Origin of the sequence: Acinetobacter ursingii DSM 16037 = CIP 107286 (assembly GCF_000368825.1) — a bacterium.
Classification (GTDB): Bacteria; Pseudomonadota; Gammaproteobacteria; order Pseudomonadales; family Moraxellaceae; genus Acinetobacter; species Acinetobacter ursingii.
In genome coordinates this window covers 1,149,272-1,206,942 of sequence record NZ_KB849717.1, presented here as the reverse complement: position 1 = coordinate 1,206,942, position 57,671 = coordinate 1,149,272, and the positions used below count along the sequence as shown (strand labels likewise).

59 protein-coding genes (2 of these 59 running past the window's edge) are annotated in these 57,671 nt (G+C 41.0%); 31 read left to right on the top strand and 28 right to left on the bottom strand.

Going from position 1 to position 57,671, the window contains the following annotated elements; translation table 11 throughout:
* Nucleotides 1–1,243, top strand: the 3' portion of a protein-coding gene (locus tag F944_RS13200; protein ID WP_004991457.1) for an acyl-CoA dehydrogenase family protein. 422 nt of this gene lie to the left of the window's left edge; the window shows 1,243 of its 1,665 coding nt (coding positions 423–1,665); its start codon lies off the left edge, out of view; it ends in the stop codon at nucleotides 1,241–1,243.
* 73 nt (nucleotides 1,244–1,316) lie between these two features.
* On the opposite strand, the gene ptsP is transcribed toward F944_RS13200, so the two are convergent.
* Nucleotides 1,317–3,608: a phosphoenolpyruvate--protein phosphotransferase gene (gene ptsP / locus F944_RS13195; RefSeq protein ID WP_004991456.1), complete on the bottom strand. Its 2,292-nt coding sequence runs from the start codon at nucleotides 3,606–3,608 to the stop codon at nucleotides 1,317–1,319.
* Between the two features lie 69 nt (nucleotides 3,609–3,677).
* Nucleotides 3,678–4,178, bottom strand: coding sequence for an RNA pyrophosphohydrolase (locus F944_RS13190; RefSeq protein WP_004991453.1), 501 nt, complete (start codon nucleotides 4,176–4,178; stop codon nucleotides 3,678–3,680).
* 183 nt (nucleotides 4,179–4,361) lie between these two features.
* On the opposite strand from F944_RS13190, the gene F944_RS13185 reads away from it, so the two are divergent.
* Nucleotides 4,362–5,012, top strand: coding sequence for an HAD family hydrolase (locus F944_RS13185; RefSeq protein ID WP_004991451.1), 651 nt, complete (start codon nucleotides 4,362–4,364; stop codon nucleotides 5,010–5,012).
* Nucleotides 5,013–5,241: 229 nt separating this feature from the next.
* Here F944_RS13185 and ovoA read toward each other — a convergent pair whose 3' ends face one another.
* Both ovoA and F944_RS13175 read right to left on the bottom strand, forming a co-directional pair.
* Nucleotides 5,242–7,464, bottom strand: coding sequence for a 5-histidylcysteine sulfoxide synthase (ovoA, locus tag F944_RS13180; protein WP_004991446.1), 2,223 nt, complete (start codon nucleotides 7,462–7,464; stop codon nucleotides 5,242–5,244).
* 193 nt (nucleotides 7,465–7,657) lie between these two features.
* Nucleotides 7,658–8,548, bottom strand: coding sequence for a LysR family transcriptional regulator (locus tag F944_RS13175; protein WP_004991444.1), 891 nt, complete (start codon nucleotides 8,546–8,548; stop codon nucleotides 7,658–7,660).
* 232 nt (nucleotides 8,549–8,780) lie between these two features.
* On the opposite strand from F944_RS13175, the gene F944_RS13170 reads away from it, so the two are divergent.
* From F944_RS13170 to leuB, 6 genes are all read left to right on the top strand, one after another.
* Nucleotides 8,781–9,299: a hypothetical protein gene (locus tag F944_RS13170; RefSeq protein ID WP_004991442.1), complete on the top strand. Its 519-nt coding sequence runs from the start codon at nucleotides 8,781–8,783 to the stop codon at nucleotides 9,297–9,299.
* 18 nt (nucleotides 9,300–9,317) lie between these two features.
* A complete protein-coding gene (locus F944_RS13165) occupies nucleotides 9,318–9,584 on the top strand; it encodes a DUF4282 domain-containing protein (RefSeq protein ID WP_004991440.1) in 267 nt (88 codons plus the stop codon).
* A 219-nt stretch (nucleotides 9,585–9,803) separates the two neighbouring features.
* Nucleotides 9,804–11,237, top strand: coding sequence for a 3-isopropylmalate dehydratase large subunit (leuC, locus tag F944_RS13160; protein WP_010588573.1), 1,434 nt, complete (start codon nucleotides 9,804–9,806; stop codon nucleotides 11,235–11,237).
* Nucleotides 11,238–11,248: 11 nt separating this feature from the next.
* Complete coding sequence (gene leuD, locus F944_RS13155; RefSeq protein ID WP_004991436.1) at nucleotides 11,249–11,899, top strand: 3-isopropylmalate dehydratase small subunit; 651 nt, start codon at nucleotides 11,249–11,251, stop codon at nucleotides 11,897–11,899.
* A gap of 113 nt (nucleotides 11,900–12,012) precedes the next feature.
* Nucleotides 12,013–12,588 carry a hypothetical protein gene (locus F944_RS13150; RefSeq protein WP_004991435.1) on the top strand — a complete coding sequence of 192 codons (576 nt, stop codon included), beginning with the start codon at nucleotides 12,013–12,015 and terminating at the stop codon, nucleotides 12,586–12,588.
* 48 nt (nucleotides 12,589–12,636) lie between these two features.
* Complete coding sequence (gene leuB / locus F944_RS13145) at nucleotides 12,637–13,716, top strand: 3-isopropylmalate dehydrogenase (RefSeq protein WP_004991433.1); 1,080 nt, start codon at nucleotides 12,637–12,639, stop codon at nucleotides 13,714–13,716.
* A gap of 78 nt (nucleotides 13,717–13,794) precedes the next feature.
* Here leuB and F944_RS13140 read toward each other — a convergent pair whose 3' ends face one another.
* A complete protein-coding gene (locus F944_RS13140; protein ID WP_004991430.1) occupies nucleotides 13,795–14,187 on the bottom strand; it encodes a hypothetical protein in 393 nt (130 codons plus the stop codon).
* Between the two features lie 200 nt (nucleotides 14,188–14,387).
* Entirely contained in the window at nucleotides 14,388–14,609 is a 222-nt protein-coding gene (gene infA, locus F944_RS13135; RefSeq protein ID WP_004718087.1) for a translation initiation factor IF-1, read from the bottom strand.
* Nucleotides 14,610–14,836: 227 nt separating this feature from the next.
* Between infA and F944_RS13130 the strand changes: the two genes are divergently transcribed.
* Nucleotides 14,837–15,850 carry an AraC family transcriptional regulator gene (locus tag F944_RS13130; RefSeq protein ID WP_004991427.1) on the top strand — a complete coding sequence of 338 codons (1,014 nt, stop codon included), beginning with the start codon at nucleotides 14,837–14,839 and terminating at the stop codon, nucleotides 15,848–15,850.
* Nucleotides 15,851–15,884: 34 nt separating this feature from the next.
* Here the strand turns inward: F944_RS13130 and F944_RS13125 are convergent, their stop codons facing one another.
* From F944_RS13125 to asd, 6 genes are all read right to left on the bottom strand, one after another.
* Entirely contained in the window at nucleotides 15,885–16,649 is a 765-nt protein-coding gene (locus F944_RS13125) for an SDR family oxidoreductase (protein WP_004991425.1), read from the bottom strand.
* Between the two features lie 83 nt (nucleotides 16,650–16,732).
* On the bottom strand, nucleotides 16,733–17,539 hold the full coding sequence (gene truA / locus F944_RS13120; RefSeq protein WP_004991422.1) for a tRNA pseudouridine(38-40) synthase TruA: 807 nt from the start codon (nucleotides 17,537–17,539) through the stop codon (nucleotides 16,733–16,735).
* A 16-nt stretch (nucleotides 17,540–17,555) separates the two neighbouring features.
* Complete coding sequence (locus F944_RS13115) at nucleotides 17,556–18,521, bottom strand: asparaginase domain-containing protein (protein ID WP_004991419.1); 966 nt, start codon at nucleotides 18,519–18,521, stop codon at nucleotides 17,556–17,558.
* A gap of 48 nt (nucleotides 18,522–18,569) precedes the next feature.
* The gene (locus F944_RS13110; protein ID WP_004991416.1) at nucleotides 18,570–19,880 is read right to left on the bottom strand and encodes a hypothetical protein; all 1,311 of its coding nucleotides are present in this window, start codon (nucleotides 19,878–19,880) and stop codon (nucleotides 18,570–18,572) included.
* 63 nt (nucleotides 19,881–19,943) lie between these two features.
* Nucleotides 19,944–21,407 (bottom strand): FimV/HubP-related protein, encoded by a 1,464-nt coding sequence (locus tag F944_RS13105; RefSeq protein WP_004991414.1) that lies wholly within the window; start codon nucleotides 21,405–21,407, stop codon nucleotides 19,944–19,946.
* Nucleotides 21,408–21,540: 133 nt separating this feature from the next.
* A complete protein-coding gene (asd, locus tag F944_RS13100; protein ID WP_004991406.1) occupies nucleotides 21,541–22,659 on the bottom strand; it encodes an aspartate-semialdehyde dehydrogenase in 1,119 nt (372 codons plus the stop codon).
* A gap of 176 nt (nucleotides 22,660–22,835) precedes the next feature.
* Between asd and F944_RS13095 the strand changes: the two genes are divergently transcribed.
* From F944_RS13095 to gltP, 3 genes are all read left to right on the top strand, one after another.
* A complete protein-coding gene (locus F944_RS13095; RefSeq protein ID WP_004991405.1) occupies nucleotides 22,836–23,951 on the top strand; it encodes an endonuclease/exonuclease/phosphatase family protein in 1,116 nt (371 codons plus the stop codon).
* A gap of 411 nt (nucleotides 23,952–24,362) precedes the next feature.
* Nucleotides 24,363–24,572, top strand: a complete 210-nt coding sequence (locus tag F944_RS13090; RefSeq protein ID WP_227546623.1) for a hypothetical protein — start codon at nucleotides 24,363–24,365, stop codon at nucleotides 24,570–24,572.
* 443 nt (nucleotides 24,573–25,015) lie between these two features.
* Nucleotides 25,016–26,317, top strand: coding sequence for a glutamate/aspartate:proton symporter GltP (gene gltP / locus F944_RS13085; protein WP_004991400.1), 1,302 nt, complete (start codon nucleotides 25,016–25,018; stop codon nucleotides 26,315–26,317).
* A 48-nt stretch (nucleotides 26,318–26,365) separates the two neighbouring features.
* Here gltP and F944_RS13080 read toward each other — a convergent pair whose 3' ends face one another.
* The gene (locus tag F944_RS13080) at nucleotides 26,366–27,481 is read right to left on the bottom strand and encodes a glycosyltransferase family 4 protein (protein ID WP_004991398.1); all 1,116 of its coding nucleotides are present in this window, start codon (nucleotides 27,479–27,481) and stop codon (nucleotides 26,366–26,368) included.
* A 32-nt stretch (nucleotides 27,482–27,513) separates the two neighbouring features.
* The gene (locus tag F944_RS13075; protein ID WP_004991396.1) at nucleotides 27,514–28,449 is read right to left on the bottom strand and encodes an LpxL/LpxP family acyltransferase; all 936 of its coding nucleotides are present in this window, start codon (nucleotides 28,447–28,449) and stop codon (nucleotides 27,514–27,516) included.
* Between the two features lie 269 nt (nucleotides 28,450–28,718).
* Between F944_RS13075 and F944_RS13070 the strand changes: the two genes are divergently transcribed.
* Complete coding sequence (locus F944_RS13070) at nucleotides 28,719–29,156, top strand: DUF2147 domain-containing protein (RefSeq protein ID WP_004991387.1); 438 nt, start codon at nucleotides 28,719–28,721, stop codon at nucleotides 29,154–29,156.
* Nucleotides 29,157–29,234: 78 nt separating this feature from the next.
* Here the strand turns inward: F944_RS13070 and F944_RS13065 are convergent, their stop codons facing one another.
* On the bottom strand, nucleotides 29,235–31,142 hold the full coding sequence (locus F944_RS13065; RefSeq protein WP_004991385.1) for an ATP-binding cassette domain-containing protein: 1,908 nt from the start codon (nucleotides 31,140–31,142) through the stop codon (nucleotides 29,235–29,237).
* A 34-nt stretch (nucleotides 31,143–31,176) separates the two neighbouring features.
* On the opposite strand from F944_RS13065, the gene F944_RS13060 reads away from it, so the two are divergent.
* The 12 genes from F944_RS13060 to F944_RS13005 all read left to right on the top strand — a co-directional run bounded on the left by F944_RS13060 (nucleotide 31,177) and on the right by F944_RS13005 (nucleotide 42,765).
* A complete protein-coding gene (locus tag F944_RS13060) occupies nucleotides 31,177–31,422 on the top strand; it encodes a SlyX family protein (RefSeq protein ID WP_004991383.1) in 246 nt (81 codons plus the stop codon).
* 46 nt (nucleotides 31,423–31,468) lie between these two features.
* A complete protein-coding gene (locus tag F944_RS13055) occupies nucleotides 31,469–32,485 on the top strand; it encodes a hypothetical protein (protein ID WP_004991382.1) in 1,017 nt (338 codons plus the stop codon).
* A 92-nt stretch (nucleotides 32,486–32,577) separates the two neighbouring features.
* Nucleotides 32,578–33,027 (top strand): hypothetical protein, encoded by a 450-nt coding sequence (locus F944_RS13050; RefSeq protein WP_004991379.1) that lies wholly within the window; start codon nucleotides 32,578–32,580, stop codon nucleotides 33,025–33,027.
* A gap of 33 nt (nucleotides 33,028–33,060) precedes the next feature.
* A complete protein-coding gene (topA, locus tag F944_RS13045) occupies nucleotides 33,061–35,706 on the top strand; it encodes a type I DNA topoisomerase (RefSeq protein ID WP_004991376.1) in 2,646 nt (881 codons plus the stop codon).
* A 76-nt stretch (nucleotides 35,707–35,782) separates the two neighbouring features.
* Nucleotides 35,783–36,745 (top strand): NYN domain-containing protein, encoded by a 963-nt coding sequence (locus F944_RS13040; RefSeq protein ID WP_004991375.1) that lies wholly within the window; start codon nucleotides 35,783–35,785, stop codon nucleotides 36,743–36,745.
* 14 nt (nucleotides 36,746–36,759) lie between these two features.
* On the top strand, nucleotides 36,760–37,539 hold the full coding sequence (locus tag F944_RS13035; RefSeq protein ID WP_004991374.1) for a hypothetical protein: 780 nt from the start codon (nucleotides 36,760–36,762) through the stop codon (nucleotides 37,537–37,539).
* Between the two features lie 216 nt (nucleotides 37,540–37,755).
* Nucleotides 37,756–38,682 (top strand): sensor domain-containing diguanylate cyclase, encoded by a 927-nt coding sequence (locus F944_RS13030; protein WP_004991372.1) that lies wholly within the window; start codon nucleotides 37,756–37,758, stop codon nucleotides 38,680–38,682.
* Nucleotides 38,683–38,824: 142 nt separating this feature from the next.
* Nucleotides 38,825–39,397, top strand: a complete 573-nt coding sequence (locus F944_RS13025) for an HdeD family acid-resistance protein (RefSeq protein WP_004991371.1) — start codon at nucleotides 38,825–38,827, stop codon at nucleotides 39,395–39,397.
* Between the two features lie 86 nt (nucleotides 39,398–39,483).
* Entirely contained in the window at nucleotides 39,484–41,454 is a 1,971-nt protein-coding gene (locus tag F944_RS13020) for an ATP-dependent helicase (RefSeq protein ID WP_004991368.1), read from the top strand.
* Nucleotides 41,455–41,510: 56 nt separating this feature from the next.
* On the top strand, nucleotides 41,511–41,750 hold the full coding sequence (locus F944_RS13015) for an RNA recognition motif domain-containing protein (protein WP_004991365.1): 240 nt from the start codon (nucleotides 41,511–41,513) through the stop codon (nucleotides 41,748–41,750).
* Nucleotides 41,751–41,872: 122 nt separating this feature from the next.
* Nucleotides 41,873–42,376 carry a DUF6586 family protein gene (locus F944_RS13010; protein ID WP_004991364.1) on the top strand — a complete coding sequence of 168 codons (504 nt, stop codon included), beginning with the start codon at nucleotides 41,873–41,875 and terminating at the stop codon, nucleotides 42,374–42,376.
* Between the two features lie 110 nt (nucleotides 42,377–42,486).
* Nucleotides 42,487–42,765 (top strand): hypothetical protein, encoded by a 279-nt coding sequence (locus F944_RS13005; protein ID WP_004991363.1) that lies wholly within the window; start codon nucleotides 42,487–42,489, stop codon nucleotides 42,763–42,765.
* Between the two features lie 47 nt (nucleotides 42,766–42,812).
* On the opposite strand, the gene F944_RS13000 is transcribed toward F944_RS13005, so the two are convergent.
* The 4 genes from F944_RS13000 to F944_RS12985 form a co-directional block, all read right to left on the bottom strand.
* Nucleotides 42,813–44,534 carry a cation:proton antiporter gene (locus F944_RS13000; RefSeq protein ID WP_004991360.1) on the bottom strand — a complete coding sequence of 574 codons (1,722 nt, stop codon included), beginning with the start codon at nucleotides 44,532–44,534 and terminating at the stop codon, nucleotides 42,813–42,815.
* A 140-nt stretch (nucleotides 44,535–44,674) separates the two neighbouring features.
* Nucleotides 44,675–44,830, bottom strand: a complete 156-nt coding sequence (gene rpmG, locus F944_RS12995) for a 50S ribosomal protein L33 (protein WP_001205031.1) — start codon at nucleotides 44,828–44,830, stop codon at nucleotides 44,675–44,677.
* Between the two features lie 12 nt (nucleotides 44,831–44,842).
* Complete coding sequence (rpmB, locus tag F944_RS12990) at nucleotides 44,843–45,079, bottom strand: 50S ribosomal protein L28 (protein ID WP_000048256.1); 237 nt, start codon at nucleotides 45,077–45,079, stop codon at nucleotides 44,843–44,845.
* A 166-nt stretch (nucleotides 45,080–45,245) separates the two neighbouring features.
* Nucleotides 45,246–46,694, bottom strand: coding sequence for a coniferyl aldehyde dehydrogenase (locus tag F944_RS12985; protein WP_004991359.1), 1,449 nt, complete (start codon nucleotides 46,692–46,694; stop codon nucleotides 45,246–45,248).
* 124 nt (nucleotides 46,695–46,818) lie between these two features.
* Between F944_RS12985 and F944_RS12980 the strand changes: the two genes are divergently transcribed.
* From F944_RS12980 to F944_RS12960, 5 genes are all read left to right on the top strand, one after another.
* Nucleotides 46,819–47,508, top strand: a complete 690-nt coding sequence (locus F944_RS12980; RefSeq protein WP_004991357.1) for a TetR/AcrR family transcriptional regulator — start codon at nucleotides 46,819–46,821, stop codon at nucleotides 47,506–47,508.
* 121 nt (nucleotides 47,509–47,629) lie between these two features.
* Nucleotides 47,630–48,496, top strand: a complete 867-nt coding sequence (purU, locus tag F944_RS12975; RefSeq protein WP_004991356.1) for a formyltetrahydrofolate deformylase — start codon at nucleotides 47,630–47,632, stop codon at nucleotides 48,494–48,496.
* Nucleotides 48,497–48,806: 310 nt separating this feature from the next.
* The gene (locus F944_RS12970; protein WP_004991354.1) at nucleotides 48,807–49,589 is read left to right on the top strand and encodes an energy transducer TonB family protein; all 783 of its coding nucleotides are present in this window, start codon (nucleotides 48,807–48,809) and stop codon (nucleotides 49,587–49,589) included.
* A 19-nt stretch (nucleotides 49,590–49,608) separates the two neighbouring features.
* Nucleotides 49,609–50,232 carry a MotA/TolQ/ExbB proton channel family protein gene (locus F944_RS12965; protein ID WP_004991352.1) on the top strand — a complete coding sequence of 208 codons (624 nt, stop codon included), beginning with the start codon at nucleotides 49,609–49,611 and terminating at the stop codon, nucleotides 50,230–50,232.
* Entirely contained in the window at nucleotides 50,232–50,636 is a 405-nt protein-coding gene (locus F944_RS12960) for an ExbD/TolR family protein (protein WP_004991351.1), read from the top strand. The genes F944_RS12965 and F944_RS12960 overlap by 1 nt, the downstream gene beginning before the upstream one ends.
* A gap of 63 nt (nucleotides 50,637–50,699) precedes the next feature.
* On the opposite strand, the gene msrA is transcribed toward F944_RS12960, so the two are convergent.
* From msrA to lgt, 8 genes are all read right to left on the bottom strand, one after another.
* A complete protein-coding gene (msrA, locus tag F944_RS12955) occupies nucleotides 50,700–51,224 on the bottom strand; it encodes a peptide-methionine (S)-S-oxide reductase MsrA (protein WP_004991350.1) in 525 nt (174 codons plus the stop codon).
* 93 nt (nucleotides 51,225–51,317) lie between these two features.
* On the bottom strand, nucleotides 51,318–51,659 hold the full coding sequence (locus tag F944_RS12950) for an META domain-containing protein (RefSeq protein WP_227613858.1): 342 nt from the start codon (nucleotides 51,657–51,659) through the stop codon (nucleotides 51,318–51,320).
* Between the two features lie 263 nt (nucleotides 51,660–51,922).
* Nucleotides 51,923–52,990, bottom strand: coding sequence for an Lnb N-terminal periplasmic domain-containing protein (locus F944_RS12945; protein ID WP_004991348.1), 1,068 nt, complete (start codon nucleotides 52,988–52,990; stop codon nucleotides 51,923–51,925).
* A 28-nt stretch (nucleotides 52,991–53,018) separates the two neighbouring features.
* Nucleotides 53,019–53,528, bottom strand: a complete 510-nt coding sequence (locus F944_RS12940; RefSeq protein WP_004991347.1) for a dihydrofolate reductase — start codon at nucleotides 53,526–53,528, stop codon at nucleotides 53,019–53,021.
* Between the two features lie 17 nt (nucleotides 53,529–53,545).
* Nucleotides 53,546–54,388, bottom strand: coding sequence for a thymidylate synthase (gene thyA, locus F944_RS12935; protein WP_004991346.1), 843 nt, complete (start codon nucleotides 54,386–54,388; stop codon nucleotides 53,546–53,548).
* A gap of 120 nt (nucleotides 54,389–54,508) precedes the next feature.
* A complete protein-coding gene (locus tag F944_RS12930; protein WP_004991344.1) occupies nucleotides 54,509–54,874 on the bottom strand; it encodes a hypothetical protein in 366 nt (121 codons plus the stop codon).
* A 1-nt stretch (nucleotide 54,875) separates the two neighbouring features.
* Complete coding sequence (locus F944_RS12925; protein WP_026039846.1) at nucleotides 54,876–55,262, bottom strand: hypothetical protein; 387 nt, start codon at nucleotides 55,260–55,262, stop codon at nucleotides 54,876–54,878.
* 272 nt (nucleotides 55,263–55,534) lie between these two features.
* Complete coding sequence (gene lgt / locus F944_RS12920) at nucleotides 55,535–56,359, bottom strand: prolipoprotein diacylglyceryl transferase (protein WP_004991341.1); 825 nt, start codon at nucleotides 56,357–56,359, stop codon at nucleotides 55,535–55,537.
* Nucleotides 56,360–56,453: 94 nt separating this feature from the next.
* Here lgt and F944_RS12915 point away from each other — a divergent pair, with 94 nt between their 5' ends.
* On the top strand, nucleotides 56,454–57,239 hold the full coding sequence (locus F944_RS12915; RefSeq protein WP_010588565.1) for an NRDE family protein: 786 nt from the start codon (nucleotides 56,454–56,456) through the stop codon (nucleotides 57,237–57,239).
* A 31-nt stretch (nucleotides 57,240–57,270) separates the two neighbouring features.
* Here the strand turns inward: F944_RS12915 and F944_RS12910 are convergent, their stop codons facing one another.
* Nucleotides 57,271–57,671: the final stretch of a PhoX family protein gene (locus tag F944_RS12910; RefSeq protein ID WP_004991338.1), read on the bottom strand. 1,633 nt of this gene lie beyond the right edge of the window; the window shows 401 of its 2,034 coding nt (coding positions 1,634–2,034); its start codon lies off the right edge, out of view — the gene reads right to left on this strand; it ends in the stop codon at nucleotides 57,271–57,273.

The following is a 57,671-nucleotide window of genomic DNA, read 5'->3' as shown; positions in this document are numbered from 1 at the left end:
TATTCCATTATTACAGCGTGAGCCGAAGTTGTGGCAACAGTTAGGCGAAAAACTGTTATCAACAAATTATGATGAACGTGATGTGCCCATTTCAGAAAAATCATCGATCTGGATTGGCATGGGTATGACTGAGAAACAAGGTGGCTCAGATGTTCGTGCCAACCAAACTTTGGCGAAACCGATTGCAACTTCTGGTCGGAGGCAGCAATACTTACTCACAGGGCATAAATGGTTTTTTTCAGCCCCGATGTCCGATGCACATTTAGTGATCGCGCAAACCCCTGAAAATGGATTGGGTTGTTTCTATGTGCCGCGCTGGTTAGAAGATGGCACAAAAAACAGTGTGCATATTCAGCGTCTTAAAGACAAAGTCGGCAATCGTAGTAATTCAAGCAGTGAAGTTGAGTTTCATGATGCATGGGGCATGATGATTGGAGAGGAAGGGCGAGGTATTCCGACCATCATAGAAATGGCAGCATATACTCGGTTGACCTGTGTCGTGGGAAGTTCTGCCATTTTGCGTCAGGCTTTGGTGCAATGTCTGGCTTATACGCGTCAACGCAAGGCATTTGGCAAAGTCCTCGCTGATCAGCCTTTAATGCAGGCTGTTTTGACAGATTTGGCCTTAGAAAGTGAAGCAGCAGTCCAACTCAGCATGCATTTAGCTGCGAGTTATCAAGATCAGGATGATCTGTCACAGGCATGGGCGCGTATCATGACCCCTGCTGCAAAGTTCTGGATTTGTAAACGCGCCGTTGAACTGACGGGTGAGGCGATGGAAGTGTTTGGCGGTAATGGTTATGTCGAAACTGGAATGATGGCACGACTATTTAAAGAAGCACCTGTCAATTCCATTTGGGAGGGCTCGGGTAATGTCATGTGTCTGGATGTATTACGCGCGATTCAACGTCATCCAGCATCGCTTCAGACTTTATTTGAGTCTTTTTATGACGTGACCTCACAGGTACCACAACTGCACAATGAAGTGAATCAATTATTGGATGTCTTAAAACAATCGTCAGAACAACTGCAATTTATGGCAAGAAGTTTTGTGAGTCGTTTAGTCATACTCGCTCAAGCCGTATTATTAAAACGTTATGCGCCAGATCAAGTTGCAAATACTTTTATCCAGTCGCGTTATAGTATGTTTCATGGTCGTGTGACAGGATTAATTTTAATGCCAGAAACAGATCCAGACGCAAGAATAGTACAACAGATATTAGAGCGTAGCTTACCAATCTAAAAACGCTTAATTGAAATAAAAATAAGGGCACAATCGATGTGCCCTTATTTATCAAAATCTTAGTTGGGTTAATTTAAACGGATAAACGATTAGATTTAACCATATCGCCCAAACCATGCTTTTTAAAATAATATTCCATCCAACTTTTAACCATCAATGGATTATTCATTTTAACCACTTCACTCAGTAACTTTTCTGCATCACTCATAGGTACATGGCAAATGGCTTTGCGGACACGTAAAATATTACTCGAACTCATGGAGAGTGTATTGAAACCCATGGCCATCAATAGAATTGCCGAGAAAGGATCTCCTGCCATTTCGCCACAAATGCTCACAGGCTTTTCATATTTATGGCATTCTTTCACCAGACGTTGCAAAGCACGTAATACCGATGGATGAAAATGTGAATACACGCTAGAAACGCGAGGGTTATTACGGTCAACCGCCAGTAGATATTGAATCAGGTCATTTGAACCCACAGAGAAAAAGTCGACCAATTCTGAAAACTCATCGATCTGCAACAGTACGCTTGGAACTTCGACCATAATCCCAATTTTGGGTTTGGTGATTTTAACCTGTTCTTCTTCCTGTACGGCAATCCAGTCGCGTTCCAATAAATACAAGACTTCTTCGACTTCACTGACGCTCGTCACCATAGGCAATAAAATATGCAGATTATTTAAGCCAATGCTCGCTTTGAGCATGGCGCGAACCTGTGTCGAGAAAATCTCTGGATGATCAAGGGTAAAGCGTAAACCACGCCAGCCCAGTGCCGAGTTTTCTTCCTCAATACTAAAATAAGGTAAGTCTTTATCTGCACCAATGTCCAGTGTGCGCATGGTCACAGGTTTGTTGGCAAAGTGACTGAGTTGTTGACGATACATGGCGCGTTGTTCTTCTTCGCCTGGGAAGCGATCACGCAACATAAATGGAATTTCACTGCGGTACAAACCCACGCCTTTGGCGCCACGCTGAACACCGCGAACCACATCAATCATTAAGCCAGTATTGACATATAAACGGACTGCAACACCATCAGGCGTAATGGCATCGCGGGTTTCGTACTGTTTTAAATCTTTGGCGATTTGTTCTTCTTCTTTTTGAATCTCTTTATAACGCTGACGCATCCGTCGTGGGGGATTGATAAAAACACGTCCCTGATAGGCATCGACAATCATCTCTGCATCATCAAGCGTGTTAATTGGCAACTCAGTGACACCTACCACGGTTGGAATGCCTAAGGCACGTGCCACAATCACCATATGTGAATTGGCCGCACCTTCTGTGGTGACAATGGCAGCAATATTATCGACAGGTAGTTCTACCAGTGCGGCTGTGCTGATTTCTTCACCAATAATAATGCTATCGGGACTGATTTCACGGTGACTAGAATCGGCTTCCTGTAATGAGGCCAAAATCCGTCGCCCAAGATCTTTTAAATCTGAAACGCGTTCACGCAGATAATCATCTTCCATTTGTGCAAACAGACTGATGTGCTTATCAATGACACGGCGTACCGCACCTTGCGCCCAGTTGCCTGCCCGAATCAATTCTTTAATCTCGGCAGGCAGCGCATTTTCATCCAGCATGCGTAAGAATACGCTAAAGAGTGCACGTTCTTCTGACATCAGTGAGTCTTGCATCTTTTCATCAAGAGATTGAATTTCAGTGCGTACTGAAAGAATGGCTTGATCTAGAAGTTGTAATTCATCACTGATATCTTCGGCTTCACGATCAGGAACGGCTGCCAAGTCCGCAGGGGGATAAAGCACAATCGCCCGACCTAAGGCAATACCGCCTGCGCCAGAAACACCTTGAAAGGTCTTATAAGCTGCACCTGAGGTAGGCTTGCGAAAGACATCGATATTCCCCACCGCATGGGCATGTGCAATCACCCCCGAAAGTTGAGCGCACAATGTCACTAAAAACGATTCTGCGGCTTCACTAAAATCCTGAGGTTCTTTATTTTGAACCACCAATACACCCATCACCTTACGGCGATACATGACGGGTACGCCAAGAAAGGAGTGATAAATTTCTTCACCTGTTTCAGGTAAATAGGCAAAGCGTTCGTGTTTGGAGGCGTTTTCCAGATTGACAATTTCTTCGCGCTGTCCGACCAAGCCGACCAAACCTTCACCGACATGCAATGAGACATTGCCGACAGAATCTGGATTGAGACCTTTGGAAGCCATGAGTAAATAACGCTGATTGCGTTCATCCAGTAAATAGATTGAACAGACATCAACTTTCATGGCTTCGGCGACTTGATTCACCATAATGTCCAAAGATTCATGCAAACTCACCGACGCATTGATCTCCTGAACAATCCGTCTTAAGGTGTCGAGTTGCATGTTTGACATGAATATATGCTCCAAAAAATGAATCGCGCTTAGTGATGTTATAACAGCACTTAGTCAAAAAATCACTTGCTAAAGAAGTGATTTTTCAGCCGATTGTTGTTGCGGCAATAACATACATAATTCCATCATGGCTCTGCGGTAAACATCACGTTTGAAGTTCACTACTTGACCCAGTGGATACCAATAGCTGACCCATTGCCATTCATCAAATTCGGCAGGGTCAGAGAGGTTTAACTGAATATTGCCCGCAGGAGCGGTGAGTTTCAGTAAAAACCATTTTTGTTTTTGTCCGATACATACGGGATCTGAGTCCGGTCGAATGTATCGGTGTGGCAAACGATAACGCAGCCAACCTTTGGTTTGCGCAATAATCTGGACATGTTCAGGCAAGAGGCCGACTTCTTCTCTCAGCTCACGGTAAAGTGCCTGTTCAGGGGTTTCTCCAAACTGGATTCCTCCTTGTGGAAATTGCCAAGCATTGTGACCAATGCGTTTTGCCCATAAAACCTGTCCGTTATCATTTGCCAAAATGATCCCGACGTTGGGTCGGAAACCTTCAGAGTCGATCATTTGGCTACCTAAATTTTATCAATATCGTTGACTTTGAAATCGGGGGCGGTCACTCTTGAAGCCCAGCTCGAAAAGATCAAAGTAAAATGCATTAAAATTGCTATGATCTTAACGAATTTCTATCGACTAGCGGAGATAGATTTACATTTTTTTTCTTAAATTTCAGTTTTAACGAGTATTTTCATGAAATTGGCTTTGTTTGATCTCGATCACACCTTACTTAATACAGATTCTGACCATTCTTGGGGAGAGTTTTTGGTCAATGAAGGTTTAGTCGATCCCGTACATCATCGTCAGATGAATGATCAATTTTATGAAGACTATAAAGCAGGGCAACTTGACCCGATTGCTTATAATGAGTTTGTTTTTCAGTTTTTGACTCGGCATGACAATGCCTATTTAACCGAATTGCATCAGTTATTTATGCAAAAGGTGATTCGCCCACAAATGCGTCCACAAGGTTTTGCAGCGATTGAACATCATAAAGCCTTGGGGCATGAGATTGTGGGGATTACTGCGACCAGTGATTTTATCACTGCGCCTATTTTTCGTGAGTTTGGGATTACAAACATTATTGCCACCAATGCCGAAGTGGTCGAAGGCGCTTATACAGGCAAGGTCGCAGGATTACCATGTTATCAACAAGGTAAATTGCTTCGTCTGGATCAATGGTTAGATGGTCGTCAAGTAAATGAATCTTGGGCGTATTCAGATTCAATCAATGATCGATTTTTACTTGAATATGCAACGCATGCGATTGCGGTAAATCCAGACGATCGTTTAGAGACATTGGCGCAAGAGAAAGGATGGGAAGTTCAGGATTGGTCGATTTAAGTTTTCAATCTAGAGATAGGTTTAGTTTGTACTTTGATTAAACAAAGAGTCTCTACATTTTTAGATTTGGGTCGAGGTTGTCTATTTTTATGTTTACCTTACTTTTCAAAGATGAAAAGTAACAAAAATCTTTTGCTGGATTGACGATGCATCCCTGCAACCGCAATCCAGCGTGGCGACATCCATGTCGCCTGTCACGATGACCCTTATGGGTTGAGCATTTTATTTCCTATTCCTTGATACGTTCCCAAAATGTCACGTCCGATAAAGTGTGTTGGAACTTATGTGCAGTTTCTCGAATTACAAAAGGCGTTTTTTGTGGTGGGGAAATCAAACGAAAATGTTGATCTAATAATTCATGTAAGCCATCCAGTGTGGTGAAATTCTCGCCGTCTTTTTTAAACCCGCCAATCCATTCTTCGCGTGGGGTATGCTCTTCTAGCCATGTGTAAGGTGAGGCAAGCATCAGCACACCGCCAATGTTTAAACGTTCATGAATCTGCTTTAAAAATTTACTTGGACTATATAAACGGTCAATGAGGTTGGACGCGAAGATAAAGTCATAAGCGGTAAAATGAGGTTTGAGATTACAGGCATCACCTTGATAAAACTCAACCCGATCTTGAATAGATTCAAGACCTAAATCACGTAAGGCACAGGACTTATAGTCGACTAATTCACCTTCAGTGGTCAGGGTGTAACGCAAAGTTTCTCCTTTGGCGAGTTGTACACCATGTTGGATAAAACGTGCTGAAAAATCAATGCCCGTTACATATTCAAAATGTTGAGCTAATTCAAAACTCGCGCGACCAAGCGCGCAGCCGATATCGAGTGCTTGTATTTTGGGTCGATCTCCCAAGGTTTGAATGGCTAAATCAACCAGTGCTTTGGAAAAGTTTTTGACACCAAAATATTCATCGCCATAATGAAATTCGGCATATTGCGACAGCAATTGATCAGTTTCATAGTGAGAGTCTGGATGTATAGCATTTTGTTCGGAAACCACGTAGCGAAATCCTGCATGTTGGAAAAAATGACGGCGAAATGCGTATCGGGAAGAAGACAAACTTTCATTCCCACAAGAAATCCACGAACCGCCTTTAATTAAGTTGTGCCGCCCATCGAAAGTGGGCGTAGTAAAATCGTCATAAATCGGATGAACATCAAAACCTTCAAATGGATAAATCGGGGTTTCTGTCCATTGCCAGACATTACCTCGCACATCAAAAAAATCGCCATGTTGAAATTGATCAATCGGACAGGAGGAGGCAGCATAGTCCAGATGTAAATTGGAGTCGGCAGGATGGTCATTGAGTTCTTTTAAACCTGCAATATCATACAAACGATACCATTCATCCTCTGTCGGTAAACGAACAGTTAAGCCACTCGTTGTTTTTTTCCAGAGACAAAATGCTTTAGCTTCATGGTAGTTGACTTCGACAGGCCAATCCCAGCGCATGGGCACCTCTTCGGTCATCAGACGCAGAAACCAACCCTGTTTTTTCTTGATCCAAAAAGTAGGATGACTCGCTTGGCTAAATTCTAGCCAAGATCGACCTTCTTCTAGCCAGTATTCAGGGGTTTGATAGCCGTGTGCCTCAACAAAATTTAAATATTCCTGATTACTGACCAGATATTTTGAGGCTTCAAATTCCTCAATCTCTGCTTCATGCTGACCGTATTCATTGTCCCAGCCATAGTACGCATCCTGTTTTTCTTTATTGAGTAAGACTTTTCCCGCAGATACTTTAAGCAGCATATTTTCGGGTGGATGACGACTTTGTGTATTGGCTTGCCAGCTTGGATGCGGTTTTACAAAACTTAGATCATGTTGGCGAATTAAAACCGAAGAGGTTTCCAGATGAATCCGCTCATGTTCAATCCCCATGATGATCGCCCACCACGGATGATTCCAGTCTATAGGCATAGTCAGTGGTGCATGTTCGATTAAATCTAATATGAGGTGACGGACTTTATCGCGATAGGCTTTGACTTGTTGGGGCGTTGGCCATTCATAATGGGTATCATCCAGATCATCCCAACTCATTTCATCGACGCCGACCGCAAACATCGATTCCATTTTCTGATCAACCCGCTGTTCAATCATGCGGGTCAATAACAGTTTATTCACAAAAAAAGTCGCAGTATGCCCGTAATAAAAAATCAGGGGATGGCGTAAGGAAATTGGTTTTTTATAAAATGCCTCATCACTCGCCAGACATTCAAATAGGCATTCATAAGTATCAAAAGTATTTAAGAAATAATCTCGTAAAATCACGCGCATGCTGGCACTGTCATGATCACGTAAATTGGGTGTCCGTAGCAATTTCGGACGAGTACTGTTTGCAGACGTATTTTGACTTAAAACTTCAGATGTTTTGATCGCACAAGTGGCTGGGGTTGGATCATCAGTATTTTGTTCGCTGGCTAATTTTGAAGTTTCGGTCAACATGCTGAGGCTCCATCTTGGCAGGCTATCATTCGATTTTTATTTAGCTTCACCATGCTTTGATATTTCAGTACTTCGATATTTCAATCATATTGATTTGTTATTCTTGAATAGGAATAAGGCATGGCTTAAGCACCAACTTACTCCTATTTGGCTTTAGGTTTTTTATAGTTCAGTAAACAGCGGTAAATCTGGGTTACATAGGTCTCAAAGATTTATTGTGTAAATGACATTGTACTAAATGAATAAGCGCTTGAGCTGCTTTGGATTGACTACGTGATGGATGCCAGACCATGCCTAATTGTCGGTGTAGTTCCATATTTAGATCGAGTTGCTGCAAGTCCTGATTCACCAGCGTTTTAGGTAAAACAGACCAACCTAAACCAATCGAAACCAGCATTCGAATGGATTCAAGTGGATTATTACTCATGGTGATTTTGGGTTTGAGGCCATGTTTTTCAAACTCAGCTAAAGTGATTTGACTGGTATAGGTTTGTGCAGAGGGCAACAGACTTGGATAATTTAGTAAATCTTCAAGGGTTAGATTTTTTTGCTGTGCCAATGGATGAAATGGGGCGGCTACAAAGACAAGTGGATCTGTCCAGACATTCATATAGCTTAAACGTTCATCGCCTTGGGGGGGGAGTGTTAAAAAAGCGAGTTCCAGATCACCTGCCAAGACTTGTTCATGTGCCTGTTCAGAATCTACAAAATGCACATCCAGTTTTACATTTGGAAACTCTTGTACATATTGTTTTAAATAATAGGGCAGATGATGCAAGCCAATATGATGGCTCGTCCCTATTTTTAAGCGACCTTGCACCTGATCATGTTCATGGCTGAGTGTGTAATGAATATCGCCGAGTTCATTCAGCCAGTTTTTGACTCGCGGTAACAAGGAGTGCGCTGCATGAGTGGGTTGTACGCCACGACCTGCGGACTCAAATAATTTGACTCCAAAATATTCTTCCAGACTATGGATTCGTTTGGTGACAGCAGGTTGGGTAATAAACAACTGTTCGGCAGCCAGCGAAATTGAACCTGTTTCCATCACTTTTACAAAGGCTTCAAAGGCGGCGAGATTCATGGGGCAGTATTAAGTTCTTTGATTGACATCATCTTAACTTTAGTCAGCTAACAACAGCAAATGATTTTCACCCCCACCTTTCCAACACAAAGCGATCTGTTTGGTGAGTTTTAAGGCAAGTTTTTCTTCAGTGATTATTTTCTCTATTGCTTTAAAAGATAGTAATAAAACAGTTTTTAGATAATTAATAAAAAAAGCGATCTCTTAAAATTATTATTTTGAGGGGAACCTAATGAATAAACTGATCACTGTACTTATGTGCTGTACTGCTGTGTCATTGAGTGCATGTAGTAAACAAGCCAATCAATCAGAAGGCGAACAACAACCGCAGAGTCAGCAGGTTGCTGCAAACAAATTTAGTACGAATAATCTGGCAGATATCAAGACTGATACACAATTGATCGATCAAATTTCAACAAAAAATGTAGCAAAAGCATCTGAATTTCAAAATGAAATGATGAAAGCTATGCAAAGTGGTCAAGCCGATAAAGTTAAACAAACTTTAACATCCATGTTGCCTTTTATTGATAGCTTTAATAATGAATTGGCACAAGCTCAATTAAAAAGTGTTGAAGTCAGTAGCTTGAGAGACAAGTTGATTCAAATGAACAATTTATCTTTAAAAATGGTTGAACAAACAACAGCTACTCCACCTAATCCTGTTGAAGTTAAACAAACTCAAGAGGAAATGGCCACACTTCAAAAGCAATTGCTTGAACAACAAAAACGAATACAACAGAAATTATCTTAATCTGCACAGGGTATATTTATGAAAGATTTTCTTAAACTCGATACGATGATCACCCCGAAAATTATTACGATCATATATTGGTTAGGTCTAGTGGGTGTTTCGTTGACTTCTATGAGTATGCTATTTGGAATAGGTCGTTATGCCTATACTAATTTCGGCATGCGTTTTCTTATGGCTATTTTTGTCATTATTTTTGGCTTGGTGATAGTTCGGGTATATAGTGAATTACTCATTGTTATTTTCAAAATTCATGATAATTTGAAAAAAATCGCAGATAAAAGCTAAAAGTCCCCAGATCATCAAAAACATATTGCTAAGTACAAATAACCAGAGCGTTATATGCACTTAGCAATTTTTTTTGTAGAAATAAAAAGTAAAAATTTCATTCCAAAAAGTTTATTAATTTATAAAAATGATAAATTAGTTTTATGTAAAACATTCGCTATAATCAAGATAAGATTAGCATTACCCAGTCCAATGGCAAGCACGGTGGAGAGCGACGACATGGCAGGCAATACCCAAGGCGCAAAAACTTTATATGACAAATTATGGGATGACCATTTGGTCTCACAACGAGACGATGGTTCAAGCCTCATTTATATCGATCGTCATTTATTACATGAAGTGACCAGTCCGCAAGCTTTTGAAGGTTTACAACTTGCAGATCGTAAGCCTTGGCGTTTAAGTGCCAATATCGCAACGCCTGATCATAACGTTCCAACCTCCAAAAAAGAACGTGCGCAGGGGATTGCAGGGATTGAAGATGATACTTCACGCATTCAGGTACAAACCCTTGATGATAACTGCAAAACTTTCGATATCGTTGAATTTGGTATCAATGATATTCGTCAGGGTATTGCACATGTGGTGGGGCCTGAGCAAGGTTTAACTTTGCCAGGAATGACCGTGGTATGTGGTGACTCGCATACTGCTACACATGGTGCATTTGGTTGCTTGGCACATGGGATTGGAACATCAGAAGTTGAGCATGTCTTGGCAACCCAGTGCCTTGTTCAAAAGAAAATGAAAAACATGTTGGTTCGTGTCGATGGCACTTTAGGCAAAGGTGTCACCTCGAAAGATGTGGTCTTGGCGATTATTGGAAAAATCGGGACTGCGGGTGGAACAGGTCACGCGATTGAATTTGGTGGACAAGTCTTCCGTGATATGTCGATTGAAGGTCGTATGACGGTCTGTAATATGGCAATCGAAGCGGGCGCGCGCGTGGGCATGGTGGCAGTCGATGATAAAACCATTGAATATGTGAAAAATCGTCCGTATGCACCAAAAGATGAACAATGGGATCAAGCAGTCGCCTACTGGAATACTTTACATTCTGATCAAGATGCTCACTTTGATACAGTGGTTGTTTTGCAGGGTGAAGAGATTGAGCCACAAGTATCTTGGGGCACTTCACCTGAGATGGTCATTCCAGTATCGAAAGCTGTTCCGACATTGGAACAAGCCAAAGATGACGTACAACGCAATGACTGGACACGTGCTTATCAATATATGGGTTTAACTGCGGGTCAGGCATTGGAAGATATTCAGTTAGATCGCGTCTTTATTGGTTCATGTACCAACTCGCGTATAGAAGATATTCGTGCAGCCGCAGAAGTGGTGAAAGGTCGTAAGGTGGCTTCAAGCATTAAACAGGCGATGATCGTGCCGGGTTCTGGTTTGGTCAAACAACAGGCAGAGCAAGAAGGTTTAGACCAAATTTTCTTGGAAGCAGGTTTTGAATGGCGTGAACCGGGTTGTTCAATGTGTTTGGCCATGAATGCAGATAAGTTACAACCAGGCGAGCATTGCGCTTCAACGTCAAACCGTAACTTTGAAGGGCGTCAGGGCAATGGGGGAAGAACGCATTTGGTCAGTCCAGCAATGGCCGCAGCAGCCGCAATTGCGGGTCATTTTGTTGATGTTCGTTCATTCTAAGGAAGCAAACCATGAAAAAATATACAGTTGAACAGGGTATTGTTGCACCTTTGGATCGTGCCAATGTCGATACCGATTTAATTATTCCAAAACAGTTTTTAAAATCGATCAAACGTACAGGTTTTGGCGATAACTTATTTGATGAGCTACGCTATTTAGACGAAGGTTATTTGGGACAGGATATTAGCAAGCGCCCTAAAAATCCTGATTTTGTTTTAAATAAGCCACGCTATCAAGGTTCAAATATTTTATTGGCACGGACCAATTTTGGCTGTGGTTCAAGCCGTGAACATGCACCGTGGGCATTAAATGAATACGGTTTTCGTACCGTGATTGCACCAAGTTATGCGGATATTTTCTTTAATAACTCGTTTAAGAATGGGATGTTGCCTGTAATTTTGCCAGAAGATATTGTAGATCAGTTATTTAAAGAATGCGCTGCAAACGAAGGATATCAACTGACTGTTGATTTAGCGGCACAGGAAGTACGTACGCCATCGGGTCAGGCATTTACATTTGAAATTGATTCGTTCCGCAAGCATTGTTTGTTGAATGGTTTGGATGATATTGGCTTGACCTTGCAAAATGCCGATGCAATTCGTGCATTTGAAGCGCAGGCCAAACAGTCACGTCCTTGGGTATTTCAGGAGTTGCAGCAGTAAATAGGAGAGCGGTACTTTTTAAAGATAGCAATAGCATAGAAGCTCAACTCTTGTTACCATGCAGGCTAAAAGATGTTGAAAAACTTTACTCTGAATAAGGTTGGGCTCTGACAATGAAGAGGACATTTCTCCATAGTGTGATGCTTGGAATATGCTCAGTTGCACTGAGTGCATGTCAAAGCACAAACACAGTTGTTGATACATTACGTATTAAACAAGCGGGGATAGGAAATACTCGGGCCAATGCTTCTATCTATTGTGCTGGTGTCAAACATTGTGAGTTTGAGCGTCTAAATACAACGCCCATTATGGATGCAAATAGTCATCGGGTAAGTTCGGAAAGTCTTGAGCAGGGCATTGTCCGCTTACAGGGTTCTGTTTTTAGCTCACATAATGTCATGTATTTGTCTGTACCCGCAGATCAATATGAATTAGTGATTCGTTTCTATCCTATTTCACCTGATCGTGCTGAAACTTTTCATGTGATTCATCAGTTTAAATCGAATCAGCACTATACCTTTAAAATGTACCGTGATCGCTCCAAACATACAGGCGGAAGCTTACTCAATGTGTCTGCACCAGAGCCGTTATGTGTCGCAATGGAAGAGGGTCAGCGTACCATTCGCCGTTTTTGTCGTCCTTTTAACGCTGTGACAGGTTTGGGTGAGTTTGTAGAGCAAAAGGTTTAATGACCCATCAGCAAATTGGCTGATACAGTGAAAAAATGGAAAGAAGAAATGTCGAAACAAATTTTAATTTTAGCGGGTGACGGTATTGGCCCAGAAATTATGGCTGCCGCTGAAAAAGTATTAACTTCAGTTAATCAAAAATTTAATTTAGGTTTGAGTTGGGAACATGGACTGTTAGGTGGTTCTGCGATTGATGCACATGGTGAACCATATCCTGCGGTCACTTCGCAACAAGCCAAAAAAGCCGATGCAATTTTACTTGGTGCAGTCGGTGGGCCTAAGTGGGATACGATTGAGCGCTCGATCCGTCCAGAACGTGGCTTATTAAAAATTCGTAGTGAATTAAACTTATTTGCAAATTTACGCCCAGCGATTCTTTATCCGCAATTGGCAGATGCTTCAAGCTTAAAACCAGAGATCGTTGCTGGTCTGGATATTCTGATTGTTCGTGAACTGACAGGTGGTATTTACTTTGGTCAGCCACGTGGTATTCGTGAACTGGAAAATGGCGAAAAACAAGGCTACAACACCGATGTTTATAGCGAATCTGAAATTAAACGTATCGCCAAAGTTGCTTTTGAGATGGCAGGGTTACGTGGTGGTAAGGTTTGTTCAGTCGATAAAGCCAATGTGTTAGAAGTGACTGAGCTGTGGAAGCAAACTGTAACTGATTTGCAACAGGCTCATTATTCAGACATTCAGCTTTCGCATATGTACGTGGATAACGCAGCTATGCAATTGGTGCGTGCGCCAAAGCAATTTGATGTGATCGTCACAGGTAACTTGTTTGGTGATATTCTGTCTGATGAAGCAGCGATGTTGACAGGTTCCATTGGTATGTTGCCATCTGCGTCGCTAGATGAAAATGGCAAAGGCATGTACGAACCTTGTCATGGTTCGGCACCAGATATCGCTGGACAAAATATTGCAAACCCACTGGCCACAATTTTATCGGTTGCCATGATGTTGCGTTACACCTTCCGTGAAGAAGCAGCAGCAAAAGCGATTGAAGATGCTGTAGGTAACGTATTGGATCAGGGCTTGCGTACGGGTGATATTATGTCTGAAGGCATGACGAAGGTTGGTACTTCAGAAATGGGTGATGCTGTGGTTCAAGCACTGGCTTAATTTTGAATCATCAAGATTGGTAACAATAAAAATGCAGCTTCGGCTGCATTTTTATTAAATCCACATAATCATATATTTTTAACAAGCTCGACCCTGATATTGATAAGATTGAACAACGTTATTTTTGAGTAAAAATACAATATCGCATTTTATATTTAAATTATAACTATTTGCTCCGCTTGCACCTGTTTGAATGGTCATCCCGTCAAAACTTCTAGCCGCTGGAGTGGGGATGTTTAAAGAACGTATCACGGTATATGTGAGCTGATCTGATGTGAGAATAGGCTTTTGTGTTGTTTGATATCCCATGGATTTTAAGTTAATGGTTTGTTGCACTTGTTGAGTTGATTGCCCAACAAATTGTTGCAAATATGCATTAAGATCTTTAGATTTCCACCCTGTTGTGGTGCAGGCAGAAAATAAGCTAAAACAAATGCAAAGTGTTGAAAGTGCCATCCAAGATTTTTTCATTTTAAATATTCCATTTTCTTTTAAGGATAGGCTTTAAAAGCCTTAGTGTATGGGTTCGTAATTATATAAAAAAAACAGGTTATAAGTTGAAAATTCATCTAATTTTTTTAAAAACTCAATATTAATTTGAGTTATGTGAGTTCATGTATATAAAAAAAGCCACAGATAAACAGTGGCTTCTTTGCATTCACTAAACGGAATTAGCGCGCACGATAAGTAATACGACCTTTGGTCAAATCGTATGGGGTCATTTCAACTTTAACATTGTCGCCCGTTAAAATACGAATATAGTGTTTACGCATTTTACCAGAAATGTGTGCAATTACTTCGTGACCGTTTTCTAAACGTACACGGAACATCGTATTAGGAAGCGTTTCGGTGACAACGCCTTCGAACTCGATGAGTTCCTCTTTATTGGCCATAGCCTACCTGATGATCAAATTGGAAAGGCGCAAATTGTAGTCAATTTTTTATCAAAAAACAAGACCAGTGCCCCAATTTATGGTGCTTGTCAAAGTGGCAAATGGGTCAAATTCATTAAAAAAAATGTGTAAAAATGACCTGAATTGAGTTGTCAGTTTGGTCAATCAGCGGTAATCTAAATTACGTTTTTAAGTATAAATGAAGAACATACAAGGAAGGATGTCACGTGGGTCAGCTAACAGATGCGTCGGTTGTATTACGATTTGGCTATCAGGCGATTCGTCGTGCGGGATTGCCAACCGAAGAAATTTTAACAAAAGCGGGTGTTGCCTTAAATCAGGTGGATACCAATACCCGTACTCCTTTAAATGCGCAATATGCCTTTTGGATTGCGGCAGAAGAAGTGAGTAAAGACCCCGATATTGGTTTGCATTTGGGTGAGCATTTACCTTTATATCGTGGTCAGGTGATTGAGCATTTATTTATTAGTAGTGCAACATTTGGTGAAGGACTCAAACGAGCATTAGCCTATCAACGTTTAATTAGTGATGCTTTACAAGCGCGCTTAGTGGTCGATGAAAATGGATGTTACTTGACCAATGGCGAACAGTCATTCTCTGACAATATTGTCAATCGACATTTTTCAGAATGCGCTTTATCAGGCATCTTACGATTTTTTAAATTTATTACCGAAGGTGCGTTTAAGCCTATTTTTATTGATTTTGACTTTAATCAAGGCGCAGCAGAAGATGAATATATACGTGTGTATGGCTGCCCAGTCAGTCTAGGTCAAAAAGAAACACGGTTATATTTTGATGCCGATATTCTGGATTATCCACTGTGGCAAGCGGAACCAGAGCTATTGCAGTTACATGAACAACTTGCGATTGAAAAGCTTCAGGAGCTGGCACGCTATGATTTAGTCGGTGAAGTCCGCCGTGCGATTGGTTCAACCTTAGAAAGCGGTGAAACCACACTGGAAACAGTTGCAGCGCAGTTACACATTACACCGCGTCGCCTAAGAACTCAATTGAGCGAAGCCAATACCAGTTTTCAGCAGATTTTGTCAGATTACCGTTGCCGTTTAGCCAAGAAACTACTGGCTAATACCAATGAAAGTGTTGAACGTATTGTTTATCTAACGGGTTTTTCTGAACCAAGTACTTTTTATCGAGCATTTAAACGCTGGACCAATGAAACGCCAGTAGAATATAGAAAGCGTAAGCAGCGTTCTTCTTAAGACAAAGCATCCTCAATGGATGCTTTTTTTTGAGTCAACCCCGCACTACGGAAATACCGCCGTCAACGTAAAGGGTTGAGCCTGTCATAAAACTAGATTCATCACTCACCGCAAATAAAGCAGCTTGTGCAATTTCTTGAGGCTGTGCCATTCGTTTTAAAGCATGTAAATTCTGAATATGTTGACGTGCTGGTTCGTTATCTACAGCAGCACGTCCCATTTCTGTATCTGTACCTCCAGGGATGATACAGTTACAACGAATACCGAAGGTGCCATACTCTGCGGCAATCACCTGAGTTAAGCCAATTAAACCTGCTTTACTGGCAGCATAAGCCGCCATATTTGGAAAACCTATGCGATGCCCAACAAACGTCGAGGTAAATAAGATACAACCATTTTTTTGTTGAAGCATGGCGTTTAATTGCATTTGTGCAGCATAGAAATTTGCAGAAAGATTGGTGTTTAAAGTGTTTTCCCATTCAGTTTGACTGATTTGATGCGTAGGTTTTAATGCACCTAATATACCGGCATTGTTAAAGGCAATATCAATGCGACCAAAATGTTGTAAAGCTAAGTCTAAAGCACGTTGCATGGTCGATGGATCACAAAGATCACCAACCACAGAGAAACACATATTGCCTTCTGCTTTAATGCGTTGCTCAAGCTCTTGAAGACGTTCAGCACGTCGAGCCACATTGATCACGATTGCACCTTGCTGCGCAAACAGCAAAGCACTTTCTCGGCCTATGCCTGAGCTTGCGCCTGTAATAATGACGATTTTATTTTCAAGACGTTTCATTATGAGTCTCAATGATATTGAAAGACTCATTTTGAAAATTTTCTGGGCATGTGACGACCCGATTCTTGCGTTAATACAAAAAATTAGGCAAATGCATCAGGCAGGTTCAGCCAATGTGGTCCAAGTGGTGGTTGAGGAAGCTCAAATTGTTCTGGATAATAAGCCTGAATAAAATATAAGCCATGTGCTGGGGCTGTGACGCCTGCGGCTTTACGATCCTGCGCTGCAAACATGGTATCAATATGATCTACGCCGTACAGTCCTTGCCCAATTTCAAGTAGACATCCCATGATATTACGTACCATATGATGTAAAAAGCCATCAGCTTGAATATCGAGTACCAAATAACGACCATGTTCAATGAGTTGACAATGACTGACATGACGCACGGGTTGGTTGGATTGACATGCCGCTGCCCGAAAGCTTTCAAAATTATGTGTACCTTCAAATTTAGCTGCGGCTAACTTCATTTTTTCCACATCTAGCGGCTGATAAATATGTGTAACTTGTTTATAAAGTAAGGCGGGACGATAGTTTGTGTTATACACCACATAACGATAGCGACGCGCTATGGCTTTAAAGCGCGCATGAAAATCAGGGGACATTTCCTTGATCCACTGGATCGAAATGTCTTTAGGCAATTGGCTATTGGTACCCATCATCCAGCCACGTTCAGGGCGTATGGCATGGGTATCAAAATGCGCCACCATATTGGTGGCATGCACACCCGCATCGGTACGACCTGCACCATGCAAAATAATCGGTTCATCTGCGATGGTACTTAATACACGCTCCAACGCTTCCTGCACACTTGGAACGCCCGCTTGTTGCGTTTGCCAGCCCCGATAACGAATACCGCAAAATTCAATACCGATTGCAAAGCGCTGCATATTTAGACCTCAAAGATTAAGACAGTGCCCAGTGTTGCTCACGCAGTTCTGGGGAGTCAAATTGTAAATAAAGTTGCAATGCTTTGGCATATAAATCGGCATGGCTAAGGGTATTATTGATCAATATTTTGGCGCTATGGATCCATTCACTGACTGCATAACGCTGATCCATCTGACCAAAACAGACTTGAGTAGTTAAGATACTCAGGCAGCCTTGTTGTCGAAGCTGTTGCAAAAGTGAAATGAGTTCTTCATCAACCGCCAAGTTACCTGTGCCAAAACCTTGCAGAATTAAAAAATGCGGTGGATATGAAACTAGGTTTTGTAATTGTTGCTTAAAAGCGTGTAGACCAATCGGCTGTGCCATTATATTTAAAAGCGATAAATTCTGGCTACGTAATATCGTTTCATCATTGACCAGATAGGATTGTTGCACAGTTTCGCAGTCTTTTTCGGCCAATGTCCCAGTAAAAGCATCTAGTTCAGTGGTTTGTATTTTTAACGCGGTTTGTGCATAGAAAACCTGATGATGAAATGCCAGATAACTTCCTGCGGGTAACTTAACGACTTGATCAAGTGCGTAATATAAATTATCCAGTGCATCAGTAAATTCACGGATATCTGTTCCAGCTTTGTTGAGTAGAGGGTACTGACTCCCTGTAATGATCAAATGACAGGATTGCCCTAAGAAACGTGCCAATGTGGCAGCGGCATAACTTAGGGTATCTGTGCCATGAATGACCACAAAATGAGCATAGCCCTGTAATTGTAACTGTTGTATTTGTTGAGCCAACATAAGCCAGTCTGGCGCAGTACAGGCGCTACTATCTTTGATGGCAGGTGCAGAAAAACAATCGACATGCAGCTCTATAGGAATGATGCGTTGTAGTTGGGGCATAAACTGAATATAAGGCATGGGTGCCAGAGGTTCTCCAACACAGCCAAAAGTTCCACCCATATAGATTAATGCAATTTTCTTCATAATAAAAAAAGCAGTCTGAACAGACTGCTTATGGTAGAACGATCTTTTTTAAGATGCTATGCGATTGAGTAAGTTTTTTGAAAGTTCTCGCTGATCAGCACTAAAAATTGTCTCATTTTTAGTTAATAAAATCCGTGCTGAATCATAGGCACCCAATTCAACATATTTTATTGCAAGATCAAGATCTAATTGAGTTTCATTAACCTGAGCAAGTTCTGGAAAAGATTGAACCAATGGATCATTTAAATCCAAGGCAGAAGATGTAGTAGAAACCTGAGACGGAGGCTGGGGAACGGGCTCCGCTACTTGATCAAAGGATAATACAGGTTCTGCAACTGGTTCTAACGGTGTTGCTGTTGGTTCAAGTTCTAACTGATCAAACTTAAATTCAGGTAATGTCTCTGCTAGCTGCTCTGGAGGGGCTTCCTGAGTGGTGTTTTCAGGACTTAATCCAGGTTGAGGAGCAAAATCTAAATTGGAAAAATCGAGATTGCTTGGTTCTGCTAATTTTGCATCTGTATTAGATTCTTGTGCAAAATCGACATTAATATTTTGCGCTGTTTCAATATGATGATTTGAAACTTCTCTAGGTTCTAAGGTTAATGAAAACTCAGTTAAATTCTCAGATGGCGCTTCAGGAGGTGTCGGTATTTGTTCGCTAGGTTTTACTGTTTGATCAAAAGAAAAATTAAATTCCAGTGCTTCTATTTCAGCAGAATCTTGCTTTTTGCTTTCAATATGATCAGTGGTAATTGCATTGTTTTGCTGCACTGGCTGAACCAAAGCATCAAAATCGGCATCACTGATGACAGGGGGCGCTGTTGCTTCTGCTTGTGGTGGTGCAGTTGAAGGAAAATCTAAACCGGTTGCAGAAAACTCGATTGAATCAGGTTGCTTTTGTTGATCATACTCACGTTTTTTAGCTTCTGCCTGCATCACAATATCTTGTAAATCAAGTGCACGCAGGTGAGTAATTAATTGATCAACAGAAAATTCATCTTTTTGTAGAATATGAATATCTAACAGGTGTAGATATAATCCGTGTTGTGAATTATCGCGGTTTAAAGCCTGATTAATTTGTGCTTCTGCAGTAGAATAATTTCCAGATTGGATCAGTGAAATAATCTTTTGATGTAATTCCTGAGAAACGGGTGTGGTCTTTTTTTGTTCAGCAATAATCGTAGGTGTAACTTCGCGAGACTCATTACGAGGACGAGTTACCGATTTTCCTGCAACTTTTTTTCCTTTTTTATTTGCATTGGTCTTGTTTTTAGGTTTTTGTTCTTCTTTGCTGGCTTCCCGTTTTTTTAAAACAACCGCAATGACCAATAAAATAATAAACGGAATCACATACAACATGCTTATACCCCTTCAAGCATGAGCCATTTTCTTTGACTCATTTAAATATCTATGCGTTTGACTTTAACGAACTGACTTTTTTGCATTTTCTCGCTCTTTTAGCTGTTGCTGTAATTGTGCCAGACGTGCATTTAAAAGCTGGATTCTTTGATCCTTTTGTCTCAGAGCCAGTTCCATTTCAGTGACGCTTTGCTGTAATTTAACGGTTTTTTCTCGTGCTGTCATAACTTTTAATGACAACACGGCAGTGCTTTTATCTTGTTTTGTGCTGTGTTTTGCACTTACTTGTGTAGAATCTTGTTCATTGTCTGCAACTAAGTTCATTTCAGCCTGATTGAGGCGATATTTTGCTCGTCCTGATGCTTGAGTCGAACTCGGCGCAGTTTTGACGGTAGCGGTTTTTTGTGGGCTCTGATCGACTGCCGCAGATAAGTTAAGTGCAACCCCCTGTCTTAAACGGTTGACATCACCCTGAATAAACGCGTGACTATTTTGTGCTTTGATTTGTTGCATGACCTGTGCAATAGGTTGATTGGTTTGAGTCGCAATTCGATTTGCAATACTCCATAACGATTCATTACGTTGTACAACATGTTGATTTTCACCAGATGTACGAGTTTCAGATGCTGTTTTTTCCTTCACTTTTGCAGTCTGATTTTTGGTCTTTATTTTTTCTATATTAGGCTCAGGTACTTTCGTTGGCGAGGCAGATTTTACCTGTTCTTTCGCGGTTTTTTCAGGGCTTTGTTTAGCGACTTGAGCAGAAGAGACTACAGTTTGTGCATGATTAGAAGGAGCGATTGCTGCTAACTCATCAGAGGGTTTGACTGTTTCTTTCATATTGGAATGAGAGGGCGGTGTTGCACGGTCTGTAGACTGCTGTATGTTTGTCTCCGTGGCTGCTGTAGTTGTCGTATTTGTTTGTAGGGTGGGTGGAGGAGTCGTGTTGATAGCCAAGACTTGTGAGCGATTTAAACTAGGCTCTGTTGTTGAGTTTGACGTACTTTGTATCGTATTGACGCTTTGCGAAGTACTGGCAACGTTGTATTGCGTACTTTCAGGTAAATTCAACGCAATATCCTTTTCACTCACAATAAATTTGGGTGTAAGTGGTTTTTCATTGGCTGTTTGAAGTGCTGGTACAGCTTTTCGATTAATCGACTGTTTGATGTGCTGTAATCGCGTACCATGACCTTCCTGAATTTTAAGTACAATATCCAGTTCGGGTTGGGTAAATGGGCGTGAAGATGTAATCACAATGACGCCCGTACCTTGCCCATTACGTCTTGCAAAAAAATTCAGTTGTGCAGACGGTTGAGATGCAATCCCCAAATCCATTAAGTCTTCTGGCGTTGCAAGACTGACCTGTAAATTGGACGATATATCGGCCTGACTGAAATTCATTTCAGCATAAAGCAAATCCCCAGGAGCAGACATAACTTGTAAAGGTTCAAGCGTGATCGCATGTATGGTCTGTGTCGCCAAAATAGTTAGAATCGCAATTTTTAATTTGTTATAGACAGTCATCTTGTTCCATGAAGCAGGAGTAAAGCGGTCACGTTATACAATACCGAGATGTTAACCGAATGTAAAACTTTTACAGAAGAAGTACATAAAAAAAGCCGATCAATCGATCGGCTCATGGGCTTAAATCGTGTATTTAAGCATTTTTATATTCAATCAGGATACGTAACATACGGCGTAAAGGTTCAGCGGCACCCCAAAGAAGTTGGTCACCGACAGTAAATGCGCCTAAATATTCTTTGCCCATATTTAGTTTGCGTAAACGACCCACTGGAACTGAAAGTGTTCCTGTTACAGCAACTGGGGTCAAATCAGTCATTGAAGCTTCACGTGTATTCGGCACGACTTTTGCCCATTCATTGGACTGACGAATCATAGCTTCGATTTCGTCCAGAGGAACGTCTTTGCGAAGCTTAATCGTGAGAGCCTGTGAATGACAACGCATTGCACCAATACGCACACAATGACCATCAATTGGAATAATTTGCGAATTACCTAAAATTTTGTTGGTTTCCGCCTGACCTTTCCATTCTTCTTTGGATTGACCATTTTCAAGCTGTTTGTCGATATAAGGAATCAATGAACCTGCCAATGGCACGCCAAAGTTGGCTTTAGGGAAGCCTTCGCCACGTTGCAATTCTGCTACATGGCTATCGATATCCAAAATGGCTGATTTAGGATCGTCCAGTAACTCTTTGGTATTGTTATATAAATAACCCATACCCGTGAGTAATTCGCGCATGTTTTGTGCACCTGCACCCGATGCTGCCTGATAAGTCATCGCACTCATCCATTCCACCAAATTGTTTTGGAAGAGTGAACCCAAGCCCATCAGCATAAGAGAAACCGTACAGTTCCCACCGACAAATGTTTTAGTGCCTTTGGCTAAACCATCTTTGATAACTTGCGCATTCACTGGATCAAGTACGATGATGGCATCATCTGCCATACGTAATGTTGATGCGGCATCAATCCAATAGCCATTCCAGCCTTCAGCTTTGAGTTTTGGAAAAACTTCAGAAGTATAGTCACCACCTTGACAGGTAATAATGACATCCATTTGTTTCAGACTCTTAATGTCTGAAGCATCCATAAGTGCTGGGGCAGTTTTACCACCAAATGAAGGGGCTTCACCACCTGCATTACTGGTAGAAAAGTAAAATGGCTCAAAATGAGCAAAATCATTTTCTTCAACCATACGTTGCATAAGGACGGAACCAACCATCCCGCGCCAACCGACCAGACCTACTTTCATGTCACTTTGCCTCGGTGCGTTAAAAAATGTAAAAGGGGCTTGAGTGTATCAAAAGCGACCACAACTGCAAGTATTATCCAATGAAAACATGCTCTTTATTGTGAGTAAATTTATGAATATGCTACACAGGAATCTTGAAGAATGAAAAATCAATAAAATCTAGGGTGGATCAGGCATTGTTACTATTTATTGAAGTGTGTGCTGTAGTGGTGATTTGGCTGACATTCTGGTCACTTATTCCACGCGACGAATGGTGGATTCGAGGAGCCGATTTCCCCAGACTGCAAATTTTAGCTGTCGGTGTAGTGACCTTATTGTTTGTATTGTTTTGCGACGCGCCGTGGAATCTGCCTCGAGAATTGATCGTAATCGGTTTAATCGCAGCAATCGCGTATCAGCTAAAAATGGTATTGCCTTATACCTTTATCTGGAAGAAACAGGTCAAACAAGTGAAAGCCGAACAGTTCAATCCAGATCAGCAAATCTCGTTGTTAGTGTCCAATGTCTTAACACCGAATGATCGATATCATTTATTGATTGAGCAGATTCAAAAGTTAAAACCAGATCTGGTTCTGACTTTAGAGACTGATCAAACATGGCAAAATGAATTGAGTGTGATTGAAGCAGATTATCCGTATCGGGTTCCTGTGCCACTAGATAATTTATACGGTATGCATTTGTACAGCCGATTGCAACTCCAAGATACCGAAGTGAAGTTTATCTTGAGTGATGAAATTCCATCGATTCATACCACGGTGATTTTACCCAGCGGCTTGGCCGTGCAACTTTATTGTCTGCATCCCAAACCACCAAGTCCAACCGAAGCAAAAGATTCAACTTTGCGCGATGCTGAGTTGCTAATGGTGGGTGATCAAATCAAGGATCTGGATGAAAGCTGTATTGTGATGGGCGATCTCAACGATGTAGCATGGTCACGAACCACACGTCTGTTTCAGCGAATTAGTGGTTTGCTTGATCCGCGAGTTGGGCGGCATTTCATTAATACCTTTCATGCCAACTATCCTTTGTTGCGCTGGTCTCTGGATCATATTTTCCATAGTACCGATTTTGCCTTAGTTAAAATGAATCGATTACCGAATATTGGCTCAGATCACTTTCCTGTGTATGTCGTGTTACAAACGGGACGGATTTTTGAGCAAATCCAAGAAGAATTGCCAGAAACGCAAGATGATCATGAGGCCGCTCAGGACGCGATTCAGGAAGGGATTAGTAAAGCAGAGAAAGAGGAAAAAATTGTGACGGCTGACATCGCACAGGCTTATAAAAGTTAAGCTGCCACCACAATATCGGTGTAAGCAATTACTTACACTAAATGCGGTCTTGAGCGAATAGGCAGTCAAGTTCCCAGAAGGTATTCTATATCTATCAGCACAGGAATAGGGAATGGAATATCCCGACTATGGAAGACTAAGCTGAAGGATGAGCATCAAGGATTTGATGACGCTAGGGAAGCAACTCTTACAATAACAAAAAAGACTGAAAGCACAACCTCATTTGCCCGAGTTTTGCAGGATGCAGAACTCGGGTTATGATTTTTTTGATGTATCATTTCAATTGCTCAAATCTTTTCTAGACGTATGTATCACTCAAAATTTCAAGAATTTAAAATCTATATCGTCAATTTGACTGATTTGACACGCGATGCTTTGCATATTTATGCAGGTTTGTTGGTTTTTTTCTGCGTGGCTTTTTTAGATAAACGCCAATTAAAATCCATTTGGGCTTTATTTGCAGTGGTTTTGATTGCAATTAGCGCAGAATTGCTTGATGCCAGAGACGATTTGATTAACTATGGATATTGGCGGTTTGATGCAAGTTTGCACGATATTCTGAATACGATATTTTGGCCTTTGGTATTATGGCTTATCGCAAAATTTAAACTTTTGAAATAGAAAAAATTTAGATCCTTTACGAGGGTATTTGCCTGTTCTTTGTTCACTCATTTATTTTGTTATCGCAGTATTGGTTTTTAAATAAACAAGTTTTGATTAATAAAACTACAAAATGAGCCTGATTTTTGATTTTTTATTTGATTTTTGATCTATTTTTAAACGGTTAATTTTTGTTAACTATATAAAAGTTATAAATATATTTTTTATTAAGAGAGGGTTGGCTGATTTTCTGCTGGTTTAGTATTGTTAAATAATAAAATCTCTCTAGAATGTGCCGCTTATTTATCGCTCGTTGTCCGTAGAAACCCAAATCTTGAGCTGATGGGTCAAGGGCTAGACCTCATCTCGGATCGAAAAGGAATTTTACGAACGTATTGTTTGTTATAGAGCGCATCTACTCTCCTGTTCTTATATCGTGCTTTTTGAGCATAAAGGATTGTCTTATGAAGAACTTTAAAATTAGCCTTGCATGGCAAATTTTAATTGCTTTGATCCTTGGTGTGGTTGTCGGGGCTATTTTGCACAACCAACCTGAAATAAAAGACGCCGCGGTTAATAATGTGTTGAAACCTTTAGGTCAGATTTTTATTAGCTTGATTAAAATGATTGTGATTCCAATCGTTTTTTCTACGCTCATTTTGGGTATTGCAGGTGTTGGTTCCACAAAAAGTCTGGGAAGACTTGGCTTTAAAACAATTTTGTATTTTGAAATCATTACCACGATTGCGATTATTGTCGGTTTAGTTGCCGCCAATATCTTCCAGCCAGGTGCTGGTGTGGATATGTCAGTGTTGGTGAAAACAGATATTTCTCAATATCAACATACTACGCAAGAAGTTGAATCGCATTCTCATGGGATTATCCAGACGATTTTATCGTTAATTCCAACGAATATTATTAGTTCTATGGCACATGGTGAAATGCTGCCTGTGATTTTCTTTGCAGTATTGTTCGGTATTGGTTTGTCATCATTACCAACCACTACCAAAGAGCCTTTGTTGCATGTATTTCATGCGGTCTCTGAAACCATGTTCCGTGTGACGCATATTATTATGAAATATGCACCAATCGGGGTGTTTGGTCTCATTGCTGTCACGGTAGCGAATTTCGGTTTTACCTCTCTGATTCCTTTGGCTAAGTTGGTTGTTTTGGTATATGCCACTATTTTCTTTTTTGCTTTTGTCGTGTTAGGTATTACTGCAAAATTATGCGGTATTAATATCTTAACCTTGATGAGAATTCTCAAAGATGAATTGATTTTGGCGTATTCCACTGCCAGTTCCGAAACCGTTTTGCCACGTATTATGCAAAAGATGGAAGCTTATGGTGCTCCGAAAGCGATTACCAGTTTCGTGATTCCGACAGGTTATTCATTTAATCTGGATGGTTCAACGCTGTATCAGAGTATTGCCGCCATCTTTATTGCACAGCTCTATGGGATTGATCTGTCTTTATATCAACAGGTGATTTTAGTGATTACCCTAATGATTACCTCTAAGGGAATCGCGGGGGTACCTGGTGTTTCTTTTGTCGTGTTATTGGCAACGCTAGGTAGTGTCGGCATTCCACTTGAAGGTTTGGCATTTATTGCGGGTGTTGACCGTATTTTAGATATGGCACGTACTGCTCTGAATGTCGTAGGTAATGCGCTGGCGATACTGGTGATTAGTAAGTGGGAAAAAGTCTACGATGTAGATAAAGCCAAAGCGTATGAAGCCAGTTTAAATCAGTCAGAAGCCAGTTAAGCATCTGTCGGCTGATACACCAAAGAAGGAAGCGCGAATGCTTCCTTTTTATTTGCCTGTAGTTTGATTCAACATGTATTGATACAGTTGGATGGTTTGATTACACATCTCATCCAGACTAAATTGAGTGACGGGTTCAACCTGTTGGCGATGATCAATATGATGCTTCACACAATTAAGTAGTGCTTCGCGATCATCGACCTCAATCAGACCTTGTGGATAAAGCCGAGATAAGATTTCAGCCACACCGCCGCGATTCCAGCCAATGACAGGTGTTCCAACGGATAGTGCTTCCAGTGCAGTTCGTCCAAAAGTTTCAGCCTGATTGGATAAAGAGAGCACAATATCACTTAATGCCAGCCATTCCCGAATTTCTGAAGTATGTCCGACAAAGGTGATCTGATCACGCAATCCACGATTTTGAATGGTCGCTTCGAGTTCATCCAGATAAGCTGCTTTTTTGGGATCTGCACCGCCCACGACAATCGCATGAATATTGGGATGCTCTGTCTGTAGTCGCTCTATCAATTCTATCAATGTTTCATGTCCTTTAAGACGAGTGATGCGACCTGGCAAACACAGCAAAAACTTATTTTCCAGTTGTGGAAATAAGGTGTATTGATGATTAATCCATTGCCCAGATGGTTGATAGCCATGCGGAAATGCTTTAGGATCAATACCACGATAAATCCGAACAATATCCTCAGGAGGACAGTTTTTATAATGATCGCTAATGTATTTGACCACACTATCTGAAACTGCAATGACTTTTTCAGCTTGCGTCATAATCGCGCTATAACGATTCACTGAATAAAAACCGTGTACGGTACTGATCAGATGTGGACGTTGCTGAGCAGGAATACCACGTAAGGCAAAATGTGTTAACCATGCAGGCACACGTGAACGGACATGCACAATATCAGGTTGATGTGTCCTGATTAGTTGACGTAATGGACGAATCTGCCAAAGACTAGACAAAGATTTCTTATGAATCGGCAGTTGCAGATGTGTAGAACCATCAGCTTCAAGTTGAGGAACCAAACGTCCACCATTGGACACAACAAGGGATTGATGACCTTGGCTCACCAAAGCACGTGCGATTTCCAGCGTGCCACGTTCAACGCCACCACTGTTCAGTTCGGGAAGCAACTGCATCACTTTCATGCTCAGGTCTCAACTTTTTTCATTTTTAAATATTAGTAAATTTTCTCGTATCCATCTGGACGAGTTTTAAAGCGGCGATGAAACCACATATATTGCGTTGGTGCAATACGAAGCTGATTTTCAATGATTTTATTGATACGGGTGGCATCATCAATTTCATTATCACTTGGCATATTTTCAACGGCTGCTTCAATTAAAACATGATATTTGGGATCACGAATATCGCCGTGACGATAAAAATACAAAGGCACGGCGGCGGCTTTGGAAATTTTTAATAAGCGACGATGTGCAGTGACCGTTGCGGCGGGTACGCCAAAAAAAGGTGCCATAACGCCTTGTTTAAGGCCAAAATCCTGATCGGGACTATACCAGATGGCATCGGTATCTTTGAGTTTGCGAATCAGGCCACGCATATCATCATGATCAATCTGATGTTTATAAATCGTGGCGCGACAACGATAAATCAACATATCCAGTAGGGGATTGTTTTGTGGTCGATAGACCACATCAGGCTCAAAATATTGCGAGCAAATATAGCCGCCAGCATCCAGCAAGGTGCTATGCGTTCCAAGTAATAACACACCCTGACCTTGAGCTTGTGCATGGGTGATATGTTCAAGACCTTCAATACTCGAGCGACCTTTAAACCATTGCGGTGAATACCATGCGTTGAGCGTTTCAAACACGCCGAGCATCATATCGACAAAAACTTGTCGGCCTTGGCATTCAACTTCTTGTTGAGACCATTCAGGAAAACAGACTTCGAGATTACGAATCGTGGTTTTGCGTCGTGACTTTAAATATTTCCAAGCTAAATGACCCATAGCTTGCGCCAAACGCCATTGAATGGCCCACGGCAAAATCGCAAGCAGCATTAAAAAAACGATCGCAATCCAAATGCCCCAATATTTTGGTAGCAAAAAAGACCATTGAAACTCGCCCGGTGTGTAGGGATGTTGTTGGCTCATCTTGTTCTGGATAAAGTCAAATATCAAAAAGTTTGGGGCAGTGTAACATGAACTGATTTTTAACTTGGAGCTTAGTTCCAAAGATCAATAGATCTGTAAGCGTTAGTCAGCACAGTTATTAAAAAGCAAAAAATTTAAACATAAAAATTTAGATTTTCTAAATGAGCCTCAAGGAATATTTCATCACCAATCATTATAAAATTTGAATACACATCGTAGAATTTAAAAATACTATACTGGTTATTATTTGATGTGTGAGAGCCTAAGTTGTGAAAAATATATTATTTATAAGTTCGATAGTTTTACTTTCATCTGCTGTATATGCACAAGATCCACTCAATGGTACTTCATGGAAAACCATTGATGATCAGACACATGAAGCCAGAAGTATTGTCAAATTTAGGGAAGATAAATCGGGATATTTAACAGCAACGGTACAGAAGGTTTTGGTTGTAGATCAGGCTGAAAAGTGTACAAAATGTACCGGAACGTTTAAAAATAAGCCTCTTGTCGGAGTGACAGTGATTCGTAACCTAAAAAACACGGGTGGAAATGAATATGAGGGCGGAACCATTATTGACCCTCAAACAGGAAAAAGTTATTCGCTGAAAGGCAAATTAACCAATAATGGAACCCGCCTAGATTTACGTGGTTATATGGGAATTTCAGCACTGGGTCGTAATCAAACTTGGTACAAAGTCAGTTAAGTAGATGAGTTCCAATCGTTGAATTTTAGATTGTTTAAAGTTTCTCCCCATTTCAAAATGAAAAGGGGAGTCTCAGTATTATGTATTCCCTTTACTTAAATTTTCCAGTTCATCCCAACGTTCCAGTTTTTCAAGCAATTGCTCTTCAATTTCAGCTAAACGCTGACTCGCCTGAGTGGCTGCTGCGGCATCTTGAACAAACCATGAACCGTCGGCAAGTTGATCAGATAAGGTGCTTTGCTCAGCTTCCAGTTTCTCAATCTCAGCAGGGAGTTGTTCCAATTCACGTTGATCTTTAAAACTCAATTTTACTTTCTTGGCAGGAGCAGCAACTTTGTTGGCTTCTGCTTTGGCCTGCGCTTTTTTAACATCTGACTTTTGATCAACTACGGTTTGATTCGGGCGTTGCAACAGATAGTCCTGATAACCGCCAACATATTCTTCGATACCGCCTTTACCATCAAATACCCATGTGGAGGTCACAACATTATCCATAAAGGCACGGTCATGGCTAATCAACAGCAATGTGCCTTTATAATCTGCCAACATTTCCTCAAGAAGCTCTAAAGTCACCATATCCAGATCATTAGTTGGTTCGTCCATCACGATCAGATTTGATGGTTTAAGCAATAGTTTCGCCAATAGCACACGATTCCGCTCACCGCCCGACAGCGCTTTGACAGGGGTACGTGCACGCTCAGGTGAAAACAGAAAGTCTTGTAAATAGCTATAAATATGACGGCGTTGACCGTTTACATCGACAAAGTCCGAACCTTCCGAGACATTCGCCATCACCGATTTTTCGAGCTCAAGCTGATTGCGCAATTGGTCAAAATAAGCGACTTCAAGCTGGGTGCCTGTTTTCACTGTACCTGTGTGCTCAATTTCACCCAAAATCGCTTTGATCAGGGTAGTTTTGCCGACACCATTATCACCGACCAGACCAATACGATCACCGCGTAACACCACCGCAGAGAAGTCGCGAATCAAGAGGTTGTTATCGTAGCTGACACTTAAATGTTCAATATCAAACACCAGTTTGCCAGAACGCTGAGCATCCTGAACGCCCATATTGACTTTGCCTTGCTGGAAGCGACGGGCTTTGGATTCTTCACGCAAAGCTTTTAGGGCACGAACGCGGCCTTCATTACGGGTACGACGTGCTTTAATGCCTTGACGGATCCATGCTTCTTCTTCTGCCAGTTTCTTCTCAAACAAGGCATTTTGTTTTTCTTCAGCTTCGAGTTGCTGTGCTTTTAAATCTAAATAACGTGAATAGTTACCTTCGTAGCTACGCAAGATCCCTCGATCCAGTTCCACAATACGGGTTGCCAAACGATCTACAAACGAACGGTCATGCGAAATAAACAATAAGGTTAAATTATTTTGTTCGAGTAAGAATTTTTCTAGCCATTCGATACTTTCAACATCTAAGTGGTTAGTCGGCTCATCAAGTAATAAAATATCAGGTTGGGTCAGGAGTGCGCGTGCAAGTAATACGCGACGTTTACGGCCACCTGATAGGTCAGCAAGATCTGCATCTGGATCAAGCCCCATTTTCCCTAAAATAGTATTAACCTTGTTTTCGAGTGCCCAACCATCTACTTGATCCAGTTTATGCTGTAAATGCCCCATTCGGTCACAAGCGTCCATATCGCCCAATACACAGGCATCACTGGCTTCATGATATGCTTTGAGTACAATGGCCGCTTCACCCGCGCCATCTGCGACAATATCGGCAACTTTGCCTGAATCCATGGGTACGTCTTGTGCCAACATCGAAACGGTGAGGCCATTTTGAATAGAAACTTCGCCGCGATCAGGTAATAAACTTCCCTCAATCAGCTTAAGTAAAGTAGACTTGCCTTCGCCATTACGACCGATCAAACACACTCGTTCGCCGCGCTCCAATACAAAGTTCGCGCCGTCGAGGAGGGCGGGTCCACCAAATGCCAGTTGGACATCCCTTAAAGTAATATAGGCCATAATGTTTTCCAAAATCCCAAATGAGGAGAGTTAAATGACTAAACCAACAGATTATGATGATCATGCGTCATTTTCCGCACCCATTGAAGATTTGCAAGTCCGAATTGCATTTTTAGACGATTTAGTTGATCAGCTCAATACGCAATTGGCAGTTCAGTCTAAAGAAATTGCTGATTTAAAAAAACAAATGCAGCTTTTGTATCAACGTGTTGAATCGGCAGATTTATCAGAAGGCATTGCACCATTTGACCCTTTAAGTAATAAACCACCGCATTACTAATGTGTATATCGTTTTTATTAAATATTGAAGCAAAGTGATTTGTACCATGAAAAATGTTGTTCTCATTGATCTTGAAAAAAATCCACTCCAAGCCAAAACGCTACGTGCTTACATTGAACATGATCAATTGGTTTATCTATTTAATTTAACGGGTCAATTTGACTATACTTTGGAAGATATGACCGAGCTTGCAGGTTGGGTGACTTCTGGCATGGTCATGATGTTGGATGTGCCTCCTATTTCCAAAAAAGAATTGGCTTATGCCATGCTCGCTGGACAATTACTGGCTTTAACCGAAGAACATATTGAAATTGAACTGATTTCGACTATGAGAGAGATTCATTTATTGATTGAAATTTTGCAAAATTCAGGGCGAAAGGTGGTATTACAAACAGCGTATAAAAACAATGATAAAACCGAATATCAGTTACCGACAGCGGCTAGTTTTCAGGCACAGCCGATGTTGCTGCAAGTCAAAAAATATTGCGATGCGCTGACCAATACGAAAGGTTTACCAGCAACTCTTGAAGGATTACACAATTCAATTGGCAATATTTTGCAGGTTTCAGACGAGCAAGTTTCACAGATGGTTGCCATGTTAATTAACTTAAAAATTATTCGACGTGACACTTCTCAATTGAGTTTCCGTAAGAAAATTTTAAAACAATGGATTAGTCTTGATTTAAATCAGCATGAAAACCGTAAAGCGAAACTTCCAACTCAAATGACTGAATCCGTCACAAAAGAAAAAAATTCAGTGCTAGCAATGCCACAAGTGGTGGTAGGTGATGTAGACACTATTATGCAATTTTTACAACAACAGCAACCTGTCGTAGAAGGCCCATTTCCCCCAGAGCTGGATGAGTTGCAATGGCAAGTATTACAAAAACTGGATGAGCTTCAGCATGATCGTCCCAAAGATATTTTTAGTTTAAGAGATCGATTACAGGGCTGGTTTCCCAAAGCCGATATTCAAATGCTAATGAAATCTTTGCTGGATAAAGGCTATATTCAACTTGATGATGACCAGTTACATTATACTGCGCAAATGGTGATCCATTGATTTTGCATGATAAAAGTAGCATGAAGCATGAAAAACTTGCGTTTTATATTGAGCTTATGCAAATCTAATAATAGAACACGATAGGGTTAGGTATGGAACATTTAGGTTTATGGGTGACGATCATTATCGTCGTTTTTGTTTTAGGCTCAATTTTTGGCTTGCGTGTCAGTCCACGTGAAAAAGCTTTAGGATTGATGCGAGACAAAGCACGTAAGATGGGGTTACACCCGCGCTTGGTTGCGGCACCTGAATGGACAAAAATCCCGAAAGCCACTGAGAACCGTGCCAGTATGGTCGCTTATTATAGTGTTCTTATTCCAGAGGCTCGATTACCATTAATGCGCGCTCGTGTCGTGGATGGTCATCTCAATGTGATTGAAGGAGATCAGAAATTTAATGATTCTCCCATTGCATTAAAAGGGATTTATGCTATTGATATGCAGGCAAACTGTGTGGGCTTGTATTGGGATGAAGAAACGGATCTTAAAGCCACACAACTTGAAGACATGAAAGCGTATTTATTACAACTCGCTACGGTCTAACTCTTTATTTACCAACAGGAATAACAGTTTATTATGGCGAATGCCCCTCGATCCACAAGCAAAAAAAGCACGGCAGCATCTTCTGAGTCTGCTGCAAACAAACGTGCCTTAGTGATTGTGGAGTCGCCTGCAAAAGCGAAAACCATCAACAAATATTTAGGTTCACAATACATTGTGAAGTCTTCGGTGGGTCACGTGCGTGATTTACCGACAGGTGGTTCAGCCAAATCCAGTGAAAAAAAACCAGCAACACGTGCCAAACTGACTGCCGAAGAAAAAGAGCAAAAAGCACAAACGGCACTGATTAATCGTATGGGCGTAGATCCTGAACATGACTGGAAAGCACATTATGAAGTGCTACCAGGCAAGGAACACGTAGTTGCAGAGCTTAAAAAACTGGCTTCTCAGGTCGATGAAGTTTATCTCGCAACGGACTTGGACCGTGAAGGAGAAGCCATTGCTTGGCATTTAAAAGAGGTGATTGGCGGTGATGACAGTCGTTATCAACGTGTGGTGTTTAATGAAATCACTAAAAATGCCATTCAGGAAGCTTTTAAGCATCCTTCACGTCTCGATACCAATAAAGTCAATGCACAACAGGCACGTCGTTTTCTAGATCGTGTCGTAGGCTTTATGATTTCTCCACTCCTTTGGGAAAAAATCGCCCGTGGTTTATCAGCAGGACGTGTTCAATCGGTAGCCGTTAAATTGGTGGTTGAGCGTGAACGTGAAATTCGTGCTTTTATACCTGAAGAATACTGGCAGATTTTTGCGGACACCACTTCGAAAAAAGATGACATTCGTCTGGAAGCCTTTAAGCAAGCGGGAAAAACCTTAAAGCTACGCAATAAAGCTGAAACAGATGCAGTTCTTCATCTTCTGAAAGATGCAGAATATAAAGTCGCGCAGCGTGAAGATAAGCCAACCAAGGTTAATCCAAGTGCGCCGTATATTACGTCGACCTTGCAACAAGCAGCGAGTACTCGTCTTGGCTTTTCAGTGAAAAAGACCATGATGTTGGCACAACGTCTGTATGAAGGCGGCTTTATCACGTATATGCGTACCGACTCCACTTTTTTAAGTGATGATGCGGTGAATATGGTACGCGATCATATTCAGCAAAATTTTGGCGATAAATATGTTCCTGCCAAGCCAAACCGTTATGGGAATAAAGCGGGTGCGCAAGAGGCGCATGAGGCGATTCGACCTTCAAGTGTCGCGCTAACAGGAGATCAACTTGCAGGAATGGAGCGAGATGCACAGCGGTTATATGATTTGATTTGGCGACAATTTGTTGCTTGTCAAATGACACCTGCTGAATATTTATCTTCAACCCTGACGGTAGAAGCCAACAATGTCGAGTTACGTGCCAAAGGACGTACTTTGGTATTTGATGGTTTCACCAGAGTTCGTGGTGCCAATAAATCGGATGATGATGTATTACTCCCAGCAGTAAAAGTGGGTGAAATTCTTAAGCTTGAAAAGCTTGATCCAAGTCAGCATTTTACCAAACCCCCTGCACGATTTACCGAAGCCTCACTGGTCAAAGAACTTGAAAAACGCGGAATTGGTCGTCCATCGACTTATGCTGCGATTATTTCAACCATTCAAGATCGTGGTTATGTGAAACTGGAAAATCGTCGCCTATTTGCTGAAAAAATGGGTGAAATTGTCACCGATCGTCTGGATGAAAGCTTTAATAATCTGATGAATTATGCTTTTACCGCAGATCTGGAAGGTCAACTTGACCGTGTGGCAACAGGAGATCGTAATTGGAAAGAGTTGCTCGATAGTTTTTACGGTGACTTTAAAAATCGTTTAAATACCGCGGCTAGTGCAGAAGGTATGCGCCGTAATCAACCTGTTGAAGTTCCTAGTGTTGCCTGTCAGTTATGTGGACGACCCATGCAGATTCGTACAGGTACTACAGGCGTATTTTTAGGTTGTTCTGGCTATAATCTTCCACCAAAAGAACGTTGTAAAGGCACCCTGAATCTGACACCAGTCGAATCATTAGCTGCCTTTTCCGATGATGATTCGGCGGAAACTGCTGATCTGATGTCTAAGCATCGCTGTGCAAAATGTGGTACCGCGATGGATAGTTATGTGATTGATGGCGGTCGCAAATTACATGTTTGTGGTAATAATCCAGACTGTGATGGCTATGAAGTCGAAGAAGGCGAATTCAAAATCAAGGGCTATGATGGTCCAACCATTCCATGTGACAAATGTGATGGTGAAATGCAATTAAAGACAGGCCGCTTTGGCCCATACTTTGCCTGTACCAGTTGTGACAATACACGTAAAGTTTTGAAAAATGGACAACCTGCACCACCGCGTGTTGATCCGATTAAAATGGAACACTTGCGTTCGACTAAACATGATGATTATTTTGTGTTGCGTGATGGAGCAGCAGGTTTGTTTCTAGCAGCCAGCAAGTTCCCGAAAATTCGTGAAACTCGTGCGCCGAAAGTTGCAGAACTACGTACTGTTGCAGATCAACTTGATCCAAAGTATCAATATTTGCTTCAAGCTCCTGATGTTGATCCAGAAGGTAATCCGACGTTGATCAAGTTTAGCCGTAAAAATCAGGCACAATACATTGGTTCTGAGACGCCAGAAGGTAAACAGACTAAATGGAGTCTGCTGTATCAAGATGGGAAATGGGCTGAGGCTTAAATAGTCAATAAATGAGTGATAAAGGCGAATAAAATTCGCCTTTATCATATCTAAAGTAAAATATTCTGAGATAGAAATGGACATTAAAATAAAAAAATTAGCGGTTCTAATTGATGCTGATAATTCTTCAGTGAATTCTATAGAGTCGATTCTTGAGGAAGTTGCCAAATATGGTATTGCGAGCGTAAAGCGGGTATATGGAGATTGGAGTAGTGAGTCTTTAAAAAAATGGCGCGATGTTTTGCTTCCGCATGCCATTACACCTGTCCAGCAGTTTGCCTATACATCTGGCAAAGATGCTACAGACATGATTTTAATTATTGATGCAATGGATTTGCTCTATGGGGGGGCTTTAGATGGATTCTGTATCGTATCAAGTGACAGTGACTTTACTCCACTGGCTTCCAGAATCAGAGAAAGCGGCCTAACCGTTTATGGTTTTGGTCGTAACAAAACACCCGAAGCATTTCGTAAAGCCTGTGATAAGTTTATCTATGTCGAAAATCTTATTTTGAATGACGCTAAGCAAGAGGACAATTTAGTAAAAAAAGAGGATATTAAAGATATTAAACAAGGAACTGATGAAAAAGTAGTAATTAAACATCAAATTGACGTAGCGACATTAAATCTTATTTATAAAGCAGTAAAAGATAATTCTGATGATAGTGGTTGGGCATATTTAGGAACAGTAGGAACTTATATTTCAACTGTTAAGCCAGATTTTGATACTCGGAATTATGGATATGCAAAACTATCCGGTTTAATACAAGCTTTGGATTTATTTGAAACTAAGATGCAAGGCAGCCAAATGTATTTAAGAAAACGTAGTTTTAGCACTTTTGTGAAATTCGTACAGAAAGCCATTGCTCAACATGCAGATATTCATGGGTGGGCTAAGATTTCTAGTCTTGTAAAAATTCTTGAAACTTCTGACTTTAATATTAGAAATTATGAAGAAGCTATAAAGTCCATTCATAGTGGATGGATCGTATTCTCTGAAAAAAATGATAAAGTAAAAGTCGCTAGGCTAATGCCATAGTTTCAAGGATATGTATGGCATCACCCAAAAAAGCTTCATTTTGGAAAAATATTCGTATCGCCATCTTACTCTTGATTTTATTGGTGGTGCTAATCAATAACTGGCGTGACCAGAATCAAAACTGGAATCGGCCAATTGTGGTGTTATTGCACCCAGTGAATGCAGATGGTCACGCCTCTACATCACAATATATCCAACAACTCCAGTTGAGCCAGTTTGTCGAAGTAAAAAGCTATTTAGAACAACAGTCTGCCAATTATCGACAGCCTATTTTCGTGATCATGAAAATAGGGCGAACCTTAACTGCCAAACCACCACGAGTTCCCGAAGAATCATCCATTTTAAACGTCATGTGGTGGAGTCTTAAATTTAGGTTTTATGCGTGGCAACAACGAAAATCTGAAGATCAGCATGCATCTGTGACCTTATATCTGAACTATTATGATCCTCAATACATCAATCAGCTTAAGCATTCGACTGCTTTGGAAAAAGGACGAATTGGATCAGTTAATTTATTTGCATCAAAAAAACAAGATTCACAAAATAATATTGTCCTGACACATGAATTACTACATGCATTTGGAGCAACAGATAAGTACGATTTACAAACAGGGCAACCGATTTATCCAATCGGTTATGCTAAGCCTGAACAGCAACCTCACTATCCGCAAAAACAGGCTGAACTGATGGCGGGGAAAATTCCTGTTTCAGATCATGAAAATAAAATGCCTGAACACTTAAACCAAACCATATTGAATCATTTAACTGCTCAAGAAGTGGGTTGGTTAAAATAGATGAAACTTTTTGTCTAATTAAAAGATTAAAAATATTATTTTTCATTTTATTTTTACATAAATTGATGTTTTTAAATAGATATTGACATTTATGCTGAAAGGCTGATAATTTGAATAAATAAATAACTTGTGATCTAAGTCACATTTAAAACAAAATTAATATCCATATATTTAACCAAGAATCATCCATTTTCAAAACAGACATCGGGGGCAGATATGATCGATTGTCAAGACTATCAATTTTATAAAACCTTATTGGAATCCACCCGTGCTATCCCGTGGAAAATTGATTGGCGAACCAAAGAGTTCAGCTATATTGGGCCACAAATTGAAAGCGTTTTGGGATGGCCTCAAGATAGTTGGAAAACTGCACAGGACTGGATAGATCGCATTCATGAAGAAGACCGTGAAAAAACGGTATCTTATTGTGTCAATCTCTCCAATCAGGGGACAGATCATGAAGCAGATTATCGCGCGTTAACGCCAAGTGGTGACTACATCTGGATTCGGGATGTGGTTTATGCCGAGATAGAGGAAGGGGAAACTGTCGCGATTATTGGTTTTATGTTCGATATTTCTGAACGTAAAAAATTGGAGCTGGAACTAGAATCACTGAATCAAAAAAATCAGCAGTTGCTATTACTAGATGCATTGACAGGTGTTGCTAATCGCAAAGCCTTAAGTGAACAAATTGAATATGAATTTAGCCGCTCACTCCGTTACCAGCGTCCTTTGTCAGTCTTATTTATCGATGTCGATTTTTTTAAAGATTATAATGATCGTTATGGCCATCTTCAGGGCGATGTGTGCCTCATCACGATTGCAGGTCAGTTGAGGAATATGTTTAGTCGTGCTTCTGATTTTGTAGCGCGCTTTGGTGGGGAAGAATTTGTGATTCTTCTACCTGAAACCTGCCTACAAGATGCGATTCAAATGGCTGAAAAATGTCGTTGTCAGATTTTTGAACTGAATATTCCGAGTAAAGCAGAAAATATTTTTTCCAAAGTTACGGTGAGTATTGGTGTAAATACACTGGATACAGAAAAAAATTATTTAGATGCGACGACTTTTTTAAAGTCGGCAGACGAACTGTTGTATTTGGCGAAATCTCAAGGACGTAATCAGGTGCAATATATTCAGTAATATGTGAACCGATTTGCAGAGAAAATTTTCATGTGTAAGAATAATATAAAATATCAAAGTAGATGCATATTTTATACAGAATTCTGACTAATAATCATACAATATAATACGATACATTCATGATAAATAAGAGAGTAAAAATATGAAAACTGTTGGTAACGATATAATTACAGAAGAATTACAGCAACAAAGAAAATGGTATATAGCATGCGGTATCATGCTGATTATATTTGGTATTATTCTATTTGGATCATTGGCATTAGCAACGCTTTCAGTGGTTTATTTATTTGGCGTACTCATCATGATCGGTGGTGTGATTCATATCGTTGCAGGATTTAAATTATTTAAAGGGATTGGCAGTTGGCTATGGGCATTATTTGGGATACTTTATTTTGTTGCTGGCTATTATATTTTTAAAGCGCCCATCACAACAGCTGTCATCCTGACTAATTTATTGGCTTTCGCTTTAATTGTCGCTGGTATTTTTCGTTTTATTAATGCCTTTGTCATCAAACCTGTAGCAGGGTGGGGATGGACGCTGATTTCAGGCATTTTAACATTTATTACTGGGGTTATTATTTTGACTTCGCCTGATGCGCCATTTTGGGTGCTTGGTCTGTTTTTGGCAGTGGATATTCTATTTCAAGGGATTAATTATTTGAGTTTAGCTTCTGCGATAAAACATTTACCGCATAGCTCAACCACGATCTCTTAAGTTTGATCAAAGCCTAAAAAACAGGTTTCACCGCAAAAGAATAGACTCTGATACACTAGGGTCTATTCTTTTTTATATTTGGTCTTATGAGTTTTGAGCAGTTAATTGGTGAGTTAAATCCTCAACAGTATCGTGCAGCTACGACGGATGCACAGCATTGTCTGATATTGGCAGGTGCTGGCTGTGGTAAAACCAAAACCATTGTAGCGCGGGCTGCTCATTTAATTCATACAGGTACAACGGCCGATCAAATGCAGATTTTGACCTTTACCCGACGTGCTGCCAGTGAAATTGTGACTCGTGTCGAGCAGCATTTGGGGACACCTGCAAAAGGGCTGCGTGCTTCGACCTTTCATACTTTTTGCATGTACTTATTGCGCCGTAATCCGCAAGCTTTTGGACTTGGACATTTCACGATTATTGATCGCGATGATCAAATGCTGATGTTTCGGTTACTGCGTGGTAAAGATAAAGACAATGTCTTACCAAAAGCGGCGCAGCTTTGTGATGTGTATTCTTATGCGCGTAATACCCAATCAAAACTATCTGATGTCTTAATCAAACAATTGCCCGAAGCAATGGAGCACAAAGCTCAGATTGCAGAGTTGATGCAGGCCTATGAAGCGCGTAAACAAGAACGTCATTTTCTGGATTATGACGATATTTTGGCGATTGTGGCGGTGAATTTGCAAAACTCATCTGAACTGGTGCAGTGGGTTGCTAAATTTTGCAAAGTGCTTCTGGTTGATGAGATGCAGGATACCAATCCGCTACAATGGGCCATTTTGCAACCTTTGATTGAGCATGTCAGCTTATTCTGTGTAGGCGATGATGCGCAGTCAATTTATGGATTTCGCGGTGCAGATTTTGAAAATATTCATCACTTTAAAGAGCGAATTCCAGAGGCAGAAATTTTAACCTTAGAAGAAAACTATCGTTCAACTCAGGAAATTCTGGATCTTTCTAACTGGCTTTTGGCAGATAGTCCGATTCATTATGATAAACAACTCAAAGCGCATCGTGGTCATGGTTTAAAGCCACAGTTGCATATTTTCAATAATGAATTTGAAGAAGCCAACTGGATTGCTCAGGACTTGATGGCACGTCAACAGCAGGGCGCAAACTGGAATGAGCACATGCTGCTAGTTCGCTCTGGCTTTTCAGCGCGTTATCTCGAAGGTGCATTCATTTCAAGCAATATTCCCTATCGTTTTATTGGTGGCGTAAAACTGCTTGAATCGGCGCATGTCAAAGACGTTTTGAGTATGTTGCGTGTGGTGATTAATCCACAAGATGATATTGCTTGGATGCGATTTCTAACGCTTTGGAACGGTGTCGGTGATGTAGGAGCCAGCAAACTGGCGCATGAACTTATTGCCTTGCCAGATATTGAAGCCCGCTGTCAACGCTTGGAGCGTCACGGCAAAGTAGCAACATCGGCAATTTTAATTTTAAAACAACTGGATGTACTGCAACAACATGTTGAAGCCTCAATTGCGTTAGCATTGGAGGCTTTATCTGAGCAGTTAGAGCAAAACTATAAAACACAGGATTGGTCGCGTCGCGTTAAAGATTTTGATCTGGTTAAGCAACTTGGGCGTAAGCACGGTGCATTGTCCGAATTTTTGGAAGAATATGTGTTAGAACCAATTTCTGTGTCTGAAATTGAACGCGCAGGTGATCAGGACTTGGTGACAATCATTACCATTCATTCAGCCAAAGGCGCTGAACAGAAAGTTTGTTATGTACCGCATGTTTCTCCCAACTCTTATCCGCATGCGCGGGCGCAGGGCGACTTTGACGAAGTAGAAGAAGAACGCCGTGTCCTTTATGTTGCTCTAACCCGTGCTGAAAATGAGTTGATTATCACCAAGCAAAACTATAATACGTGGGCACAAGATCAATACGATGAACAAGGTCGTAAAATTGAGAGTTATTTTCTGAATGACTTACCGCAAACACTGGTAGAGGCAGAAATTCATCAAATCGTCCCTAGATTTCCACAAAAAACGCAAGTTCGGCAAAAACGATTTAGTTTTGGGATCGATCTCGATTAAACTGTTTCATATATTCAAAGTTTCAATGCGTATCACGCTGTCTAAAAGGTTAAATCATGAAAATCCTCGTCCGTAATCTCGAACGTTCCATTACTGAACAGGAACTGCTCGAGTTGTTTCAACCTTTTGGGCAAGTAGAGTCCTGTGTATTAGTCCTAGATCCAGCCTCAGGCAAATCCAAAGGCTTTGGTTTCGTGGAAATGCCGCATGCGCGTGAAGCCATAAAAGCAATTAAAGGTTTGAATACCTTTAAAGTTAAGGGTGCTGGGATTCGAGTCAAAGCAGCAGAGACCTGATAATTTTTTTCAAAATTTTTGTTGTTTGGCGTATGTCTTTTCGATTTGAAAAAGTTGTCGAATTGCCCCATATCCAGTTAAGCTAATGTATAGCATTCGTTGAGTTCAGTTAAGGAAAAATCATGTCTCGTGTTGCTCGTTATCATGCCGATCGTACCAATCAAAAGTTGTATTTTGCACGTCTGGCGTGTCAACAAGCCGAGCAAATTGAACACGTACAACAGGCACAAGCGTATCGAGAAACCGCAGTGTTTCATTTACACGGTGCAGTGCTGGCTTTTTTACAGGAGCTAGTACGTTACTATCGCTTAACAGATATGCAACCGACCCTAAAGTCAATTGAAGATAAAATGGCTGAGAAAGGACAGGTTTCGCCTGAAGTGCTGGTGCTTCAGCAACTCGCGAAAGATGGCTTTATTGCTGAACTTAAACGCGCTTATCGGATGTGCCAATACGCACCTGAACCCACTGAACCAACGCCTGAAGAAGAAACGTCTTCACACTTGATCATCAAAGTCACGCAAGGCCCGCAATCATGGTTGCCTGATGTCAAAATTCTACGTGAATGGCATCGTGAGTTAAGTCATCTGATTGATGGCTTTCGCAATGAAATGGTCGAGTTTTAAACTCAATTCCTATAGAGAACTTGAAATCTGCTACAAGAGTTCCTATATATAAATCTCATACAGTGCAAAGTGCAGTTGCCCTTTGCCACCATGTTGAACATGGAGGATTTATGTCTATTCAACAGTTGAAAGAATTATTTGGTAGCCAGGAAGCCATTCTGGAACTGGTTCAACTTGAAGGTGGTGAATTGGCACTGCGAAATGCTGATTCAGAACAGGAACCTTTGGTTAAGATTCAGTTTAATGATGAAGTCAAAGCACTTCTTGGAGACCAAACTCCTATGGTTGCCCAGCATATGATTCAGGCTGCGTTATTTGGTTTGTTGGAAAAACAAATGAATCAATGGCAGGCTGAGGTGGTGGATGAACAACCCCAACATTTAAGCTAAAAAAGCGTACCCAGAGTACGCTTTTTTTATGGTTGTTTTGATCAGCTTTAATGATTGCTGGTAGTTGTATGATGTGCCAACTCAATCTGATGCAAAATATGCTGACTCATATTCTTCGCCATTTCCTCTTTAGCATAGAACACTAACCCGACATTATCCTGCCGAATGACCTCAGCTTCTTCATGGCTTTCTGCACAGCAAAGCACTTCAATTCGAGGATTCAGCTGTTTGGCAATATCGACAATACGATGAATATCGATAATATCCATGGGTGATAATACCAATAACCGCGCATGCATGATATGAGCCTGAATCAGCACACTTGGCTCCGTGGCTTCACCACTTACCGCTGGAATGCCTTTCTTACGCAGATTTTCGACTATTTCACGATTTTCTTCTGCGATCACCACACGAATATCCTGTTCCATCAAAGTTTTGGTGATTCGTCGCCCAACTTCACCATAACCCACCATGACCACCTGATCACGTAAATAGTCTTGATCGACTTCATCTGGCAACATGGCCAATGGATCGCCGCTACGTTCCAGTAACCGTGCTAAATGTGAACGTTCACGGATCCAGCGCTGAATGGGTTCAATGGCTGAGAAAACAAATGAATTCAGTGTAATGGAAAATAGAGCGCCTGCTAAAATCAGGTTTTGTGCATCTAGCGTCAGTAACCCTAATGAGACGCCGAGGGTAGCCAAAATAAAAGAAAACTCACCAATTTGAGCCAAACTCGCGCCAACAGTCAGAGCTGTATTAATCGGATAACGGAAGAATAACACCAGTGCCATAGCCGCCAATGTTTTCCCGACCATAATAATCGCGATCACCGCCAAAATATGTAAGGGTTGTTCGACCAAAATCTGTGGATCAAAGAGCATGCCGACAGAGACGAAAAACAGAATTGAAAAAATTTCACGTAAAGGTAGCGTTTCTTCTTCGGCTCGATGACTAAAATCAGACTCTTTAACCACCATGCCTGCAAAGAAGGCTCCCAATGCCATGGAAACTCCAAAAATGGCATAAGAGCCATAGGCGATGGATACTGCTGCGGCAACAACGGTAAGCGTGAATAACTCACGTGAACCTAAGCGCGCCACGAATTGCATAATCATCGGTACGAGACGTTTACCAATAATCAGCATAAAGGCAATAAAGCCAGCCACTTTAAGTAAGGTAATGCCTAATGTGATCCATATACTCTGATCCGTTGCGGCATGTGCCAATGGCTTGCCACCCAGTAAGACGGCTGTGGCAGGTAATAACACCAACACGAGCACCATCACCAAGTCTTCGACCAGCAGCCAGCCGACGGCAATTTTGCCATTGACTGAGTCTAATAAACCGCGATCGCCTAAAGCCTTGAGTAATACCACGGTACTTGCACAAGAAAGACTCAAACCAAACACGAGGGCTGAGCCAAAACTCCAGTCCCACCACATGGAAACCCCCACACCAAGCAAAGTCGCTACAGCGATCTGCAAAATCGCACCTGGTAGGGCAATACGACGTACCTGAAGTAAGTCACTCAGGGAGAAATGCATTCCCACACCAAACATGAGGAACATTACACCAAGTTCAGCAAGCTGATTGGCGAGCGCCATATCTGCCACGATACCAGGTGTATTGGGACTGATGATAATGCCCGCGATGAGATAACCAATCAATGGAGGAAGGCGTAGACGTGCGGCGATATAACCAAAAATCAGGGCAATACCAAATCCGACAGCGAGTAATATAATTAGATCTACGTCATGTGGCACTCGGTACTCCTTAATCTTGAAGTAAAGTAAATAAGCATAATTAATGCCAATCTTAAAATGATGAAAAGTTTAACAAGCTGCATAAAAAGAATGCAAAAAAAAACGACTTCATTTGAAGTCGTTTTTTAAAGAATCTAAAATTATTTGATTTTAGCTTCTTTGAAGATGACGTGTTGACGGATTTTCGGATCAAATTTTTTGATTTCCATTTTTTCCGGCATAGTACGTTTGTTCTTAGTGGTAGTGTAGAAATAACCTGTACCAGCTGAAGAAACTAGGCGAATCTTGTCACGCATTGCAAGGACTCCTTAGATCTTTTGGCCTTGAGCACGAAGATCAGCAACAACCTTTTCAATGCCCAATTTGTCGATAATACGCATACCTTTAGTGGTTAAACGAAGACGTACAAAACGTTTTTCGCTTTCTAACCAGAAACGGTGGTGGTGCAGGTTCGGCTCGAACCGGCGCTTGGTTTTGTTGTTGGCGTGTGAGACGTTGTTACCAACGACTGGACGCTTGCCGGTAACTTGGCAAACCTTAGACATGGTGGAACTCCATTGATTTAGCCAACAGCAAATCTGTGGCCAGTCATACAAATAAACAGATTGAATTTATTCAAGGGGCGTTTTATACCAAAAATACGATTAAAAGACAAGCGAATTTGGTAAAAACGCAGCATGATCTGGTGTGATAGATCATGCCTTGATCATCCTAACGTAGAAGCGTTTTGTAAAGTAATCTGTGAATCGGCTTATTAAATGGTGGCAGAATATATTTTAAGCTATAGAGCTTAGGATTCGACATCATTGACCGTCCATGAGACAGATTGAAAAAACCTTCTGGACCGTGATATTTACCCATTCCAGATGCACCGACACCACCAAAAGGAAGGTCGTCCTGTGCAACGTGAGTTAACACGGTATTTTGACCAAAATGTCCCGAATGTGTACGTTCGGCGACATAATCGGCACGTGATTGATCAAAGTCGAAATAGTATAGCGCAAGTGGGCGAGGACGGAGATTAATAAACTCAATCACATCCTCGATATGATCATATTCAAAGATCGGTAAAATTGGACCAAAGATCTCATTTTTCATGATGTCCATTTCTGTGGTTACACCTGTTAATAAGGTAGGTGCAATTTTACGAACATCTTCTAGCTGTTCTTGTTCTGGATTAATTTCAATGATTCGTGCACCTTGAGTGCGGGCATCTTCCAGATAGTTTTGTAAACGATTATACTGTTTATCATTGATAATCGACGTATAGTCTTGATTATCATGATAATAAGGGTACATCCCTTTCACAATGGTTTTAAAGTTTTCAATAAACTCGGCTGCACGGCCTTTGGGTAAAAATAAATAGTCTGGTGCAACACAGGTTTGACCTGCATTCCAGAGTTTTCCAACCGCTAAACGTTGTGCTGCATCTTTCATGTCCATGGATGGATGGATAATGGCAGGAGATTTTCCACCGAGCTCTAAGATCACTGGAACTAGATTTTCAGCCGCCGCCGCCATCACAGTTTTACCCACACTGGTTGAGCCAGTGAAAATAATTTTGTCGAAAGGCAAATGGCTAAAAGCATCAGAAATTGCACCCCCCCCATTAATCACTGTTACAAGCTCTTGCGGAAAGGCTTCAGAAAGCGCGTTTTCCAAGACATGTCCAAAGTGCGCCGAGGCACTTGAAATTTTGATCATGGCATGATTACCCGCTGCCAGTGCACAGATGAGTGGCCCGATAGAAAGGAGTAAAGGGTAGTTCCAAGGTGCAATAATACCGACAACACCGAGCGGTTGATATTGAACCCAAGCTTTGGCGGGTTGGTGAATCAGACTGACATGACGTTTGGATGGCTTCATCCATTCGGTCAAATGCTTGCTATAATAGCCTACCTGTTCAATACAAGTGAGTAACTCGCCAATTTTGGTTTCACCTACAGAACGATTACCATAATCGGCATTGATGGCTTCAACCATCTGATCCTGATATTTGACTAAAACCTGTTTGAGTCGGGCTAATCTATCAATACGATCTTTTGCTGTTGGAACAGGATAACGCTGGTATGCTAGCTTTTGATGTTCCAGAATCTCTTTGAGATGTTGGACATTAAATGAATGAGGAGTCATCGACATTGTTTTTGTTTGACTGTTCATGACACGCTTCCATAACTAAAATTTGCGATATATATAGTAATTTTTAGAGTAAATACTCTAAATAGTCAAGCTGGTTTATGTGTCCGCGTTTTAACTTTTTGAATTTAGGTACGGTTATTAAATAATGTCTCTCAGTAAAACAGTCAAAACCAAAGATCGTATTTTGCAAATCAGTTTGCAATTATTCAATGAGCGCGGTGAACGCTCAGTGACCACCAATCATATTGCTGCCGAGCTTGGGATCAGTCCTGGCAATCTGTATTATCACTTCCGCAATAAACAGGAAATCATTAAAGAACTGGCAGAACAGTACCAGCATGAAACATTAAAGATGCTGGCATTGCCAGATGACCGTCTGGTCAATGCCAATGATAAAATCCGTTATTTTCAGGTCTTGAGTAATCAGCTTTGGGCTTATCGTTTTTTGCATCGCGATGTTTATCATTTAGTTGAAAGTAATGATGACTTCAAAAAGATTTATCCGCGATTTGCAGGCAAGGTGATGCAGCAGGGACAAAAAATCTATCAGGCATTTGTGGATGCGGGTCTGATGAAAATGACCCATTCAGAAATTGAAGCATTGGTCATTAATCTGTGGATCGTGTTAACCAACTGGACCAATTTCCTTTATATGTCAGGGCATATCAGTGACAGTAGTCACCTAGAAGAAAAATGGATTTGGCAAGCCTTGCGTCAGATGGTGTTTTTAGAAGGACCATATTTGATGGGGGAAAGCCGTCAAACCTATGAAAGCTTACTTGAAAGTTTTGGTAGTTCAGAGCTGTTTGCAAGTTTATCTGCAAAAACCCAGTAATTTAGGGCGTTGCAAGCGGCAGGTTCAATCATGTCAATTGAAACTGTTTCAGTCTCTTGCAAAAAAGCGCTAGAATACTCGGCTTATTTTTTAAAATTGACTTATAAGTGATATTAATCAAATGAACACGACCACCGCCAATACAGCACGTTTACTTATCACCTGTGAAGACAAACCGGGCATCGTGCAAGCTGTATCGAGCTTTTTGTATCATCAGGGAGCAAATATTACCGCACTTGATCAATACGCCACAGAAGCTCAGGGCGGACGTTATTTTATGCGTGTGGAATTTGAGCTAGAGCATTTACAAAGCCGTAAAGATACATTGATTCAGACTTTTGCGGCAAACGTTGCTGAGCGCTACAACATGCAATGGCGTTTGGCCTTTGTCAATGAACTGAAAAAAGTCGGGATTTTAGTTTCTAAAGTGGATCATGCCCTACTTGAGCTCTTATGGCGACATGCCCGCGGTGGTCTGGCTTGTGAAATTACTAAAGTGGTGTCAAATCACGAAGATTTACGTGAAGCGGTGGAAAACTTTGGTATTCCATTTGAAGTTGTGCCCGTGAATAAAGAAAATAAACGCGAAGCGTATGCGCAAATTGATGAACTCATGCAAGGTAATGATTTATTAGTGTTAGCGCGTTATATGCAAATTCTGGATGAAGAGTTTGTAAGACATTGGGAAATGAAAGTGATTAATATCCATCATTCATTCCTGCCAGCATTTGTGGGTGCAAATCCATATAAACAAGCCTATGAAAAAGGCGTTAAATTGATCGGTGCAACGGCGCATTATGTGACGGCTGATTTGGATCAAGGCCCGATCATTGAACAAGACGTAGAACGCGTGAGCCATGATTTTACTGTAGAACAGTTGCGCGAACTTGGACAGGATGTGGAACGTAATGTCTTGGCAAGAGCAGTTAAATGGCATCTGGAAGACCGTATTATTGTCGATGGAAATAAGACGGTAGTGTTTCAATAATTAAGTTGTAGATTTAAGCATGCCAAAGCGCATGCTTTTTTATTTACAGTAAGTGTTATGATATATCATAATAATTATTTCCGATCACGATTTAAATTTATGAAGAAATTTTCTATACTTAAATTTATAATTTATCTATATGAAATATAAATAATTTTATTGTGGAAGTTACAGTTCTATAAAATAACGGTTGCAAATGAAAACACTTCTCATTTATTATTGCGTTACTTTAATTGTTTGAACCGATGAGCTAAATCGTTCCAACATATTGTTACGGACATTTGGTTTTCAACAAGGTAATTAGATTCACATGAGTCAATCTCCTGCAATAACTTTGAATTCTACTCCTCCGAATTCTCCTCATCCGATGAAAAAAAAGGTCATCGCTGCACTGGTTGCGGTCGTGATTGGACATGCGGGAGTGTTATGGGCGGTGAGTCATCTTAAAACTCCTGAGCTCAAACCGATTGAGAAACAACCGTTAAACGTTCGGTTTGTTAAAATTCAGGCGCCACCTCCATTACCTCCTAAGCCAAAGGCTGAACCGAAGAAAGAACAGCCAAAACCGAAAAAAGAGGTGAAAGAGGTCAAGGTGGTAGAAAAAGTTGCACCACCACCAAAAAAAGTGGAAAAAGTGCAGCAGGTAAAAAAAGCGGAAACCCCTAAAGAAGTCGTTAAAGCTGAACCTAAGGTTGACATGAAACCATTAACGACCACCACGACAGTGACTGAAAAAGTGGTTGAAAAGGCAAAACCTGCTCCTCAGCCTGCGGCAGAACCGCAGCGCGATCCATCGCCAAAAAGCGTATCGATTGGGGGTTCAGGTGTACAGTGGAGTCGTTCTCCACGTCCTTCATATACTAATCGTGATCTACAAGGCGAAACCCGTACTGTAGTGGTCATGATTGAAGCAGATGAAAGTGGCAAAATCACCAATGCGCGTGTGACGCGTAGTAGTGGTGTTGCGTCACTCGATGACAAGATTTTACGCGCAGTGCGCAGTGCAAAATTCAAACCGTATAAAGAAAATGGTGTGGCTTACCCAATTCGGGCAGAACAACCATTTGAATTAACATTGAATCCTAACGGCTAACATTTTCAGGAGTTCGAGTATGAACTTTTCAGTTTATTGGCAACATGCAGATGCAGTCAGCAAAACACTGTATTTTGTGCTTTTGGCAATGTCGATTGCAACCTGGACGATTTTCATCTTGCGTTTGATGGGAACCCGCCAATTAAAACAACAAGCTTATGCTCAACTGTCTAAAGCATTATCTAGCTTAAAAGCAAAATTTATACATTTGCCATTTGATCAGCGTAAGGCGGTAGCGGAACAAGCGTTGCTACGTCAAATTTCTGCTGAAAAATCTAATGCAGAAAAAGGTGTGGCAGTTTTGGGTACTATTGCTTCGATTGCACCTTTCGTCGGCTTATTTGGTACAGTATGGGGTATTTTCCATGCTTTGGTTGCCGTCGGTAAAAGTGGTCAGGCAGGTTTGGCTCAGGTTGCCACCCCAGTCGGTGAAGCACTGATCATGACTGGTTTGGGTTTGGCTGTTGCGATCCCAGCGGTACTGGCTTACAACATTTGTGTGCGTTTTAATCGTGGTTTAGCGCATGATTTACAGGATCAGGCACATAGCTTATTGATCGACACCATGTTATTACAAGACTCTACAGAAGCAAAAGCAGACGTGAAAGCAACTTCACAAAGCTATGTTGGAGGTCAGGCTTAATGGCTTTTCAATTGGGTGAAGACCACGACAGTGGCATGAATGAGATGAACCTCATTCCGTTAATTGACATTATGTTGGTATTGATGATCATTTTCCTTGTCACCGCGACGGTCGCCAACCCATCAGTGCCATTAACGTTACCAAAAACAACGGCTGAAATTCAGCCACCTCCCGATAAACCGATTACGATTAGCATCAATGCTGATGGTGGTATTGCATGGGGACAAGAAAGCATTACGCTGGATGAACTACAAAAACGTTTTAATGAAGCAGGTCAATCCGCTCAAAAGCCAACTGTTCAATTACGTGCAGATAAAGAATCACGTTATGATACGGTGGCGCAAGTTATGTCACGTGCGAGTGAAGCCGGACTCAGTGATATTGCCTTTGTGAGCGAAAACTGATTTTTAGTCATGCTGTAAAAAAAGCAACTCAGGTGAGTTGCTTTTTTTATCTCAAAATTTTATTCACTCAGTTTTTAGTAAATCTTGAAACTTTCCTCTAAGCTTTGACAGCTTAGGCGTGATTGCAAAGTTACAATAGCCCTGTGACGGATTTTTGGCATAAAAGTTTTGATGATAATCTTCTGCTGGATAGAAAGTTGGCACAGGACTGAGTTCGGTGACGATATCGATACCTTCCTGTTTTAACTCTACAATGAGTTGCTCAGCTTGCTGTTTCTGGGTTTCATCAAAATAATAAATAACAGAGCGATATTGAGTGCCGACATCATTCCCTTGACGATTCAGTGTAGTTGGATCATGTGTGGCAAAAAACACATGAAGCAATTGTGTATAGCTAACCCGTTGTTCATCGAAGTCAATTAAAATCACTTCTGCATGCTGGGTTTGCCCCGTACACACAGCTTCGTAGTTAGGGTTAGGAATGTCTCCACCTGCATAACCGCTAACGACTTTAATGACACCCTGAATTTGCAAGAATACCGCTTCGGTACACCAAAAGCATCCTCCACCAAATAAAGCTTGCTGCATATCCTGATCCCTTTCTTTATTGCTCATCACTTAATACTATAGTGTTAGCACAATTTATTCATAAAATTAAATGTATTGGTCTGAATCATGCGTTTATGTATCTGCCTTTTTAAAGGCAATGAGGGTTTGTCCATTTTGATCAAATAAGACCAGTAGTTGTGAACTGGCACGATAACTCGTAACTTTTGCCAATGCTTGTTGATATTGAGTGGCGGTAAGACTATTTGCATCTGGACACATCATTTTGGTACTTGCGATTTGACCAAAGCTTAAATGGTCATCTGTCGTGTTAAAACTGCCCATAATCTGGTTGCAGCCATCTGAACCGCTAAAACGTTTAGAGCTTGAATCAAACTGGATTTGGGGCGTTTTTTCAGAAGATTCCACCTGAAAACCATTAATTTCGGTAGCGACCCAGTGTTGCTGATATAACAGCGTAGGTTGCTAAGATTGAGATGAGGCGCTGGATGTTACTTTGGCTACAGATGCAGTGGGCGCTGAAGTGGTAGCGGCACAACCTGTGATGGTCAGGCAAGAAATAAGACCAGTTGAAATTATCCAATGCTTGAGCATGAAAATAACCCTTAATATACGGACGCAATTGCTAGATATAAGAGCAAAAAAACACTCAAAACGCAGTGAAAAAACGTGAAATTGTGTAGTTAATTTTTAGTGTGCTCTCACATTATCTTCACAATTTAGTGAGCCTGTTGATTGGGCTGTGGCAAGCCTTCACGGATGGCCGCGGAAAAGTTGGCACTGCTTTTATATTTAAATGTTTCGTACTCGGCTGAACGTGCATTGATATATGCCATTTGATACCACTCAGGTACCGTATAGCGATGACTGAGCACGTTCAAATCATAAAGATAATTAGGTAAATAACCAGACACGATTAGACGATAATCTTTCGGCAATTCATTTGGATTGATGGCTTGCACCATATCAAACACCAGTGTGGTGCAATTACTGGTCAGCGTATTATACCAGCGTGCTTCTTTTTGAAGTTCATCGACTGTTTTTAAATATTCATTAAACAGCGCTTTAGCCTGTGTATTGGTCATCTTGATTGGAAATAAATAGACTTGCTCTTTACGCACATTACTACGTGTATAAATAATATCTTTTTCATCCGCTGCAACCAGACTCAGTTCAAACTGTCTAAAAAAACCGCCGACTGCTGAAAAGTTCTCATTCTTTTCCTTACGAATTTCAATAGAAAAAACTAGAGGGGCTTGATCACTAAAATTAAAACTGACCAAGGTATGGGCAATTTGTGGACCCATCCAGTAAGAAGTTACGATATTAACCCCACTAATTTTATCCAGATTGAGATGTCGGGTTTCCCAGCGTTCGGTATAACTTCCATCAGGTTTCCAGTCAAAGTTGCGAATATTGTGCAAGGTGACCAAATTCCCTGTACGTTCATAGGATAAAATTTTAGCGACTTCAGGATTCCAGTCACGATTTTGTAAGGCTGGGATTGAAAAGTACCAGATCAGTACTGCAATAAAAGCCACCAAATAAATCGCCAAATCGACCCGTCGGCTAATCAAATGTTGAGTGACATAAATCCCTAAAATACTTAAGGCAAAAACGATCCAGACGCCAATCAGCACACGACTGAAAAGCCAGCCTAAGGGTTGTTGAATCCAGATAGCCATGCATACCCATATACTGGAAAAAATAATAAACAAGCCAAAGGCTGCCAGAATCAGTCCTTTGCCTAGAGCAGTTAAAAATTCTTTTTTTCCAATGTGCTGCATAAGTTTGCGCTAATTCTATTGTTATGTACTATTTATGATAAGTTGCGAATTCAAAAGCAATACCAGTTTTGTCATCAGTATGTTGTTCACTGGCTATCTTGTTAAAACTGACTGGAATGGCAGGGTAATGCGCATCTCCCTGTACATCGAGTTCAACATGAGTAAGTTCCAGACGATCAGCAATCTCAAGAGTCTGACTAAAAATTTCACCGCCACCTATAATAAATAGCGCGGTTTGATTGGATTGTTTTGCATCTTGTGCTGCACCGATTAAAGCCGCTTCGATACTATGAGCTACTTTAGTTCCATCAAAGTGCCAACTAGGATCACGAGTAATTACCCAATTGACACGGTTGGGCAAGGTGCGCCCCATCGATTCAAGGGTTTTACGACCCATGATCACGATACCGCCTTGTGTAATTTCCTTAAAATGTTTCAAGTCAGCGGAGATATGCCACGGCAAAGCATTGCCTTTACCAATGCATTGTTGCTGATCCATAGCGACCACATGGACCACTTCTAGGTCTTGAAAAGCCATTGTGAAATTCCTTAACCTTATACTGCGACAGGGGCTTTAATTGCAGGATGCGATTGATAATCTACAATCTCGATATCTTCAAATTTAAAATCAAAAAGATCATGAATGTCTGGATTTAATCTTAATTGACATAACGCCAGTGGTTCACGAGTAAGTTGCAACTGTGCTTGTTCAAAATGATTGGCATAGAGATGAGTATCACCACCTGTCCAGACAAAATCACCAACGCCTAATTCACAAACTTGCGCAATCATATGGGTGAGCAAAGCATAACTGGCAATGTTAAACGGCACACCTAAAAATACATCGGCGCTACGTTGGTAAAGCTGACAGGAAAGTTTGCCATCTTGAACAAAAAACTGGAACAAAGTATGGCAGGGTGGTAATGCAACCTGTCCCGCTTCATTGGGGTTCCAACCAGATACAATCAGACGACGAGAATTTGGATTGGTTTTAATTTCATTGATGAGCCATTTGATTTGATCAAAGCCATCAGAGTTGTAACTACCATCTGCTTTTTTAGTTGCGCCAAAGTTACGCCATTGATGACCATACACTGGACCAAGCTCACCTTCAGGGCGACCGAAACGAGCCGTTTGTTCAGCGGTCGACCACTCATCCCAAATGCTGACTTTATTGTCTTTGAGATATTGGACGTTGGTATCGCCTTTTAAAAACCATAAGAGTTCAATCACAATGGAACGGAAATGGACTTTCTTGGTGGTGAGTAAAGGGAAACCTTTAGATAAATCAAAACGCATTTGATGACCAAATACTGAACGTGTTCCTGTTCCTGTACGGTCACCTTTGTCACCGCCATTGTCGAGGATATGTTGTAAAAGATCTAAATACGCGCGCATGATGCTCTCTAATCTGGATGGATATTGGTCGGTTCATTGACCGATCAAATATTAAAAAATCGATGCTAAATCTTAACTGCTTTTACGCAGAATGAACAGCACAGCAGATCTCATCACGTTTTAACGTGGTGCGCGATTTTGATAAATCGAAACAATAAATAAACTTAAAGCACTTAAGCCGATGACCTGTATGGCTAAGATCCATTGATGTGACTGAGGCAAAAAAGAAAAGAGGGTAATAAGCACAATAATGGGAAGTACAAAACCAATGATTGAAAACCCTTCTGCATAGGGGTTATCGGATGGAAGACATCTTATTTTTTGCTGTAAAAAATGATGGATCATTCCAAGTAACAGACTCATGACAACAAAAAGAGTTGGTAATTTCTCAATGTTTGAACTGAGGTAAATGATGACACATGTGGCAATGCAAATCCCCAGTTTGATACCACGGGTACAACGATCAGAATACCAAAAATCTAGCATGTTAATGATCTTTCGATGAATGGATCGGTGGCGCTTTAAGTAAAAACTGAGGAGAAAAGACAAAGACTGCAAGTGCCATAAAAGCAATGCCCTGAATACCCCACCACATCAAATTATTCATGGTTTTCATAAAAAGCAGAGTCAATAACAGGGCGATTGGAATCCATGTCAATAAACGATAAAGCAAGCCAGTTGGATTGTTTTGAGCAAAATGTTGTTTTAAATAGCGACAGATTAAAAAAATGATGCCTGTGCCAGCAAACATTAAAATCACGTCTAAAGGCAATGGATGATAACGATATAAGCCAAGTGCAATCAGTAGCGTAATGATCAAAATCAAAAATTTTTTCGAACGCGAAATATCAGAACTAAACCAGAATTCAAGCATATTGATTGGATCAGAATGGAAACCCTGAAAATGTAACATACAAATCTATCGCTGGAAGGTCGAATCAATAAAAAGAGAGGGTTTTGATTGGTGGGATTGATGATATTTTTATTCTATATATTTGAAAATTAAAATTATTTTATAAGTAAGAGTGATCGGCTTAGATTTAAAATTGTTTAAATAATTTTGTATCGTTTCGCTGTCTTGATGAAAATTTTTTGAATTTTCGGTTTGATGAGCAACCAAACCGAAAATAAAGATGTCTTTAAAAATCAGCTTGAACGATTTTTTAAAGGGCCCCAATCATAAATTTTACGTTGATAAGCGTACCAAAGCATCCAGAGGCCAATCAAAATCATCGGGACAGTTAAAATCTGACCTTTGGTCATCCACCCCAATAAAATGAAGCCTTGATCAGCATCGGGCTCACGGAAGAACTCCATGCTAAAACGAGCGATGCCATAGCCAATCAGGAATAACGCAGAAACAGCCATGCGTGGACGCGGTTTACTGCTAAACCACCACAGCACTAAAAATAGAATCAGACCTTCACAGATGGCTTGATAAATTTGCGATGGATGACGAACCAGATGCAAGGGATCTGTTGGGAAAATCATGCCAAATGGATAATTCGGATCCTGAACGGCACGACCATATAATTCTCCACCGATAAAATTACCAATACGACCGAACATCAAGCCTGTCGGAACACAGGGCGCAATAAAGTCCAGTGTTTCAAACCATGTTTTTTGGTATTTGCGGCACCAGAGAATCATGGCCAGCATGACTCCGATAAACCCCCCGTGAAAACTCATGCCGCCCGTCCAGACCTGAAATAGCCAGATTGGGTTCGCCAGGAACTTGTCAAACTCATAAAACAGGACATAGCCAATACGCCCACCCAGTACCACACCAAGCGCTCCGTAGAACACAAGGTCGGAAACCATGTCGGCTGTCCAACCATCACGTTGTTTAGCACGATAAGAAGCAAGTCCCCAAGCGCATAAAAAAGCCAAGAGATACATCAGCCCATACCAATGGACTTTTAATGGCCCGAGCGACAGTGCAACAGGGTCAATATTCGGGTAGGTCAGCATTCCTATTCCTTGATTTTTTATCTTCGTGAGATTCTAACGGAATAAAAGAAAAATGTTGTACATTCAATGTGTAAAAGATGACGAGAAAAAAATCATGTGTATTGTCGCATTGGCTTGGCAAGTTTTAGAACAGACACCGATCTGCTTATTATCAAATCGGGATGAGTTTTATGCACGCCCCACCACACAGCTTTACCAATGGTCAAATCTTCCGATTGTAGCGGGTCAGGACTTACAGTCAGGTGGCACGTGGATGGGCGTGACTGCTTCAGGGCGTTGGGCGATTGTCACAAATTTTCGTGATGGTCAGGATAAAAAAACGTATGACACATCGAGAGGTGCATTGGTTGAAGATTTCTTATTGTCAGATTTAACGCCGATTCGTTTTGCCCAACAGCTTGAGCAAAAACAGCAACAATATGCAGGTTTTAATTTATTTATGGGAGTTCAAACTCAGGCGGTTTATATGAGTAATCGTGGGGAAGCCCCACAAGTATTAGCCAAAGGTGTGTATGTAGTTTCTAATGGTTTAATGTCAGAGCATTGGGAAAAAACAGCGCATCTGCGTAAACGGTTTACGCAAGAGTTTTTACCGATGTTGCAAGACAATGCGAATCAAGATGATATTGAAAATGCAGCGTGGGATATTTTAGAGGATGAACGAAAGGTGATTTCAGAGCTTTTACCCGCAACTGGGATAAGCGCTGAAATGGAACAACTTTTATCATCTACATTTATTCAAAGCCCTGTATACGGCACACGTTGTTCTAATTTTTTAAACATGAGAAATCAACAATGGAATTGGCTAGAAAAAACACAATGGGGTGATTTCAAAGATCAAATCATAGATTTGAATATTCCCTTAAACAAACAAAGCTGACCGAAGTCAGCTTTGTTTGAAATCACTGAAATTATTTTTTAACAACAGAAGGTGCGATTGGATCTGCGGTAATGTAACCCACTGATGCAGCAAAGCCATTGTTATAGTTTTTATTGATGGCATCAGTCAGCACTTTTTGGTCATTTTCACTTAAACCAGTACGTACACCCGTTTTGCTATCTACTTTATAGAAACGATCCCATTCATCGCCCGCATGCTGGAAGTTACTCATGATATATGTCCAGCCATTGACGTTATCAACTGCATGTAAACCTGTTGATTCTGCGCCAGCAGGTGCTGAAAGTAATCGAATCAACTGAGTAGTATCGACATTATATGCCCATAAGAAGTTATTGAGGTGATTACCACTGTCTTCACCAATAAATAACGTACGCAATGTTTCTGAATATTTGAGGTTATCTGGGCTTGCGA

Excerpts from the sequence above, each read along its gene's own strand:
- truA (WP_004991422.1), bottom strand. The coding sequence starts at position 17,539 with ATGCAGCGCTTTGCAATCGGTATTGAATTTTGCGGTATTCGTTATCGG.
- F944_RS13055 (WP_004991382.1), top strand. The coding sequence starts at position 31,469 with ATGAAAAATGTTGTTCTCATTGATCTTGAAAAAAATCCACTCCAAGCC.
- F944_RS13150 (WP_004991435.1), top strand. The coding sequence starts at position 12,013 with ATGAAGAGGACATTTCTCCATAGTGTGATGCTTGGAATATGCTCAGTT.
- F944_RS12930 (WP_004991344.1), bottom strand. The coding sequence starts at position 54,874 with ATGCTAGATTTTTGGTATTCTGATCGTTGTACCCGTGGTATCAAACTG.
- msrA (WP_004991350.1), bottom strand. The coding sequence starts at position 51,224 with ATGCAGCAAGCTTTATTTGGTGGAGGATGCTTTTGGTGTACCGAAGCG.
- F944_RS12960 (WP_004991351.1), top strand. The coding sequence starts at position 50,232 with ATGGCTTTTCAATTGGGTGAAGACCACGACAGTGGCATGAATGAGATG.
- F944_RS13050 (WP_004991379.1), top strand. The coding sequence starts at position 32,578 with ATGGAACATTTAGGTTTATGGGTGACGATCATTATCGTCGTTTTTGTT.
- F944_RS12985 (WP_004991359.1), bottom strand. The coding sequence starts at position 46,694 with ATGAACAGTCAAACAAAAACAATGTCGATGACTCCTCATTCATTTAAT.
- F944_RS12940 (WP_004991347.1), bottom strand. The coding sequence starts at position 53,528 with ATGGCTTTTCAAGACCTAGAAGTGGTCCATGTGGTCGCTATGGATCAG.
- F944_RS12915 (WP_010588565.1), top strand. The coding sequence starts at position 56,454 with ATGTGTATTGTCGCATTGGCTTGGCAAGTTTTAGAACAGACACCGATC.
- F944_RS13030 (WP_004991372.1), top strand. The coding sequence starts at position 37,756 with ATGATCGATTGTCAAGACTATCAATTTTATAAAACCTTATTGGAATCC.
- ovoA (WP_004991446.1), bottom strand. The coding sequence starts at position 7,464 with ATGTTGACCGAAACTTCAAAATTAGCCAGCGAACAAAATACTGATGAT.
- F944_RS13040 (WP_004991375.1), top strand. The coding sequence starts at position 35,783 with ATGGACATTAAAATAAAAAAATTAGCGGTTCTAATTGATGCTGATAAT.
- F944_RS13170 (WP_004991442.1), top strand. The coding sequence starts at position 8,781 with ATGAATAAACTGATCACTGTACTTATGTGCTGTACTGCTGTGTCATTG.
- asd (WP_004991406.1), bottom strand. The coding sequence starts at position 22,659 with ATGAAAGTAGGTCTGGTCGGTTGGCGCGGGATGGTTGGTTCCGTCCTT.
- thyA (WP_004991346.1), bottom strand. The coding sequence starts at position 54,388 with ATGCGCGCGTATTTAGATCTTTTACAACATATCCTCGACAATGGCGGT.
- F944_RS12980 (WP_004991357.1), top strand. The coding sequence starts at position 46,819 with ATGTCTCTCAGTAAAACAGTCAAAACCAAAGATCGTATTTTGCAAATC.
- F944_RS13065 (WP_004991385.1), bottom strand. The coding sequence starts at position 31,142 with ATGGCCTATATTACTTTAAGGGATGTCCAACTGGCATTTGGTGGACCC.
- leuD (WP_004991436.1), top strand. The coding sequence starts at position 11,249 with ATGAAAAAATATACAGTTGAACAGGGTATTGTTGCACCTTTGGATCGT.
- F944_RS13005 (WP_004991363.1), top strand. The coding sequence starts at position 42,487 with ATGTCTATTCAACAGTTGAAAGAATTATTTGGTAGCCAGGAAGCCATT.
- F944_RS13020 (WP_004991368.1), top strand. The coding sequence starts at position 39,484 with ATGAGTTTTGAGCAGTTAATTGGTGAGTTAAATCCTCAACAGTATCGT.
- rpmG (WP_001205031.1), bottom strand. The coding sequence starts at position 44,830 with ATGCGTGACAAGATTCGCCTAGTTTCTTCAGCTGGTACAGGTTATTTC.
- F944_RS13185 (WP_004991451.1), top strand. The coding sequence starts at position 4,362 with ATGAAATTGGCTTTGTTTGATCTCGATCACACCTTACTTAATACAGAT.
- F944_RS13080 (WP_004991398.1), bottom strand. The coding sequence starts at position 27,481 with ATGAAAGTGATGCAGTTGCTTCCCGAACTGAACAGTGGTGGCGTTGAA.
- F944_RS12945 (WP_004991348.1), bottom strand. The coding sequence starts at position 52,990 with ATGCAGCACATTGGAAAAAAAGAATTTTTAACTGCTCTAGGCAAAGGA.
- F944_RS13110 (WP_004991416.1), bottom strand. The coding sequence starts at position 19,880 with ATGTTGTATGTGATTCCGTTTATTATTTTATTGGTCATTGCGGTTGTT.
- topA (WP_004991376.1), top strand. The coding sequence starts at position 33,061 with ATGGCGAATGCCCCTCGATCCACAAGCAAAAAAAGCACGGCAGCATCT.
- F944_RS13075 (WP_004991396.1), bottom strand. The coding sequence starts at position 28,449 with ATGAGCCAACAACATCCCTACACACCGGGCGAGTTTCAATGGTCTTTT.
- lgt (WP_004991341.1), bottom strand. The coding sequence starts at position 56,359 with ATGCTGACCTACCCGAATATTGACCCTGTTGCACTGTCGCTCGGGCCA.
- F944_RS13060 (WP_004991383.1), top strand. The coding sequence starts at position 31,177 with ATGACTAAACCAACAGATTATGATGATCATGCGTCATTTTCCGCACCC.
- F944_RS12970 (WP_004991354.1), top strand. The coding sequence starts at position 48,807 with ATGAGTCAATCTCCTGCAATAACTTTGAATTCTACTCCTCCGAATTCT.
- ptsP (WP_004991456.1), bottom strand. The coding sequence starts at position 3,608 with ATGTCAAACATGCAACTCGACACCTTAAGACGGATTGTTCAGGAGATC.
- F944_RS12965 (WP_004991352.1), top strand. The coding sequence starts at position 49,609 with ATGAACTTTTCAGTTTATTGGCAACATGCAGATGCAGTCAGCAAAACA.
- gltP (WP_004991400.1), top strand. The coding sequence starts at position 25,016 with ATGAAGAACTTTAAAATTAGCCTTGCATGGCAAATTTTAATTGCTTTG.
- F944_RS13165 (WP_004991440.1), top strand. The coding sequence starts at position 9,318 with ATGAAAGATTTTCTTAAACTCGATACGATGATCACCCCGAAAATTATT.
- F944_RS13140 (WP_004991430.1), bottom strand. The coding sequence starts at position 14,187 with ATGAAAAAATCTTGGATGGCACTTTCAACACTTTGCATTTGTTTTAGC.
- F944_RS12925 (WP_026039846.1), bottom strand. The coding sequence starts at position 55,262 with ATGCTTGAATTCTGGTTTAGTTCTGATATTTCGCGTTCGAAAAAATTT.
- F944_RS13125 (WP_004991425.1), bottom strand. The coding sequence starts at position 16,649 with ATGAAACGTCTTGAAAATAAAATCGTCATTATTACAGGCGCAAGCTCA.
- F944_RS13010 (WP_004991364.1), top strand. The coding sequence starts at position 41,873 with ATGTCTCGTGTTGCTCGTTATCATGCCGATCGTACCAATCAAAAGTTG.
- F944_RS13190 (WP_004991453.1), bottom strand. The coding sequence starts at position 4,178 with ATGATCGACTCTGAAGGTTTCCGACCCAACGTCGGGATCATTTTGGCA.
- F944_RS13115 (WP_004991419.1), bottom strand. The coding sequence starts at position 18,521 with ATGAAGAAAATTGCATTAATCTATATGGGTGGAACTTTTGGCTGTGTT.
- F944_RS13105 (WP_004991414.1), bottom strand. The coding sequence starts at position 21,407 with ATGACTGTCTATAACAAATTAAAAATTGCGATTCTAACTATTTTGGCG.
- leuB (WP_004991433.1), top strand. The coding sequence starts at position 12,637 with ATGTCGAAACAAATTTTAATTTTAGCGGGTGACGGTATTGGCCCAGAA.
- infA (WP_004718087.1), bottom strand. The coding sequence starts at position 14,609 with ATGGCCAATAAAGAGGAACTCATCGAGTTCGAAGGCGTTGTCACCGAA.
- leuC (WP_010588573.1), top strand. The coding sequence starts at position 9,804 with ATGGCAGGCAATACCCAAGGCGCAAAAACTTTATATGACAAATTATGG.
- rpmB (WP_000048256.1), bottom strand. The coding sequence starts at position 45,079 with ATGTCTAAGGTTTGCCAAGTTACCGGCAAGCGTCCAGTCGTTGGTAAC.
- F944_RS13015 (WP_004991365.1), top strand. The coding sequence starts at position 41,511 with ATGAAAATCCTCGTCCGTAATCTCGAACGTTCCATTACTGAACAGGAA.
- F944_RS13175 (WP_004991444.1), bottom strand. The coding sequence starts at position 8,548 with ATGAATCTCGCCGCCTTTGAAGCCTTTGTAAAAGTGATGGAAACAGGT.
- F944_RS13035 (WP_004991374.1), top strand. The coding sequence starts at position 36,760 with ATGGCATCACCCAAAAAAGCTTCATTTTGGAAAAATATTCGTATCGCC.
- purU (WP_004991356.1), top strand. The coding sequence starts at position 47,630 with ATGAACACGACCACCGCCAATACAGCACGTTTACTTATCACCTGTGAA.
- F944_RS13025 (WP_004991371.1), top strand. The coding sequence starts at position 38,825 with ATGAAAACTGTTGGTAACGATATAATTACAGAAGAATTACAGCAACAA.